Annotated in this window: 52 protein-coding genes (1 of these 52 only partly in view); 14 read left to right on the top strand and 38 right to left on the bottom strand. The window is 67.6% G+C overall.

Going from position 1 to position 57,243, the window contains the following annotated elements:
* The 3 genes from CVA01_RS04055 to CVA01_RS04065 all read left to right on the top strand — a co-directional run.
* A protein-coding gene (locus tag CVA01_RS04055) for an MFS transporter (protein ID WP_141328817.1) crosses the window boundary here: on the top strand, positions 1-337 show its 3' portion. 860 nt of this gene lie to the left of the window's left edge; only the last 337 of its 1,197 coding nucleotides appear in the window; its start codon lies off the left edge, out of view; the stop codon is at positions 335-337.
* Positions 338-468: 131 nt separating this feature from the next.
* Positions 469-1,038 (top strand): DUF6230 family protein, encoded by a 570-nt coding sequence (locus CVA01_RS04060; RefSeq protein WP_141328819.1) that lies wholly within the window; start codon positions 469-471, stop codon positions 1,036-1,038.
* The gene (locus CVA01_RS04065) at positions 1,038-2,450 is read left to right on the top strand and encodes a DUF6114 domain-containing protein (protein WP_141328821.1); all 1,413 of its coding nucleotides are present in this window, start codon (positions 1,038-1,040) and stop codon (positions 2,448-2,450) included. The genes CVA01_RS04060 and CVA01_RS04065 overlap by 1 nt, the downstream gene beginning before the upstream one ends.
* 167 nt (positions 2,451-2,617) lie before the next feature.
* On the opposite strand, the gene CVA01_RS15435 is transcribed toward CVA01_RS04065, so the two are convergent.
* The 19 genes from CVA01_RS15435 to CVA01_RS04155 form a co-directional block, all read right to left on the bottom strand.
* The gene (locus CVA01_RS15435; protein WP_141328823.1) at positions 2,618-3,094 is read right to left on the bottom strand and encodes a hypothetical protein; all 477 of its coding nucleotides are present in this window, start codon (positions 3,092-3,094) and stop codon (positions 2,618-2,620) included.
* A gap of 240 nt (positions 3,095-3,334) precedes the next feature.
* Complete coding sequence (locus tag CVA01_RS04075; protein WP_141328913.1) at positions 3,335-4,942, bottom strand: acyl-CoA carboxylase subunit beta; 1,608 nt, start codon at positions 4,940-4,942, stop codon at positions 3,335-3,337.
* A gap of 17 nt (positions 4,943-4,959) precedes the next feature.
* The gene (pks13, locus tag CVA01_RS04080) at positions 4,960-9,888 is read right to left on the bottom strand and encodes a polyketide synthase Pks13 (protein ID WP_141328825.1); all 4,929 of its coding nucleotides are present in this window, start codon (positions 9,886-9,888) and stop codon (positions 4,960-4,962) included.
* A gap of 175 nt (positions 9,889-10,063) precedes the next feature.
* Entirely contained in the window at positions 10,064-11,941 is a 1,878-nt protein-coding gene (locus CVA01_RS04085) for a FadD32-like long-chain-fatty-acid--AMP ligase (protein WP_073884226.1), read from the bottom strand.
* Positions 11,942-12,046: 105 nt separating this feature from the next.
* Positions 12,047-12,997, bottom strand: a complete 951-nt coding sequence (locus CVA01_RS04090) for a cutinase family protein (protein WP_141328827.1) — start codon at positions 12,995-12,997, stop codon at positions 12,047-12,049.
* A 376-nt stretch (positions 12,998-13,373) separates the two neighbouring features.
* A complete protein-coding gene (locus CVA01_RS04095; RefSeq protein WP_244938136.1) occupies positions 13,374-15,443 on the bottom strand; it encodes an alpha/beta hydrolase-fold protein in 2,070 nt (689 codons plus the stop codon).
* A 256-nt stretch (positions 15,444-15,699) separates the two neighbouring features.
* Positions 15,700-16,737 carry an alpha/beta hydrolase gene (locus CVA01_RS04100; protein ID WP_244938137.1) on the bottom strand — a complete coding sequence of 346 codons (1,038 nt, stop codon included), beginning with the start codon at positions 16,735-16,737 and terminating at the stop codon, positions 15,700-15,702.
* Positions 16,734-16,892: a hypothetical protein gene (locus CVA01_RS14865; protein WP_170209688.1), complete on the bottom strand. Its 159-nt coding sequence runs from the start codon at positions 16,890-16,892 to the stop codon at positions 16,734-16,736. Before CVA01_RS14865 ends, CVA01_RS04100 begins: the two co-directional genes overlap by 4 nt.
* 84 nt (positions 16,893-16,976) lie before the next feature.
* Entirely contained in the window at positions 16,977-17,537 is a 561-nt protein-coding gene (locus CVA01_RS04105) for a DUF732 domain-containing protein (RefSeq protein ID WP_141328831.1), read from the bottom strand.
* A gap of 5 nt (positions 17,538-17,542) precedes the next feature.
* Entirely contained in the window at positions 17,543-19,522 is a 1,980-nt protein-coding gene (locus CVA01_RS04110; protein WP_174775599.1) for an alpha/beta hydrolase-fold protein, read from the bottom strand.
* A 265-nt stretch (positions 19,523-19,787) separates the two neighbouring features.
* Positions 19,788-20,501 (bottom strand): PAQR family membrane homeostasis protein TrhA, encoded by a 714-nt coding sequence (gene trhA, locus CVA01_RS04115; RefSeq protein ID WP_174775600.1) that lies wholly within the window; start codon positions 20,499-20,501, stop codon positions 19,788-19,790.
* An 82-nt stretch (positions 20,502-20,583) separates the two neighbouring features.
* The gene (locus CVA01_RS04120; RefSeq protein ID WP_141328833.1) at positions 20,584-21,678 is read right to left on the bottom strand and encodes an alpha/beta hydrolase; all 1,095 of its coding nucleotides are present in this window, start codon (positions 21,676-21,678) and stop codon (positions 20,584-20,586) included.
* Positions 21,679-21,824: 146 nt separating this feature from the next.
* Positions 21,825-22,874, bottom strand: a complete 1,050-nt coding sequence (locus CVA01_RS04125) for a decaprenyl-phosphate phosphoribosyltransferase (protein WP_141328835.1) — start codon at positions 22,872-22,874, stop codon at positions 21,825-21,827.
* Entirely contained in the window at positions 22,871-23,434 is a 564-nt protein-coding gene (locus CVA01_RS04130) for a phosphatase PAP2 family protein (protein ID WP_141328837.1), read from the bottom strand. Before CVA01_RS04130 ends, CVA01_RS04125 begins: the two co-directional genes overlap by 4 nt.
* Positions 23,427-25,478 carry a glycosyltransferase gene (locus CVA01_RS04135; RefSeq protein ID WP_141328839.1) on the bottom strand — a complete coding sequence of 684 codons (2,052 nt, stop codon included), beginning with the start codon at positions 25,476-25,478 and terminating at the stop codon, positions 23,427-23,429. Before CVA01_RS04135 ends, CVA01_RS04130 begins: the two co-directional genes overlap by 8 nt.
* Before the next feature lie 343 nt (positions 25,479-25,821).
* Complete coding sequence (locus CVA01_RS04140; RefSeq protein WP_141328841.1) at positions 25,822-26,439, bottom strand: hypothetical protein; 618 nt, start codon at positions 26,437-26,439, stop codon at positions 25,822-25,824.
* A gap of 67 nt (positions 26,440-26,506) precedes the next feature.
* Positions 26,507-26,887: an ATP-binding cassette domain-containing protein gene (locus tag CVA01_RS04145; RefSeq protein WP_170209689.1), complete on the bottom strand. Its 381-nt coding sequence runs from the start codon at positions 26,885-26,887 to the stop codon at positions 26,507-26,509.
* Between the two features lie 194 nt (positions 26,888-27,081).
* Positions 27,082-27,876, bottom strand: coding sequence for an ABC transporter substrate-binding protein (locus tag CVA01_RS04150; protein WP_244938138.1), 795 nt, complete (start codon positions 27,874-27,876; stop codon positions 27,082-27,084).
* Between the two features lie 153 nt (positions 27,877-28,029).
* Positions 28,030-29,814, bottom strand: coding sequence for a long-chain-fatty-acid--CoA ligase (locus CVA01_RS04155; protein WP_141328843.1), 1,785 nt, complete (start codon positions 29,812-29,814; stop codon positions 28,030-28,032).
* Between the two features lie 60 nt (positions 29,815-29,874).
* Here CVA01_RS04155 and CVA01_RS04160 point away from each other — a divergent pair, with 60 nt between their 5' ends.
* Positions 29,875-30,306: a VOC family protein gene (locus CVA01_RS04160; RefSeq protein WP_141328846.1), complete on the top strand. Its 432-nt coding sequence runs from the start codon at positions 29,875-29,877 to the stop codon at positions 30,304-30,306.
* Here the strand turns inward: CVA01_RS04160 and glf are convergent.
* Positions 30,303-31,463, bottom strand: a complete 1,161-nt coding sequence (gene glf / locus CVA01_RS04165) for a UDP-galactopyranose mutase (protein ID WP_141328848.1) — start codon at positions 31,461-31,463, stop codon at positions 30,303-30,305. The genes CVA01_RS04160 and glf overlap by 4 nt on opposite strands.
* 36 nt (positions 31,464-31,499) lie before the next feature.
* On the opposite strand from glf, the gene CVA01_RS04170 reads away from it, so the two are divergent.
* Positions 31,500-32,615 (top strand): zinc-binding alcohol dehydrogenase family protein, encoded by a 1,116-nt coding sequence (locus tag CVA01_RS04170; RefSeq protein ID WP_170209690.1) that lies wholly within the window; start codon positions 31,500-31,502, stop codon positions 32,613-32,615.
* A gap of 23 nt (positions 32,616-32,638) precedes the next feature.
* Here CVA01_RS04170 and CVA01_RS04175 read toward each other — a convergent pair whose 3' ends face one another.
* The 4 genes from CVA01_RS04175 to serS all read right to left on the bottom strand — a co-directional run bounded on the left by CVA01_RS04175 (position 32,639) and on the right by serS (position 36,475).
* On the bottom strand, positions 32,639-33,130 hold the full coding sequence (locus CVA01_RS04175; RefSeq protein ID WP_141328850.1) for a type III secretion system chaperone family protein: 492 nt from the start codon (positions 33,128-33,130) through the stop codon (positions 32,639-32,641).
* A gap of 236 nt (positions 33,131-33,366) precedes the next feature.
* Complete coding sequence (locus CVA01_RS04180; RefSeq protein ID WP_244938139.1) at positions 33,367-34,266, bottom strand: Cof-type HAD-IIB family hydrolase; 900 nt, start codon at positions 34,264-34,266, stop codon at positions 33,367-33,369.
* Positions 34,242-35,168 (bottom strand): lysophospholipid acyltransferase family protein, encoded by a 927-nt coding sequence (locus CVA01_RS04185; RefSeq protein ID WP_141328852.1) that lies wholly within the window; start codon positions 35,166-35,168, stop codon positions 34,242-34,244. The genes CVA01_RS04180 and CVA01_RS04185 overlap by 25 nt, the downstream gene beginning before the upstream one ends.
* A gap of 32 nt (positions 35,169-35,200) precedes the next feature.
* Positions 35,201-36,475, bottom strand: coding sequence for a serine--tRNA ligase (serS, locus tag CVA01_RS04190; RefSeq protein ID WP_141328854.1), 1,275 nt, complete (start codon positions 36,473-36,475; stop codon positions 35,201-35,203).
* 116 nt (positions 36,476-36,591) lie between these two features.
* Between serS and CVA01_RS04195 the strand changes: the two genes are divergently transcribed.
* Positions 36,592-37,587, top strand: coding sequence for a septum formation family protein (locus CVA01_RS04195; RefSeq protein ID WP_141328925.1), 996 nt, complete (start codon positions 36,592-36,594; stop codon positions 37,585-37,587).
* A 2-nt stretch (positions 37,588-37,589) separates the two neighbouring features.
* On the opposite strand, the gene CVA01_RS04200 is transcribed toward CVA01_RS04195, so the two are convergent.
* The 4 genes from CVA01_RS04200 to CVA01_RS04215 form a co-directional block, all read right to left on the bottom strand.
* Positions 37,590-38,588 (bottom strand): hypothetical protein, encoded by a 999-nt coding sequence (locus CVA01_RS04200; RefSeq protein WP_141328856.1) that lies wholly within the window; start codon positions 38,586-38,588, stop codon positions 37,590-37,592.
* Between the two features lie 342 nt (positions 38,589-38,930).
* Positions 38,931-39,110, bottom strand: a complete 180-nt coding sequence (locus CVA01_RS04205) for a hypothetical protein (RefSeq protein ID WP_170209691.1) — start codon at positions 39,108-39,110, stop codon at positions 38,931-38,933.
* Between the two features lie 21 nt (positions 39,111-39,131).
* Positions 39,132-39,395 carry a hypothetical protein gene (locus tag CVA01_RS04210; protein WP_141328860.1) on the bottom strand — a complete coding sequence of 88 codons (264 nt, stop codon included), beginning with the start codon at positions 39,393-39,395 and terminating at the stop codon, positions 39,132-39,134.
* The gene (locus CVA01_RS04215; RefSeq protein ID WP_141328862.1) at positions 39,395-39,727 is read right to left on the bottom strand and encodes a hypothetical protein; all 333 of its coding nucleotides are present in this window, start codon (positions 39,725-39,727) and stop codon (positions 39,395-39,397) included. The genes CVA01_RS04210 and CVA01_RS04215 overlap by 1 nt, the downstream gene beginning before the upstream one ends.
* Before the next feature lie 242 nt (positions 39,728-39,969).
* On the opposite strand from CVA01_RS04215, the gene CVA01_RS04220 reads away from it, so the two are divergent.
* Positions 39,970-40,317, top strand: coding sequence for a metallopeptidase family protein (locus CVA01_RS04220; RefSeq protein WP_014008750.1), 348 nt, complete (start codon positions 39,970-39,972; stop codon positions 40,315-40,317).
* A gap of 214 nt (positions 40,318-40,531) precedes the next feature.
* On the opposite strand, the gene CVA01_RS04225 is transcribed toward CVA01_RS04220, so the two are convergent.
* From CVA01_RS04225 to pheA, 3 genes are all read right to left on the bottom strand, one after another.
* The gene (locus CVA01_RS04225) at positions 40,532-42,058 is read right to left on the bottom strand and encodes an MFS transporter (RefSeq protein WP_141328864.1); all 1,527 of its coding nucleotides are present in this window, start codon (positions 42,056-42,058) and stop codon (positions 40,532-40,534) included.
* Between the two features lie 69 nt (positions 42,059-42,127).
* Positions 42,128-42,937 (bottom strand): histidine phosphatase family protein, encoded by an 810-nt coding sequence (locus tag CVA01_RS04230; protein ID WP_141328866.1) that lies wholly within the window; start codon positions 42,935-42,937, stop codon positions 42,128-42,130.
* On the bottom strand, positions 42,934-43,872 hold the full coding sequence (gene pheA / locus CVA01_RS04235; RefSeq protein WP_041630320.1) for a prephenate dehydratase: 939 nt from the start codon (positions 43,870-43,872) through the stop codon (positions 42,934-42,936). The genes CVA01_RS04230 and pheA overlap by 4 nt, the downstream gene beginning before the upstream one ends.
* Before the next feature lie 40 nt (positions 43,873-43,912).
* Between pheA and CVA01_RS04240 the strand changes: the two genes are divergently transcribed.
* Positions 43,913-45,322 carry an amidase family protein gene (locus CVA01_RS04240; RefSeq protein ID WP_170209692.1) on the top strand — a complete coding sequence of 470 codons (1,410 nt, stop codon included), beginning with the start codon at positions 43,913-43,915 and terminating at the stop codon, positions 45,320-45,322.
* Positions 45,312-46,127, top strand: a complete 816-nt coding sequence (locus tag CVA01_RS04245; RefSeq protein WP_244938140.1) for a CPBP family intramembrane glutamic endopeptidase — start codon at positions 45,312-45,314, stop codon at positions 46,125-46,127. Before CVA01_RS04240 ends, CVA01_RS04245 begins: the two co-directional genes overlap by 11 nt.
* A gap of 311 nt (positions 46,128-46,438) precedes the next feature.
* On the opposite strand, the gene CVA01_RS04250 is transcribed toward CVA01_RS04245, so the two are convergent.
* Positions 46,439-46,837: a hypothetical protein gene (locus CVA01_RS04250; protein WP_073884798.1), complete on the bottom strand. Its 399-nt coding sequence runs from the start codon at positions 46,835-46,837 to the stop codon at positions 46,439-46,441.
* Positions 46,838-46,946: 109 nt separating this feature from the next.
* On the opposite strand from CVA01_RS04250, the gene CVA01_RS04255 reads away from it, so the two are divergent.
* Positions 46,947-48,212, top strand: a complete 1,266-nt coding sequence (locus tag CVA01_RS04255) for an LCP family protein (protein ID WP_170209693.1) — start codon at positions 46,947-46,949, stop codon at positions 48,210-48,212.
* A 19-nt stretch (positions 48,213-48,231) separates the two neighbouring features.
* Here the strand turns inward: CVA01_RS04255 and tpx are convergent, their stop codons facing one another.
* The 3 genes from tpx to CVA01_RS04270 are packed head-to-tail and all read right to left on the bottom strand — an operon-like array spanning position 48,232 to position 50,491.
* Complete coding sequence (gene tpx, locus CVA01_RS04260) at positions 48,232-48,726, bottom strand: thiol peroxidase (RefSeq protein WP_141328870.1); 495 nt, start codon at positions 48,724-48,726, stop codon at positions 48,232-48,234.
* A 20-nt stretch (positions 48,727-48,746) separates the two neighbouring features.
* Entirely contained in the window at positions 48,747-49,688 is a 942-nt protein-coding gene (locus CVA01_RS04265) for a DUF5926 family protein (protein WP_141328872.1), read from the bottom strand.
* A gap of 14 nt (positions 49,689-49,702) precedes the next feature.
* Positions 49,703-50,491 carry a glycerophosphodiester phosphodiesterase gene (locus CVA01_RS04270; RefSeq protein WP_141328874.1) on the bottom strand — a complete coding sequence of 263 codons (789 nt, stop codon included), beginning with the start codon at positions 50,489-50,491 and terminating at the stop codon, positions 49,703-49,705.
* Positions 50,492-50,533: 42 nt separating this feature from the next.
* On the opposite strand from CVA01_RS04270, the gene CVA01_RS04275 reads away from it, so the two are divergent.
* A complete protein-coding gene (locus CVA01_RS04275; RefSeq protein ID WP_141328876.1) occupies positions 50,534-51,445 on the top strand; it encodes a patatin-like phospholipase family protein in 912 nt (303 codons plus the stop codon).
* 10 nt (positions 51,446-51,455) lie between these two features.
* Here the strand turns inward: CVA01_RS04275 and CVA01_RS04280 are convergent, their stop codons facing one another.
* Complete coding sequence (locus tag CVA01_RS04280; RefSeq protein WP_141328878.1) at positions 51,456-52,430, bottom strand: L-lactate dehydrogenase; 975 nt, start codon at positions 52,428-52,430, stop codon at positions 51,456-51,458.
* Positions 52,431-52,633: 203 nt separating this feature from the next.
* Between CVA01_RS04280 and CVA01_RS04285 the strand changes: the two genes are divergently transcribed.
* Both CVA01_RS04285 and ybaK read left to right on the top strand, forming a co-directional pair.
* The gene (locus CVA01_RS04285; protein ID WP_141328880.1) at positions 52,634-53,236 is read left to right on the top strand and encodes a superoxide dismutase; all 603 of its coding nucleotides are present in this window, start codon (positions 52,634-52,636) and stop codon (positions 53,234-53,236) included.
* Positions 53,237-53,420: 184 nt separating this feature from the next.
* Positions 53,421-53,948: a Cys-tRNA(Pro) deacylase gene (gene ybaK, locus CVA01_RS04290; RefSeq protein ID WP_141328882.1), complete on the top strand. Its 528-nt coding sequence runs from the start codon at positions 53,421-53,423 to the stop codon at positions 53,946-53,948.
* 13 nt (positions 53,949-53,961) lie between these two features.
* On the opposite strand, the gene msrA is transcribed toward ybaK, so the two are convergent.
* Both msrA and CVA01_RS04300 read right to left on the bottom strand, forming a co-directional pair.
* A complete protein-coding gene (gene msrA / locus CVA01_RS04295) occupies positions 53,962-54,630 on the bottom strand; it encodes a peptide-methionine (S)-S-oxide reductase MsrA (RefSeq protein ID WP_141328931.1) in 669 nt (222 codons plus the stop codon).
* Positions 54,631-54,674: 44 nt separating this feature from the next.
* Positions 54,675-56,423, bottom strand: a complete 1,749-nt coding sequence (locus CVA01_RS04300) for a ribonuclease H-like domain-containing protein (RefSeq protein WP_244938141.1) — start codon at positions 56,421-56,423, stop codon at positions 54,675-54,677.
* Positions 56,424-56,524: 101 nt separating this feature from the next.
* Here CVA01_RS04300 and CVA01_RS04305 point away from each other — a divergent pair, with 101 nt between their 5' ends.
* Complete coding sequence (locus tag CVA01_RS04305) at positions 56,525-57,130, top strand: DUF6474 family protein (protein ID WP_014011299.1); 606 nt, start codon at positions 56,525-56,527, stop codon at positions 57,128-57,130.
* Positions 57,131-57,243 lie beyond the last annotated feature (113 nt).

Here is a 57,243-nt window from a genome sequence, read left to right on the forward strand (position 1 = left end):
GCTCACCGGGGCGTCCTTCCTCTCCGTGGTCGGACTGCTCATCGCCCTGGTCCCGGACCTCTGGGTCACCGTGGCGGGCGTCCTGATCTTCACCGCGAGCTTCTTCGCCGCGCACTCCACGGCGTCCTCGCTGGTCGGGGCGCGGGCCGAGGGTGACCGGGCGGAGGCGTCCTCCACCTACGTGATGAGCTACTACCTGGGGTCGTCGATCCTGGGCTGGAGCCTCGGCCACGTCTTCGATACGGGATGGATTCCCCTGGTGCTGGTGTTGACAGGGGTACAGGCTCTGGCACTGACTCTCACGATATGGGCAGGTCAGCGCGCCGCGCGACGATAGGTACGGACAAAATATCCACATTGCGCAAGAAAACCGTTGTCGAGCGATAGGATAACCCGGACAGGACGAGGCGGACCGACCGCCGACACCATATTGACGGACGCCTCCGCGGCGTCGACGGAGGAAACACAATGGGACACATCAAGGGCAAGCGCTTCGCCGGCATTCTCGCCGTCGGACTCCTGGCCACCGGCGGCATGGGCGTCGCCGTCGCACAGGGCGGCATCTCCGCCAACCTGGCACTGTCCAACACCATCTTCTCCCAGACCGTCTCCGGCCTGGACGGAGAAGGTGTCGCCATCTTCGTCGGTAACGACAAGCTCGAGGGCGGCGACGTCGCCGTCGCGAAGCTGAAGTTCAACAAGGCCAAGGTCACCGACCTGTGCATGGCCGCCCCGATCAAGCTCCCGGGCCTGGGTGAGAAGAAGTTCCAGATGAAGGTCCCGGGCCAGAACTTCAGCGCCGATAACCTCGTCATCGGCGCCCCCGGCCTCAACGGTGGCATGACCCTGACCAACCCGCAGATCGGTGTGGACGCCTCCCAGCTCGACGACAGCGCGTCCGCCGGCCAGTGGGGCATCGCCGCCGACACGATCCACGCCTTCGACCAGAAGATCAAGGCCACCTCGATCGCCGCCGACAAGCTCACCGCCGCCGGTTCCCAGGTGTCCGTCGTCGACGCGGACAAGGCCGACTGCTGATGTCAGACGCCTCCACCCCCGACACCCCGACGGACGCCACGGCGCCCGTGACCGGTGCTGAGGACACGGCGAAGGGCTCCAACGACGAGTCCCGGTCAGAGAAGCTCGAGAAGGGGAACCGCCGGTTCACCCGTTGGCGTAAGCAGCGTGCGTTCGCCGCCGGTCTCCTCATGATCATCTCCGGTGCGTGGATCCTCACCCCGGCGTACCTCGCCCTCAGCGTCTCGAACATCCAGATCCAGGTCTCCACCATCGGTGGCGTCTCGACGCTGGTCATCGGCATCCTGCTCATCGTCTGCGGACTGATGACCTGGTTCCGTGGCGAAGGACGCATCCTCACCGGCGTGGCCGCGATGGTCCTCGGTATCGTCGCTCTGCCGCAGTCAAACCTCGGCGGCTTCTTCATCGGTACCCTCCTCGCCGTGATCGGTGGCGCCCTCGCCCTGGCGTGGGTCCCCCAGTCCAAAGAGGACGCCAAGGCCGAGAAGCAGTCGAAGAGGGACAGGAAGAAGGCGAAGAAGCAGGCCAAGGCCGCCGGTAGTGCCGGAGCCGCCGTCGCTGCCGTCGTCACGGCCCTGACCGTCGGTATGGGTTCCAGCACCCCCGATGCGAACGCCCAGCTGCCGGCCCTGCCGGATCTCCAGCTGCCGACCATCCCGGGCCTGCCCGGTGGTGACACCGGCGACACCGGCGACAACGGCACCGGTGAGGGCGGTGAGGGCGGTGAGGGCGATGGCCAGAACAACAACATTCCCCGTCTGCCGTCGCTGCCGGACATCCCGAGCCCGAAGCTCCCGTCACTCGACGGCAACGACCTGCAGAACCAGATCGACGGTGGCCTCGATGCCCTCGGCGTCGAGATCCCCGGTCTGAACGTCGCTCCCCCGGAGCCTGTCCCCGGGATGGGGACTCCGACCGGTACCCCCTTCGTCATTCAGTCGGACGTCACCGCGATGACCCCGAACATGAAGATGTCCTTCGTGACCATCGACACCCTGCAGGGGCCGAAGCAGGCCCTGCGGATCGACTCGGACGAGACCCTCCTGGACAACCTGAAGGTGCAGTTCCCGAGCGGTCCGGTGGGTGCCGACCTGATGCAGGACACCAACGGCGGCAGGACCACCCTGACCGGTAACTTCCACATCTTCGTCAAGAAGGTGACGATGACCATGGAGCTGATGGGTCTGAACACCCGGATCCCGATCACCATTGACGCGGACTGGGCCCCGGAGCAGATCATGGCCGAGCTCTCGAAGATCGGCCTGGGCCTTCCGGACATGCTGTCCAAGGAGACCCGCATCCTCGACGGCCGCATGGACACCTACCTGGTCATGGCCGACAAGCTCGAAGCCCCGACCACAACCATCCAGGAGTGGAGCGACTCCGGTCCCTACCACGCGATCCGGGACTGATACTTCCGTTCCCCGGTTCCGACAGCCCGGCGTCCTCGGCCACGAGGATGCCGGGCTTCTCCGTGTGCGGGGCCCGTGAGTCCGGCCGTGAACGCAGCGAAGCCCGGCACCCCCTCCCAGTGAGAGGTGCCGGGCTTCGTCCGCGGAGAAGGCCGTTGGAGCCGTTCCTACTCGGCGGGTGCCGCCGGGGTCTCCGGAGTCTCGGGGGCGTCGGTACCGTCGCCCTCGTCGGAGCTGCCGGCTGCGGCGTCGGAGACGGAGCCGATGACATCATCGAGCTCGATGCCCGAGTCGGCGGAGAGCTGCGCGGCGTCCGCCAGGGTGGAGCTGGAGACGGTGCCGCTGGAGAAGGCGGCGAGGACCTTGAAGAGGGTCACCCAGTCGGTCTTGGCGAGCGAGCTGATGACGCCGGCGGCGTCGGAGCCGTCAGCCTCGGGGGTCTCCGGGGTCCCGGGGGTTTCCGGGGAATCGGCGTCGTCGCCCGGGGTCTCCTCGGAGGAGCCGGAGGACAGGTCGGCAGAGCCGGAGGCATCCGCCTCATCAGCGGTGGCGGCCGGGGCGGCGAGTGCGGCAACGGTGGCCACAGACAACGCGGCGACACCGGCACGACGGGCGAAACGGGTGGAAAGGGTGGAACGAGACATGTGGTGAACCGTCCTTTTGAGGTAGGGGGTGAAACTGAGGTGTACGGATCGTGAGGGGTGTCCACGACGGATAGCTATATCCGCCGCTCACAGTAACCGTCGCCCCGTATCCCGCGCTCCCCTCTGTTCCCACCGAGTGGAACGCTGCACAGCCACCAGCGCAAAGAGCCACCTGGCGACCCCTGAACAGGACCGGGTGGCCACCCCCGGAGCGACAGGTGACCCACAATGCTGCAGCAACTACAGCGGCATGATGGTGTGCTTCTTCGGCACCTCGGGAACCTGCTTGTTCGCCAGCATCCGCAGCGACTGGCGGATCTTGAGCCGGGTCTCGGCAGGATCGATGATGGCGTCCACGTAGCCGCGCTCCGCAGCCACGTAGGGGCTGGTCATGTTGGCGTTGTAGAAGTCCATGAACATCTTCTTCGCCGCCGGACGCTGCTCCTCCGGCAGCGCGGCGAGCTGGCGTCCCTGGATCATCACCGCGGCACCCTCGGCACCCATCACGGCGATCTGCGCGGTCGGCCAGGCGAAGTTCATGTCGGCACCGAGGTTCTTCGACCCCATCACCGCGTACCCGCCACCGAAGGCCTTGCGGATCACCACGGTCACCTTCGGCACGGTCGACTCCACCATCGCGAAGCCGAGCTTGGCCCCACGGTGGATCAGGCCGACCTTCTCCTGCTCCAGACCCGGCAGGTAACCGGGCGTGTCCACGACGAACACCAGAGGCACGTTGTAGGCGTCGCAGATGCGGATGAAACGGGCGGCCTTGTCCGCGGCGTCCGCGTCGAGACAACCCGCCAGCTGCATCGGCTGGTTGGCAACCACGCCGACGGACCGGCCGTCCACGCGGGCGAAGCCGGTGATGATGTTCGGACCGAAGTCCGGCAGCACCTCGAGGAAGTGCTCGTCATCGAAGATGCGGGTGAGCACGTCGGTCATGTCGTAACCGGCGTTCGGGTCGTCGGGGACGACATTGAGCAGCTCGGCGTCGGTCTCGTTCGGCTCATCGCCGACCGCCCAGAACTTCGGCGTCGACTCGAAGGCCGACGACGGCAGGTGGTCGAGCAGGTCACGGACGTAGGCGAAGGCGTCCGCCTCGTCGGGGGCGACGTAGCTGAGGTTGCCGCGCTCGGCCTGCACCCGGGCACCGCCGAGGTCCTGCATGTTGATCTTCTCGCCGGTGACGGACTCGATGATCGCGGGACCGGTGACGAACATGGTGGTCTGTTCCTCGACGCCGACGAGGAAGTCGGTCGTCGCCGGGGCGTACACCGCGCCGCCGGCACAGTTGCCCAGCAGGATGGAGATCTGCGGCGACTGGCCGGACAACGGCAGCTGACGCCGCGAGATCTCGGAGTACATCGCCAGACTCATCACGGCGTCCTGGATACGGGCTCCGCCGGAGTCGTTGATGCCGACGACCGGGCAGCCGATACGGGTCGCGAAGTCCATGATCTCGCAGACCTTGTTGCCGAAGGTCTCGCCCACCGAGCCGCCGAAAACGGTCTTGTCGTGGGAGTAGACCGCCACGGGACGCCCGTTGACCCGGCCGTAGCCGGTGACGACGCCGTCGCCGTAGGGCGCCTCGTCATCGCCGGGGGTCCGGGCCAGGGCACCGATCTCGGTGAAGGAACCGGGATCCAGCAGCTCGTCGATACGCTGACGCGGGGTGGTGTGACCTGCGGCGTCGCGCTTGGCCCGGGCGCGTTCACTGCCCGGGTCGAGGGACTCCTCGGTGCGGCGCCGCAGGTCCGCCAGCTTCTCCGCGGTGGAGCGTCCGGATCCGGGCGCGTAGCGGTCGGCCGGCGCACCTGCCGTGTTGTCTGCCGGGTTCTCAGTCATACTCATCGTCTCCCACGCTAGCCCAGTGCGGCGGTGATCTCGTCGAGGTGCTCGATGATACGGGCACCGACGATGCCGATCGACGGCTCATCGGGGACGCTGAGGTGGTCGCCGGCGAGCTGGATGATCTCAAGGTCGTCGACGATGCCACCCCAGCCGCCGTCGGGTGCGATCTCGGCGAAGCTGGGCTCCAGCTCGATCGCGCCCTCGTGCATGCCCTCGGACTTGTAGAGCGTCACCGGGGCGGTGACATCCGCCCACCGGTGGAAGTCGAGGGTGTTGAGGATGCGGGTGTCCACGAAGCTGGCGCGCTGGTGTTCCAGCACGCCGGCGGCCAGGCCGTGCTCGGAGGCGTCCGTGTTCGACAGGAACATGGTCATCATCCCGATGAGTGCCTCCTCACCCTGGGATTCGAGCAGGTCGTGCGGGACAGGCAGCTCGATGCCGTAGGTCTTGGCGGCGAAGGCCGAGTAGCGGTCCCAGCGGGCGTGCATCTCCTCCGTCGTGTCCGGGGCGGGGTGCAGCGGCTGGACCAGGTCGAGCAGCTCCAGGTGGCCGACGGTGACGTCTGTCTTCTCCAGCCGGTGAGCGACCTCGTAGGCCAGGGCACCGCCGAAGCTCCAGCCACCGAGGACGACGGGCAGGCTGTCGGCCAGCCGGGTGATGTCGGCGACGTAGGCCTCGGCCCGCTCGTCAAGGGTGCCTTCGATACGTTCGACACCGTAGACCGGCACGTCGGCGGGCAGGCGACGGGCCAGCGGCTCGTAGACCACCGAGGAACCGCCGGCCGGGTGGAACATGAACACGGCGGGGCGTCGGGAGCCTTCGGGACGCTCACGCAGGACGCGGATATTGCCCTCGACCTCAGTCTCCAGGGACTCGCGGGCGATGTCGGACAGCGGTTCGATGGAACCGGCCTCCAGCACCTGCGCAGCGGTGATCTCCGAGCCGGAGCGCTCGTTGATCCGGTCGGCGACCTTCTGCGCGGTCGCCTCGTCGATACTGTTCAGCGGGCTGGTGACGCCGGCCGGTGCGACACCGGTCAGCGAGGCCCAGGTTCCGAAGACCATGCGCTCGGCGGCGTCACGCGGGGCGACGCCGACACCGTGGGGCCCGGCATCCTTCTTCTCCGGGGACGCCTCGGCCGGCGCGTCGGCGATCCCGGTCTCCGGCACCGCAGCCTCCGCGCTCTCGCCGGTGGCCTTCGCAGCGACCTGCGCCTCGACCATGGCGATGACGGAGTCCACGGACCCGTCGCGCAGCTCCTGGACGTTCAGCGGCGGCAGGTCGAAGTCGTACTCGACCCGGTTCTTGATGCGCATACCCATCAGCGAGTCAAGACCCAGGTCGATGAGCGGCAGCTCACCGGGCAGATCGTCGACGTCGTAACCCATGGACTCGGAGACGATCTCCTTGAGGCGGTCGGCGACCGTCTGGCCGGACGTCGGATCCCAGCGCACGGCGTCCGTGTCGACGGTCGGCAGGGCGTGGGCGGCGGCACCGGAGTTCGCGGGTCGGGCTGCGACGGCGGACGGGGCGGTGGTTTCGACCGGGGACGCGGCGGGCGTCGCAGCAGCGCCGGCGGTCGGGGCGAAGGCCTCACCGACGAGGGTGGACGCCCCGCCCGCAGCGTCGCTGGCGACCGCGTACATCTGGACGTTCAGTCCGCCGAGGGTGCGCTGGATGATCGTGGTGATCTCGTCACCGGCACCGCCGGTGAGTGCACCGTAGGTCTCGGTGGCGCTGACTTGCGCTCCGGCGACCACGGCGGACACCGCGGCCTCGGCCAGTGCGGCGACCGAGGTGACTTCGGAGACCGGTACGGAGAAGGCGGTCCGGCCGTCCGGCAGGGAGACCTTCGCACCGGGCATGCCGCGGACCGCGCCTCCGCCGGGGCGGGCCTCGGTCCAGTGGTGGTGCAGGTTCCAGTGCACACCCGGTACCTCGGCGTAGCGCGTCGATCCGGAGACTCCCGACACGTCGGACAGCTCGGCGAAGTTGATCTCCGTACCACGGACGTAGAGCTCGGAGACGGTGGCCAGCAGGGTGTCGGCGCTGGGCTCCTTGCGCTTGAGCAGGAACATCAGGGAGGACTCACCGGCGTCGTTCGCGAAGGCCGTGTTCATCATCGGCATCAGGGCGACCGGGTTCGGGGAGAACTCCACGAAGGTGCGGAAACCGGCCTGGAACTGGGCGGCGGTGGCGGCCTCGAACCACACCGGCTGACGGGTGCAGCGCACGAAGTAGTCTGCGTCGTGCGGGGCGTCCCCGGGGTGGTAGACGACGCCCTTGTCGACGGTGGAGTACAGCGGGGTGTGGATCGGGTGGGGTTCGACGGTGCAGATCTCGGCATGCAGTTCGCCGAGGATCGGGTCGAGCATGCTGGTGTGTCCGGCACCCTTGACCTGCATCTTGCGGGCGAAGCGTCCCTGCTCCTCGAAGTGGGCGACCAGGGCGTCGACCTGGGAGGCGGGGCCACCGACGGTGGTCATGCCCGGCGCGGCGTAGACCGCCGGCTCCACATCGGAGAACTCCGGGTGGTCGGCTTCGAACTGCGTGAGCTCCTCGACACCGAGGTCGATGACGGCCATCGCACCGAGCTTGTCCTCGGGTAGCAGCCGCTCACCCTCGCCCATGAGGCGGGCGCGGTGGCAGGCGATGCGCACGGCGTCTTCCATGGACAGGCCGCCGACGGCGTAGGCGGCGGCGATCTCGCCCATGGACTGGCCGACGACGGCCGCGGGCTTCGCACCCAGCGACATCATGAGGTCGGTGAGGGCGATCTGGATGGCGGTGATGCCGACCTGGGCGGACTCGAGGTCGAAGTTCTGTGCGTCTTCGTCGATGAGCGTCAGGAGGTCCCAACCGGACTCGGCGCGGATGACCTCGGCGATCTCGGCGATGCGGGCGGCGAAGCGCGGCGAGAGGGCGCAGAGTTCCTTGCCCATCTTGCGGTGCTGGGAGCCGTAGCCGGAGTAGACCCACACCGTGCCCTCCCGGTCGGGGCTGTCGGCCACGCAGATGCCTGCGCCCTTCTTCCCGTTGGCGAGACGTTCGAGACCTGCGGCGGCGGTCTCGGTGTCATGGGCGAGGACGATGCCGCGGGACCGGCCGTGGTTGCGGCGGCCCAGGGTGCGGGCGGTGGCGGCCAGGTCGGCCTTCGCGCCCTTGTCGGTCAGCCAGGCGGCGATGTCACCGGCGGCGGTGCGACGACGCGAGGGCAGCAGACCGGAGACCGGCAGCAGCTGCGGGATACCCTCGGCACTGCTGTCGAACAGCGGGAGGGAGGCGGCGCCCTTCTCCGCAACAGCCGCTGCGTCCTCCCCCGGTGCGGCGGCGCCGGAGGGGTCGACGACCACGACGTGGGCGTTGGTCCCACCGAAGCCGAAGCCGGAGACACCGGCGACCGGGTGGCCGGAGTACCCGGGCCATTCGCGCGGGTCCTCGACGACCTCCAGGTGGTCACGGTCGAAGTCGATGTAAGGGTTCGGTCCGGTGAAGTTCAGCGACTGCGGCAGCATGCCGTGGCGCATGGACTCGACGACCTTGATGATGCCGGCGACACCGGCGGCGGCCTCGGTGTGACCGAAGTTCGTCTTCGCCGAGCCGAGCAGCAGCGGGTCGGCGTTGTCGCGCCCGGCGCCGAGGACGCGGCCCAGGGCGCCGGCCTCGATCGGGTCACCGAGGATCGTGCCGGTGCCGTGGGCCTCGACGTAGTCGACGGTGGCCGGATCGATGCGGGCGTCCGTGTAGGCCTGACGCAGCACCTCGACCTGCGCCTCCGGGTTCGGGGCGGTCAGTCCGTTGGAGCGTCCGTCCTGGTTCACGGCGGAGCCGGCGATGACGCCGAGGATGTCGTCGCCGTCGCGGCGGGCGTCCGACAGACGCTTGAGGATGAGGACGCCGGCCCCGTCGGAGCGGACGATGCCGTCGGCGTCCTCGGAGAAGGCGCGGATACCGCCGGTCGGGCTGAGCACGCCCAGCTCGGAGAAGGCGACGGTGCCGAAGGGGTTGGCGAGGATGTTCACGCCACCGGCGACAGCGACGGACGCCTCCCCGGTGCGCAGCGCGGCGACGGCGTCGTGCACGGCGACGAGGGAGGAGGAGCAGGCCGTGTCGAGGGCGACCGAGGGGCCGCGGAAGTCGAAGGCGTAGGAGATGCGGTTGGCGATGACGGCGGTGGAGTTGCCGGTCAGGGCGTAGGGGTGGGCCGCGGTCGGGTCGGCGGCGATGAGCATCCCGTAGTCGTTGTTCGTCGTTCCCATGAACACGCCGGTACGGGTGCCGCGCAGGGTGTTCGCCGGGATGTGCGCGTCCTCGAGCGCCTCCCAGGTCAGCTGCAGCAGGATGCGCTGCTGGGGGTCCATGTTCGCGGCCTCGACCGGGGAGAGCCCGAAGAACTCGTTGTCGAAGGAGGCGATGTCCGGCAGGTAACCACCGGTGAGCTGGGCCTCGTTCATGCGGCGGACCATCTCCGGGTCGCCGTCGAACTCGCTCCACCGGCCTTCGGGCAGTTCGCCGACCCCGCTGCGTCCCTGCTCGAACAGCGTCCACATGTCGCGCACGGACTCCGCGCCCGGGTACCGGGCGGCCATGCCGACCACGGCGACCTGGCGGTCCTCCGGGTCCAGTGCCCCTGCCCCCGCCGCCACGGTCAACTGCCGGGCGCCGGTGGTTGCGGCACCTGCCTGGTTGATGACATAGGACGCCAGGGCGGCGATCGTGTTGTGCTCGTAGGCGACGGTGGCGTCGAGGCTGATGCCGGTGAGCCGTTCGAGGTCACCGGACAGTACGACGACGTCGCGGCTGGAGAGGCCGAACTCCTCCATGAGGCGGTCGTCGGTGATCTCCGCGGCATCCAGACCGGTGGTCGTGGCAACCCAGTCGTGCAACCAGGCACGCATCTCCGGGACGGTGGTGGGGGCACTTGCAGGCGTGGTCGACATAGAGCTGGAGCGTCGCCTTTCTTGGCGGGGTACGAGCGGTTCGGACAGGGGCGGTAGGGGGTTCGCGACGATCGGAAGCGGCCACCGTCGAGGTTATATCGACGGTGACCGCTGGATCGCTACATTCAGCCGGATATACAGCATACCGGTCAGAAACCGCGGCGTGCGGTGAACGTCAGGCGAACGCGCCGTCGGTCCAGAGCTTGGAAGCGACGCGACGGGCGATCTTGTTGGCCGAGGAGCGCGGGATGCTGCCCTGGTCCACGATGCGCACCTCGGTCGGCTGGACACCGTGGACCGAGGTGACGGCGGAGCGCACCGCGGCGACGGCGTCGGCGTCCCCGGCGGGGTCGGCCTCCGGGTCCCGCTCGGCGATGATGATGAGCTCCTCGACGTCCGAGCCGGTGTCGACGGCGAAGGCGGCGATGACGTCCCGGAGGATCTGGTCGGTGGCCTCCTGGGCGGTGGCCTCGATGTCCTGCGGGTAGTGGTTGCGGCCGGCGATGACGACGAGGTCCTTGATGCGACCGGTGACGTAGATCTCGCCGTCGATGATGACGGCGAGATCACCGGTGCGCAGCCAGTTGTCCTCCGGGACGCCGGCGGCGGCGCTGTCATCGAGGCGGCTGGCCTCCGGCAGCTCATTGCGGAAGGTCTCGACGGTCTCCTCGTCGCGGTCGAGGTAGCCGGCGGCGACGTTGTTGCCGTGGATCCACAGCTCGCCGACGGAGCCCAGCGGTAGTTCCTTACCGGTCTCCGGGTCGACGACCACGACGGCCTCGTTCGGGCCGGGGGCGCCGACGGAGACGATGGCCATGGCCTTGTCGGAGTCGCTCTCGGACTCCGGCAGCTCGACGATGCGTCCGGCGGAGAGCTCCTCGCGGTCGAAGACGCGCAGCAGGGGGCGGTTCTCGGTCTGCGGGGTGGAGACGAACACGGTCGCCTCGGCCAGGCCGTAGGAGGGACGCATGGCGGAGCGGACGAAACCGTAGGGGCCGAAGACATCCTGGAAGCGGTCGATGGACTGGAGGCTGACGGCCTCGGCACCGTTGATGACGCCCTCGACGTGGCTGAGGTCGACATCGGCGAGGTCCTCGCGCTCGGCCGGGTTGGCGTAACGGGCGGCAAGCTCCAGGGCGAAGTTCGGCACGGCGGCGTAGACGTTGACGGCGTCCTCGCCGACAGTGCCCTTCTCGGAGAGCTGGCGGATCCAGCGGCCCGGGTCCTGGATGAAGTCGCGGGGGCTCATGATGTCCTGCGGGATGCCGAGGATCAGGCAGAAGGACGCCAGGATGATGCCCATGTCGTGGTGCAGCGGCAGCCAGTTCACCAGGCGCATCGGCATCTGGAGCTGACCGGCCTGGAAGACCTGGAGCACATTGGTGACGATGTTGCGGTGGGTGAGGACCACGCCGGCGGGGGCGCGGGTGGAGCCGGAGGTGTACTGCAGGAAGGCGGGGTCGCCGGCCTTCGGGGCGAGCTCCGGGTGCTCGGCGAAGAGCGTCATCGGGTTCTCCCAGTCCTCGGCGAGCGAGTCCGGGAGTGCGTCGACGGTGAGGATCCGGGGACGCTCACCGGCGGGCAGGTCGGAGAAGTGCTTGCGCACGTCCGCCGCGGAGTTCTTGTTCGTCAGCACCACGGTCGGGGTGGAGGACGCGAGGACGGCGGTGAGGTGGGCGCCGTGGCCCGGCTCGGTGGGGTCGTACAGCGGCACGGGGACGGTGCCGGCGTAGAGGGCGCCGACGAAGCCGATGAGGTACTCGGGGCTGTTGTTGGCCAGGATGGCGACCCGGTCACCGGGGGTGGTGACCTGACGCAGCCGGACGCTGACGGCCTTGATCCTCGTGTTGACCTGGGCGCGGGTCCATTCGATGACCTCCCCCTCACGGGAGGAGGAGAAGTCGTGGTAGCGGAAGAGCACGTCATCGGCGGTGCCCTGCATGCCGGCCAGTGCGAAGAGCATCTCGTTCATGCCCGAGAGGGTCAGCTGGTCGGGGATGCTGATGTTTCCCTTGTCGTCGTAGAACTGCTGCATCGCTGCGCTGACGTCCATGTGGTCTCCTGTTGTGTCGTGTCGGGGCGGGGAGTGATCGAGTTTCTCCTAGAAACCCTAACGGTTCGCGGCGCTGAATTGTTATGGACACCGCTACAAACCGACCTAATTGTTGATGATGTCCTTCGCCCAGTTCACGATCCACTGCGGCACGGTGGCATCCGGGACGACGTTGCCGTTGGTCGAGTACTGGGCGTGGACGCCGTTGGCCGCAATGAGGTCGTTGGCGCGGGCGACGGCGTTGCCGATGTCGCGCGGGGCGCTGCAGACAAGGTCGGCCGGGTCACAGAACTGGTTGACGCGGTCCTGCAGTTCACCGAAGTCCGTCGGGCGGGGGCCGCGCATGGACGCACCGGGGACGATCGGCTGGACCAGGAGGTTCACCGAGCTCAGCGCGATCTCCGCGCCGATCCCCTTGACGTCCGGGCTGCCGACGAGAGTGCCCTTGCCGTCCTCACGGCGTCCGTCAGCGATGAGGGCGACGCCGGCGACGTTCGCGGCAGGGACCGGACCGTTGCCGTTGCCGATCTCGGTCGCGAGGTCGCCGGTGAGCACCGCCCCCTGGCTGAAGCCGGTGAGGATGAACTGCGTGCCGGGGCACCCGGCGTAGGTGGCGGACATCTCCTCGACGACGCGGTCGTAGCCCTGGTTACGGGAATCGTCGTAACTCATCTCGCCGAGGGCGTTGATGTTGCGGAACTGGGCCGCGTACGGAAGGGTCCAGACCTTCACTCCCCCGTTCGCACCGTCAGCGGTGGCGTCTCCGCCGTAGGCCTCCTGCAGCGGGTTCGTCACGCCGAGGAGCAGCGAGTTCGGGTTTGCCGTGGGATGGACCGGATCGTCGTCGGCCTTGGACTCCCAGGTACCGGGCGCGGATATGACCTCGTAGGCCGGGCAGCTGTCCGGCTGGTCGACATCGGTGCCGGGCGTGGGTGACGCGCCGGTGGTGGTCGGACCGGGCTTGTCCTCGTCGTTGCGGGTCATCCACTGACCGACGCCGACGATGAGGATCACGACCAGAATGATGACACCGAGGACGGTGAGAGTCTTCTTCATTGACACGACGCTACCCGGTAGGGCTGGCAGGTCGCTGGCAGACACCCGTGATCGGGGTGGTAGCCGTGGGGCCGGTGTGGCGGGTGAGTTTTCAGGATGACGCCAGGCCGCACCCCCACTCCGACCTTTCCCCCCATCCCTCCCCTGCCTTCACCGCCCCATGACGGCATCTTGTCCACGTCTTGGGACCGCAGGACGGTTTCCGGCCGATTTTCCGTCCTGCCGTCCCAAGATGCCGACACCCCTCCGAGGCGAGTTTGCGCCGACATATCGGTAATGCTGTGGCAGCAGAACGTCGAAACGTCGGCGCAAACCCCCATCGTCAACGAGCACAGGCCCCACAACTGAAAGCTGTGGGGCCTGTCGGTGTGATCAGTTACCGCGCAGGAGCGGGAACCGGCTCTTCGCTGACGGGAGCTGCCGGATCCTCGGGGTCTTGTTCCCCATCGACATCCGCACCCGGGTCAGTGTCAGCGTCCTCCGTCCGGGTGACCGTCACCTCGCCGTCCTTGTCCACGGTGACGGTGCCGCGCTCAAATTTCGCGACACCTGATCCGTCATCGTTGACGACTTGATCAGCGGTCGGGAACCCGAGACCCTCCGGGTGCTCGTAGCCCTCCTTCTTCCAGGCGTCGGCCACCGGACCGTTCAGGAAGTAGTAGGCAGGCCCACCGTCCTTCGAGTACATGTAGCCGTTGTCCGTCCGGATCCACGTGTCATCGGGACCGGTACCGAGATCCGTAACGTTCCTGACCGGGAAACCGAGAAGACCGGCCGGGCCGCCCAGCTCCTTGTAGCGTTCCCAGATGGGACCGTTCACGGCGTAGACCTTGTTGTCCTTGCCCTTGCGGTAGACCGTACCGGCCTCGAACTCCTGCTTCGTGCCGGCCACGTCGGTGAGGCTCTCTTCATCACTTAGCGGGAAGCCCATTCCCCGTTCGTAGTCTCGCTTTGCCCAGGCACTGAGGACATCAGATTTGACGGCCACGGCCCCGTACTCAGGGATGTAGTGAATGCGGCCTCCCTCATAACGGGCGTAATCCCCCTTCGACAGCTTTTTCTCTTCATACGTGGGGTAACCGAGCCAGGAGCTTGGACCGCCCATCTCCTTGTACTTCTTACCGGTCGCACCCCACTGGGCGTACGCGACCTGGGTCTTGGGATTGAGGTAGACCGTGGCACCCCCGAACTCCTGGACCTTATTACCGTGTTCGACCTCGTAGGCGTTCGAGATGCACTCACCGATTTCCCGGGCATCCTCGCTGTCCTGTCTCGTCTTGAAGGCGCCTTCGACGGTACAGTTCACCGAGAGGTCGCCCTCGTCCAATCCCCACTTTTCAGCAATCATCGGCCACATGTTCTTCACTTCCGGCTCCCAGTACGCCCAGGTGTGGGTGCCGTTGGGACGGAAGACGTCGGTAACCTCCACTCCGGCGAGTTTGGCGGCGTTGACGAAGCTCTGGGTAGTGACCCGGGATCCGAACTCGCGGGGATTGTTGAGGAAACCTGGTTTGTCATTGGGCTTGTCGTGGTTCCCCGCCGTTCCGTTACCTGAGGAGACGTAAACGAGCTTGCCCTTGAGATTTCGAACAAGCAGTTTCGGGTCGTGCTCGCGCCAATTACGGGAGTAGAACGGCCCCCACATCTTCGTGGCGTCGAAACCGGTGGACTGCAGGTTCGAATCGAACATGTACGGTAAGCCGGGCGAGGTGGTGTCCAGGTAACCGGAGAAGGAGCCGACGGCGTCGAACATCTCCGGGTTGCGCGCAGCCAGGTTGACCGCACTGGTCCCGCCCATCGAGACACCCATGACAGCGCGGTGCTCGTCCTGGATCCGGTAGTGAGACAGAACGGATGGGAGTTCCTCGGTCAGGAACGTCTCCCACTTGTAGTTCTGACCGTTGTCCGGCTGCTCCCAGTCCGAGTAGAAGGACCCGGACCCACCGACAGGCAGGACCAGAGTGACGTTCTTGTCTCCGAAATAGCTGACGATATCGGTCCGGTAGGACCAGCTGTTCTCCGTCTCACTGCCCCAGAGTCCACCCAGCATCAGGATGGACGGGAACGTCTTCTCCTTATCAGTGTGCCAGTCCCGGGCCAGGTGCAGCTGCACCTTCTGCACCTCGCCACCCATGGCTGGCGAGGTGACGGACACATTAACCCAGCGGTCCCCCTTCCACTCCTCCTTCTTGACCTCGACACCGTCAGGAAGCCCAGGGACATCAGGGTCCAGGGTCTGAGCGATCGTCGCCCGGTCCGGCGCGGGCCCGGGATCATCCGCCGCGAACGGGGACGCGGCAGGCGGAGCGATGTTCCCGGTCTCCGCACGCGGCGTCCCGTCATCCGCCGGGACTTCCGTGGGATCTTCCTGAGTGGCGACGACGGGAGCATCAGCGACGCCGCCGTCTGTCGGCGCCTCTTGCGCGACAGCGGCAGGAGCTGCCAACGAGACTGCTGTAGCAAGGGCGATGGGGAGTGCAAGAACCGCTCGCATGGAGCGGCGCCTGCCCGAGTGCGGGGTGGGACGCATGGGAAACTCTTCCTGAAACGACAACAGTCACGGCACTCAGGCCGACACTGTGACAGATGTGACGGAAGTAAAGGTAGCACGGTCCCAGGACCACAGTCATCTGCCAACTGTGCTGCACAGACGCTACATCGCTGCCGTTCCCACTCCGGAAGAAATAACTTGCACTCCCCCGCTATTCAACCTCCAACACCTCCGCGATCAGGGGCCAGGCGTCCTTCATGACGGGAACCCAGGCGTTCCAGTTGTGCGCTCCCGTGGGCTGCATGTCCGCGTGGACCGATACCCCGGCGTCCTCGGCATAGGAGAGGAAGCGCTCCGTACTCATCCGCGACAGCGCCTCGCCACTTTGGTCCGTCGTCGCCGTGATCGGGTCATTCGTCGGCTCGCCCGGAGTCAGCCGTCCGGATCCGGAGTAGACGAAGACGGTGGTGTCCCGGAGATTGTCGAGCAGCAGCTTCGGGTCATGGTCGGCCCAGCCCTGTGAACCGAGCGGACCCCACATGTTCGCCGCCGTGCTGCGACCCCAGACCTTCAGCATCGCGTCCACCGCCTGCGGCATGCCCGGCGAGGACATGTCGAGGTAGCCGGAGAACGAGCCCGCGAACCGGAAGGCATCCGGGTGCCGCCCGGCAAGCGTGACCGACGCGGTCGCCCCCATGGACACGCCCATGATCGCCCGACGGTCATCCGAACGGAAGTCCTTGGCCAGGACCGCCGGAAGCTCCTCGGTGAGGAAGGTCTCCCAGTTGATCGTCTCGCCGTTGTCCTGGTTCACCCAGTCGGTGTAGAACGTCGCACCACCGCCCACCGGCATGATGAGATTCACGTTCTTGTCGGCGTACCACTCGGCGGCATCGGCCTGGGTCAGCCAGCTGTTGGACTCGTCGGAGCCGTAGATCCCGCCGAGCGTCCACACCGAGGCGAAGGTCTGCTCCGGACGGGTGTACCAGTCCCGGGCCAGCTGCATCTCCACCTTCAGCGGCTCGCCGGGCATGGCGGCCGAGTTCACGTACAGGTCGACGCGGCGTCCCTGCTCGTCCTCTCCCCCGTCCAGCCACTCCACGTGGTCGATGCTGACGCCGGCGGGGAGGTCGGCGGTGGCGGCACCCGACGCAGCCGCCCCCGACGGCACGGTGGTCGACGCGCCCGCCACCGGAACCGGGACGGTCAGGGCCAGGGCAAGAAGAGCGCCACCGACGGCTCGCCTCATGCCTCGGCCCCGAGCGCGTCCTCGGCGGAACCGGCCGAACCGGCGGCAGGGGTGCCCGGGGCCGCGACGGCCGTGGCGCACAGCGAGAGGGAGCACAGAACGGAGACCGCGGCGGCAGCGCCGCGGCGTCGGAGGTTAAGGGATGTCAGGTTCACCCGGTGATCGTACCGTGACCGCGGGCACAGCTCGGGGGCGCCGAGGTTCACGCCCGGCGTCCCACCTGTCTGAACATCATCCGATCATCCGCAGTAGTTGGCCTCCGCGGCGGCCTTGATCGCCTCTGCGATGACCTCGGGATCCTCGTCGGATTCGCCGAGTGCCTGCAGCTGGCCGGCGATGGCGGGGACGGCGAAGCTGTCGCGTCCCTCCTCATTCGCCAGGCACTGCTCGTGGGCGGCGGCGATCATCTGGTCCTGCAGAACCTGGTCATCGACCTCGATATTCTTGCCCTTGAGCTCGTCGAGGAAGGCATTGTCCTCCTCGCCACGCACGGCGGACGCCTCGGGCAGCTCGGTGATCTCCGAGATGCCGCCGTCCTGGGCGTCGCCCGAGCCGGAGTCCCCGCCGCCCGAGTGCGGGTTCGGGGTGGTGGTCACGACCGCACCCGAGGTGGTCGGGTTCGCCGGCACGACCTGCGACGGTCCGGAGGACGCCGAGGTGTCGCTCTCCGCGGTGGAGGAATCGTCACCGCAGGCTGCGAGGGCCCCGGCGGTGGCCAGCGCGAGGACGCCGGCGCCCAGTGCACGGGTGGTACGGGTTGCGCGGGTGGTACGGGTTGCGCGGGTGGAACGGAAACGCATGAGCATCAGCCCTTGTAGTCTTTCTCGATGTTGCCGTTGACCATGCGGATCTCACCGTGCTGGAAGGTGACCTTCCGCACGCCGTTCTCCTCGGTCTCGTCGGAGGTCGGGAACCCGAACCTGCCCTGCTCGTAGCCCTCCTCGCCCCAGGCCTTGAAGATCTCGCTGCGGGAGATGCTGTGCGCACCCGTCGCGGCGGACCAGTAGATGTTGCCGTCGTCGAAGGTGCTGAACGCACCGCCGCGGATACCGATCTCGTCGGAGGTCGGGAAGCCCAGACCGGACTTCGACGGGCCGCCGGCCTCGATGTACTTGTTCGCGATGACGCCCTGGACGTACTGGACCTTGCCGTCCTTGTTGCGGACGATGACGCCGTTCTCGAACTTCTGCCACTGACCACCGTCGATGTCGACGGCCGCCTCGGTCGGGAAGCCCAGCGGGCCGGTCTCCCACTTGGTCCTGCCCCAGGCGTCGATGATGTCCTTCTTCACGGGGACAGCGCCGGTCTCCGGGGTCCAGTAGATCGCGCCGTTCTCGAAGTTCACGAAACGGCCGCGGCCGTTGGCGATGGTGATCTCCTCGGAGGTCGGGTAACCGAGCCAGGAGTCCGCGCCACCCATCTCGGAGTAGCGGGCGCTGATCCTGCCCCAGGTGGCATGCGCACCGGTGGAGGGCTTCCACCAGACACGGCCGTTACGGAAGTCCTGGACCTTGCCGCCGTCCTTGGCGTCGTACTCGTTGGTGATGCAGGTACCGAGCTGGGTGCGGTACTTGTCCGCGGTCTTGGCGATGTCGCCGACCGGGGCACAGGTGGCGCCGGTGTCCTCCTCGGACAGACCGAAGGTCTTGGCCATGTACGGCCAGGCCTGCGTCATCTCGTACTGCCAGTAAGGCCAGTCGTGGGTGCCGGACGGACGGAACTTCTCGATGACCTCGACGCCGGACTTCTTCGCCGCGGAGACGAAGTTCCGGGAGGTCAGGTTCGCCAACGCCTCGAGACCCCAGGCGGCCGGGTTCGCCGGGAAGCCCGGGATCTGGCCCTGCACGTCGTAGGCGCCGGCGTTGCCGTTACCGGAGGAGACGTAGACGGTGGAGTCCTTGAGCTTGTCGACCTGCTGCTTCGGGTCGTTCTCGTTCCAGCGCTGGGAACCGTAGGGGCCCCACATGTTGGTGGCGGAGAGTCCGCTCGTGTCGTTGATGGCGTAGTCGATGGCCATCGGCATACCGAAGGAGGTGGTGTCCAGGTAGCCGGAGAACGAGCCGACGAACTGGAACATGCCCGGGTTGTGGGCGGCGAGGTTCACCGCGGCGGTACCGGACATGGACAGGCCGGTGATGGCGCGCTGCTCGTTGGTCCGCCAGCCCTCGCGGAGCACCGCGGGGAGCTCGTTGATCAGGAAGGACTCCCACTTGTAGTTGACGCCGTTCTGCTCCTTGTCCCAGTCGGTGTAGAAGGAACCGGCACCGCCGACAGGCATGACGACGTTGACGTTCTTGTCGGCGTAGTACTGCGCGATATTGGTGGACAGGGTCCAGCCGGACTCGTCGTTGCGGGCGCGCATGCCGTCGAGGGCCCATACGGACGGGAAGGTCTTGTCGGGCTGGTTGTACCAGTCGCGGGCCAGCAGGATCTGGACCTTCACCGGCTCGCCGGGCATGGCTGCGGAGTTGATGTACACATTCGCCCAGCGGTCGGTGAGCCACTCGACCTTCTCCACGGAGACGCCGTCAGGCAGACCCGGAAGGTCCTGGTCCTCGACGGACTGCGGGATGCGCTCCGGGACTGAGTCGGGATCGACAATGCCGCCGAAGATCGACGGGTTGGGCTGCGGGGCGTTCTCCTGGGCTGCGGCCGGGGAGACCAGCGGCAGGGCGACAGCCACGGACAGCGGCAGGGCGAGCACGGCAGTGGTCACCCGTCGCGCGCCACGGATACCACGGGTATCACGGGCCCAGGGGGACTTCTTCGCGGCGAATGGCTTCATGTTCCGTTCTTTCCTCTTCGGGTCTCGTACATCAGGGGCCGGCGGACCACCAGCCGTGTCCCCTCCGAGCGGGTTCCCCTCCCACTCGGAGTGTTCACGGCACGGGCCCGAACTCACCGGCGGATGCCGGAGTGAACCGGGGGTGTGACAGGAGCCATTATGGACGCCTGCCCCGGCGTCTCTGTGCTGACACGCCAGAAGTCTAAAGTTTTAGTTGAAGGTTAGGGTCCACAGTAACAGACCCGGTACTGCGCACCCCCATATTTCAGTCGAGGATCAGCAGCCAGATCGCCACATGGTGCAGCGCCGCCGCGACAATTGTCGCCGCGTGGAAGACCTCGTGGAAGCCGAACCACCGGTCCGAGGGGTTCGGACTCTTCCGCCCGTAGACCACCGCGCCTGCCGTGTACACCAGGCCACCGATCAGGATGAGGATTCCGGCGACCGCCGGAAAAACGTCCACGAAACCGGGGAGCCGCAGTAGCGCGACCCAGCCGAGTACCAGGTAGACCACCACATCCACCCACCGGGGATGGCCGATCCAGAAGACGTTCAGGGCCACCGCGGCGATGGCTGCCACCCAGCACACCGGCAGCACCCACAGGCCGTCCGACCAGGACCCGAAACTGTAGACCACCACGGGTCCGTACGTGCCGGCGATGAACACGGCGATCATCGAGTGGTCGGCACGCCGCCACGCCTGCACCGTGGCCTCACTGCGCCACGGGGCGCGGTGGTACAGCGCCGAGACGGTGAACAGACCCACCAGGCAGGCGACGTAGAGCAGCGTCACCCAGGCAAGGGTTCCTGCCCCGTGGAGGCTGAAGGCGGTGACGACCAGTGCGGTCCCGGTGCCGGCGAAGTACCAGGCCGAGTTCTCGTGGAGCCGGCCGCGCAGCAGCGGACGCAGGCCACGGTCGACCGGGGGACGCCGGGACCGACGTGGTGGTCGGGCATCCGGAACTCGAGGTGGGGTCATGCTGTCATCATAACGGGAACACCCCGGGGCAGTTTCCGTGGCGGGAAACTGACCCGGGGTGTGGGGCTCAGGGGGCTACCGGTCAGAACGGCAGCTGGAGCGAGCCGAGCGCGGAACCACCGGACTGCGGCAGCGGCGACTGGATGTTGCGCAGCGAGTTCAGGATGGCGGGGCGGGCCTTGACCAGCTCCGGCTTCCACAGCGTCCAGTTGTGGACACCGATCAGCGGGTAGCTGGCGGTGACGTTCGCACCGGCGAGACGGGCGGCGGCCTCGTAGCGGACGGTCTGGCTGGCGGCCATCTGCTCGAGCACGATGCCGGCGACGCCACCGACCGGATCGTTGAAGAAGTTCTCCGTGTCCCTGCCACCGTTGGGGATACCGGCCGCGGAGGCCAGGTAGACCGGCATACCGCGCAGGTTCATGACGTTGAGCAGCGGGTCATTCTGGAAGCGGACCGGGTCAATCGGGCTGCCCCACATGTCCCAGATGTTCGCGCCCTGGGATCCCTCGTTCATCGCGTACTGCAGGGCCAGGTACATGCCCGGCCAGGTGGTGTTGAGGTAACCGGACAGCGAGGTGACCTGCTTGAACTGGTCACGGTGACGACCGGCGAGGTTCAGGGCGGCGGTGCCACCCATCGACAGGCCGACGATCGCGTTGTTGGTCGGCGAGATACCGAAGCCGCTCTGCAGCTGAGCCGGAAGCTCCTTGGTGAGGAAGGTCTCCCACTTCGGGTTCTTCGGGGTGGTGTTGCCGCGGAAGGGGCCGACCCAGTCAGCGTAGAACTGTGAGGCGCCACCGACGGGCATGACCACGTTGATGTCGTCATTGACGAAGACGTCGCCGATCTTGCCCAGCTTGGTCCAGGCGTTCCAGTCGTCGCGGGCGCGCAGGCCGTCGAGCATGTAGACCGCGGCGTCACTGTTGGAGCGCTTGATCTGGACCTGGATGTCCTGGCCCATGGCAGCTGACGTAAACCAGCAGTTCTGGATGAAGTAGTTGTCGTTGCTCCAGGAGCAGCGCGGCCCCAGATTCGCACGATCATCCGCGGAGGCCGTAGGGCTGGCGACTGCGGCGATACCCAGTGCGGTGGCCACGGCGGTGATCAGGGCGGCAACCTTGCGCCCCATCGTGCCGGTCGCAGACCTGTGCTTACCGGTGCTGGTCGTCATCATTCTCTCTTCCTGGTGTCGGCCCCGTGCCGACGCGCGTCACTCCACGCGTCAACGGAACTCTCGTCTGTCACGGAGCCTATCGCGTCATCGGCCAGGAATGTTACCAAACAGTGACAAACTCAGCCAAAAGTTTCCCCGGGGCAGGATCAGCTGATCTCGGGGATCACGTACACCGCCACAGCGATGACGACGACCCAGATCAGGGCCAGCGCCTGAAGCGTCCGGTCCTTCAGGGCGATCTCGTCGGGGGCACCGCCCTCACCACGGTCGACATCCGCGGCGTACCGCAGGATCGCGACGGTGAACGGCACCATCGAGACCTGGTACCAGACTGACGCGTGACCCGGGTGCTGCTGGCTCATGTCGAAGCCCCACAGCGCGTAGAACACGACCACGGCCGTGGCCGCCATCGTCCACACGAACCGCAGGTAGGTCGGGGTGTAACTCTCCAGCGACTTGCGGATCTTCGCGCCGGACCGCATCGCCAGCTTCAGCTCGGCGTAGCGCTTGCCGGCCGCCATGAACAGCGAACCGAAGGCCGCGATGAGCAGGAACCACTGGGACAGCTCGATGTCCGCGGCGACCCCACCGGCCATCGTGCGCAGCATGAATCCGGAGGAGACCAGGGCGATGTCGATCACCGGCTGGTGCTTCCAGCCGAAGCAGTAGCCGAGCTGCAGCGCGATGTAGATCGCGATGACGATCGCCAGCTGCGGGCCGTTGGACGCCAGGAAGCTCAGACCGATCGCCGCGATGATGAGCACCACGGCCATGACATAGGCCAGGCCCACCGGCAGCACGCCGGCGGCGATCGGGCGGAACCGCTTCGTCGGGTGCGCCCGGTCAGCGTCCACGTCACGGGCGTCATTGATGAGGTAGATCGAGGACGCACCGAGGCAGAACACCACGAAGGCGATGACGATGTCGAGGATGACGTCGCCGTGGAAGAGCATGTCCCCACCGGCGGCGGCGGGTGCCGCGACCACGAGGACGTTCTTCACCCACTGCTTGGGACGCAGCGCCTTGATCATGCCGTCGATCAGGTTCTTCGGCGGTTTCGGGGTCTTGCCCTCAACGTCCTGGGACGTTTCGGTGTGACCCTCGGTCCACACGGCCGTCGACTCGTCATCGAGACCCGCGGTGTGCGGTTCGGAACCAATGATCCCGCCGTCGGGGTTCTGGTCGTTCTGGCTCATCGGCCGTTCTCCTTACTGGTGCCGCCGACGGTAGGTCGGACGGCGAACCGGTGGACAGTCTGCTCGGTGGCGACGCCCAGCGCCACCCCCGCGCACACATCGGTCGGGTAGTGGACGCCGAGCACCAGGCGGGACGCCATCATCACCGGGATCCCGGCCAGCGGCGCCTTCGACCCGGAGATCCGGGACAGGGCGACAAGGGCCGCCGCGGTCGAGGTGGCGTGGGAGGACGGGAAGCTCAGCGAGCTCGGCGTCCCCACTCCCACGACAATCCGCGGATCGTGGGGACGCTGACGGCGCACGATACGCTTGATCACCACGGACGCCGCATGTGCGGTGAACGCGGCCACGCCCATGGCGAGCCAGGCGTCCCGGCCCTTGCGGATGTCGGTATCACCGCGGTGGGCGACGGCTCCGGCGGCGGCGATCGCCAACCAGCCCAGGGAGTGCTCGCCGAAGTGACTGAGCCCCCGGGCGGCGGCCTGGACGGTGTGGCCGGACGGGTTCTTCACCACCGCGTCCTGCAGCGCGACCAGCAGGTCCGCTTCCCGGTTACTCAACGACCGACTCCGGCTCGAAGATACGGCCCCAGGCCTCGGCGCTGGTCAGCTCGGCGTGGGCGACACGGTAACGCTGCCGCATCTCGTCGAAGCGGGCTGCGACCTCCTTCTGCAGGCGGGCGGATTCCTTCGCCAGCTCCACGGCCTTGTCCCGGTCGCGCTTGCGGTAGACCACACCACGGCCGTCGGCGGTGGTGACGGTCGCGCCGTCGATGCGGCCGAGCGAGAACCAGCGGGCCTCGATCGGAGGCAGGTTCACCTGGGGCACCTCGTGGTGGTGCGGATCGGCGGGACGCAGGTTGTTGCGGACCACCTTGGCCAGCGTGGTGATCTTCTTCAGCGGGCTCAGCGGGATTTCGGTGAGACCGGCGGGGCCGCCGTCCGCCTTCGGCAGGGCCTGGGCGGAGGGGACGACCACGGCGTCCGGGTAGTTCTTCCGCAGCGCGTTGATGCGCGGCAGCGCAGACTCCAGGATCTCGAAGAGCTGGTCCGGGCCGGCGAGGAAGTCCTTCATCGCCTCGTTCTGGATTGCCACGGTGGAGTACTCCAGGCACATGAGGTGCTTGGCGGTCGCCTTGGCCATCGAGGCGACGATACCCTTCGGGCTGCCCTCGTGCTGCAGGGCGGCGACGATGAGGCGGTTGCGCAGGTGGAAGTAGGCCTGCCAGTCGATGGCGTCGTCCTTGTCGGACCAGGCCATGTGCCAGATGGCGATGCCCGGCCAGGAGGCGGTCGGGAAGCCGTGGTCACGGGCGCGGAGACCGTACTCGCCGTCGTCCCACTTGATGAACAGCGGCAGCGGCTGGCCGATGGTGTCGGCGACGACGCGCGGGATCATGCACATCCACCAGCCGTTGTAGTCGGCGTCGATGCGGCGGTGCAGGTCCTTGGAGTCGATCTGCTCGCCGGAGGCGTTCGTGCCGTACTCGCCGCGGTCACGCAGCGGGTGGTTGTAGAAGTCGTGGTCGTAGTGGGTGTGCGGGGCGGCGGTCCACATGAAGCTGCCACGGTCGATGATCTCGCCCATGGTGTGCAGGTGGGAACGCTCCTGGAGGTTCAGCATCTGACCACCGACGAGCATCGGGTTGGCCGCGTAGCGGGCGGCGGCCAGGGAGCGCAGGACACTGTCCGGCTCGATGGCGATGTCATCGTCCATGTAGAGGATGAAGGGGCTGTCGGTGCCGCGCTCGGGGTGGCGGGCCTCGTACATGATGCGGGAGTAGCCGCCGGAGCCGCCGAGGTTGCCCTGGACCGGCATGCGCAGCCGGTCGCCGTAGAAGGCCTCGACCTCGGCGAAGCCCTCCTCATCCTTCGGGTGCTTCGTGCCCTGGTCGGGCATGATGAGCGCATCCACGACGGAGTCGACGACCGGGTCGGAGGACAGGGCCTGCAGGGCGGCGACGGCGTCCGTCGGGCGGTTGAAGGTCGGGATGCCGATGGTGACGCGCGGCTCCGGGGCGGGGATCGTGTCCCCGGCGTGGCGGGTGACCTTCTCGCCGGTGGCGGGGTCGGTGACGACGCTGTCTGCGACGAGTGTCTGCTCCGCGGCGTCCTTTGTGGCGTACCAGCCGGCCGCGTGGACGGTGGTCTCGGACTCACAGGTGAGGTCGAACCAGATCCAGCCGCCATCCTCGAAGGGGGCGAGAGAGACGGTGAACTCGGCGACACCGTGGCCGTTGTCGTCGGTCTCGACGACACCGCCGGTCACCGCGATGCGGGAACCGTCGATCTTGGAGCGGTAGATGTCGATGCGGGCGTCGCCGGTGATCTCGACGCGCAGCTGGACCTCGTCGAGCTGGCTCCAGCGACGCCAGTAGGACGCCGGGAACCCGTTGAAGTAGGACTCGAAGCTGACCTCGGTACCTGCCGGGATGCTGGCGGAGGTACGCGACAGGGCCGTCACGCGGCCGGGGGCGGCCTCGTTCTCCACGATGTAGAGGGAACGGACGTCCCGCGGCTCACCACGCTTCGGCAGGATCACCCGGGCGAGACGCCGCGGGTCGAAGGTGTCGTTCGTGATGCTGTTGTCGCTGGTTGCGCTCATGTAAGTACTACGCCGGCTTCCGATAGACAGTTGTTCGCCGACGATTATCCCCTATAGGGACGCCGTCGCGTAGTCAGGCGCGCAGAACCGTGCTGTGAATCACCTGTCAGAGGGGGTTCAACCTTTTCCGTCGGCTCGTCACCACTCAATTCTCCTACGAGGAAAGTGTTACCAGGCGTCGGCACCATAATCCGACATCTCCCCAGGTCGCGAAGAGTGTTACCCGTCAGAAGTGGTAACACTTCTCCCGAGCCGGAGCAGCCCGAGCCCGAGACCGGTCCGGAGCTGGTGGCGGACACCGCTGCAACAGGCGCGAACGGGACGACCGGAGAACAGGGCAGGGTCAGCCGAGAGTCAGGCCCAGGCCCTCGAAGTCGCTGCCGCCGCAGGTGCCGAGCGTGTTGACGCAGTACCCCGCGAGGGTGTCGGAGTCCAGGGGCAGGTACTGGTCGGCGAAGACGTCGTCCTCAGCACCTTCTGCGCTTTCAGCACCTTCAGCGTCCGGGGCAGTCGGGGCGTCCCCGCCGACCTCACCCGTGAGCGTCTCGCGGGCCAGGCGGGCAGCCTCCGCACCGTCGGCGACGTCCGCCCGGTCGAAGATGGCGAACACCGCCTTCGTCAGCACGTCCTGCGCACCCGGGTTGCAGGTCGCGCCCGGTTTCCCAGTGTAGGGGTCGGCGCCGGGGATGCACTCCCAGCCCGCGGCGGTGGCGGTGGCGATGAAGGTGTCCACGTTCCCGGAGACGGCCGCCTCACCCGGCGCGTCCTGCGCTGCCGAGGCATCAGGCGCGAAAGGCGCCTCGGGCACCGAGGACAGGTCGGCGGACGGAGCCCCGTTGCCGCCGTCTCCACTGTTGTCGTCGCTGTCATCGTCGGATGTGCAGGCGCCCAGGGCGAGCGTGGCCACGGCGGTGACGGCGAGGAGGGAACGGGTGATGCGCTGGGTTTTCACGGTGTCCATTCGACCACACGCGACCCGTGATGTCAGTACCCGGACCGGAGTCAGGTTCAGAGCAGGGGGTGGAACCTCAGAGCTCGTCGACGGCCGGCGTCACCGGGGCCAGAGCACCCTCGGCCGAGCGCGGGTCCAGCGGCACGATGCTGGGCGTCCCCGTCACCGGATCCGGCCCCACCATCGCCGTCAGGCCGAAGACCTCCTCCACCAGCTCGCGCGTCATGACGTCCGCCGGCGCACCGGTGGTCACGATCTGCCCGCCGCGCATGACGATGAGGTGCCTGGCGTACCGACACGCCTGGTTCAGGAGGACGGCGATGACCAGGGCGGCGGCGAGGCCGATGAGCCCGACGGTGCGGCGGGCGTAGAGGGAGGTCTGCTTCGGCCCGGTTTCGGTGCCCGGTGGTGCGCCGTCGGGGGCTTCACCGGGGGCATTGGTCATCTGCTGCGTCATCTGGGCCTGTTCACTTCACTGACTGCGTTCACTGTGCCGGGGTGGGTCCGGAGTCCAGGCGGGTCCGGTGGTCGCGACGGTCTGCCGCGACGGTCGTAGGGGAAACTTACCCGCCACGACATGCGTAGCGTAGCCTGCCCTCCCTACGCGTAGTTGTCCAGAAGTGACAGGTCGTTGACAGGCCCCGGCGCCCGTCACTTCTGCAGCGGCTTGAGGATCTTCTCCTCGATCGTGTCGAGGTAGGCGGTGGCGGACTCGTAGTCCGTGACGCCACTGAAGACCGGGAAGACATGGTCATCCTTCGTCGCCTTCAGGTTCTTGAACAGTGTGTTGTCGAGAACAGACTGCATGACCGGGTCAACCGTCCCGTCCGGCTTCGCGGTGACAGTGATGGCGTCGGCGTCGCCGAGCGGTTCACCGATCTTCTCGGTCGAGTACTGTTCCCAGCCCTTGGGGAATTCCCCGGTCGGCAGGGATGCGGCAGGCTTCATACCGACCTCTTCATAGATCGCGCCGACAATGCTGGACGGGTAGGCGATGTAGAAGTTCGCGGCGTCATCCATCGGCCCGACATCGGCGAAGGTGTTGTCGGCGAGAACGTCCTTGTAGTCCTCCTGCAGCGTAGCGAGGCAGTCCTCGTAGGCGACCTTCGATTCCTCGAGCTTGTCTTCCGCACCGACCGCGTCCGCCAGCATTCCGACGATCGGCTTCCAGTCACCACGGGTCTCACCCTCGGCGATGACGGTCGAGGCGACCTCGGAGAGCTTGTCGAAGGTCTCCTGGTCGATCTCCAGGACGTCACCGACGATGACATCCGGCTCCGCCTTCGCCGCGGCCTCGATGTCCGGTTCAAAGAACTCCCCGACACTGTCGACCGGCTCCAGGAACTCCCTCTGCTCCTCGGAGATGCCGTCGGAGTAGTCCTGCGCGCCGACCGATGCATCGCCGAGCACCTCCGGCAACTCACGGTCGGGTGCGCCCCCACCCACGCGACACCGCCGTGGCAGGTGCAGTCACGATGCCCCCATGTCCGCATCACGCAGGCTGAGGTTGCTGGCGAGGGTGCCGCAACGACCTCAGCCTGCGCGATGCCGACGTCCGCCGGGGCAGTCGACCCGGAGCAGCCGATCGAGCCGCCCCCCCTACTCCCCCAGCATCTGCTCGCGGACCTCGACACGGCGCACCTTGCCCAGCTGGTCCGCCGGCAGCTCGGTGAAGACCTTGAACACGCGCGGGACCTTGTAACGGGCCAGGCCCTCACGGCAGTGGTCCTTGAGGACCTCCTCGTCCAACCGCGCCCCCTTCGCCAGCACCACACCGGCGGCGACGGTCTCGGAACCGTCCGAGCGCGGCAGGCCGACCACACTGGCGGCCTCGATCGACGGGTGCTCGCACAGTACCTCCTCGACCTCCTGCGGGTAGACGTTGAATCCGCCGGTGACGATCATCTCCTTGATACGCGAGACGATCTTCACGAAGCCGTCGGCCTCCATCACGGCCATGTCCCCGGTCCGGAACCAGTCGCCCAGACCGTCCTCCCCGGTCACGAAGGACTTCGCGTTGGCGTCCTCCCGGTTGAGGTATCCGCTGAAGACCTGCGGGCCGCGGACGACCAGCTCTCCGGCCTCGCCGTCGGGCAGCACCACGGTCGGGTCGTCCTGCGAGACGACACGCACCTGCGTGTCCTGGAAGGGGACACCGACATAGCCGGGACGACGGGCGTCGCTCATCGGGTTGCCGATGACGATCGGGGAGGTCTCGGTGAGACCGTAGCCCTCGACGAGGCGTCCTCCTGTGAGGTTCTCCCAGCGCTTCACGACCTCCACGGGCAGGCCCGACGCACCCGAGAAGGACGCCTTCACGCCCGAGATGTCGATGCCGTCCTTCTCCGCCAGGTTCATGATCGTCTGGTACAGCGCCGGGACGCCGGGGATCCAGGTCGGCTTCTGCTTCTTCATGGCGGACGCCAGCAGTTGCGGCTTCGGTGCAGGAAGCAGCAGCACGGTGCCACCGATGAGCGGGCCGAGGGTGATGTTCATGGTCAGGCCGTAAGCGTGGAAGATCGGCAGGGCGGCGAGCATCCGCTCCGGCTCCTCGTCCTGGCCGAGGCCGGGCACCCAGTTGCGGCCCTGGATGATGTTGGCGCAGAGGTTCGCGTGGGACAGCCCCGCGCCCTTGGGGGAACCGGTGGTACCGGAGGTGTACAGCACCAGGGCGATGTCCTCCGGTGTCACCACCGCGGTCTCGATCAGCGCGCGCCCCTCAGACGCCGAGGCGTCCTTCACCAGGTCAGACCACTCGGTGAATCCCTCGGTGGAGCCGGCGAGCTCACCGCGCAGCGCCTTGAGCGGCCTGACCGGGATCTTCAGTGCGGTCTGGAGGTACCAGGGCATCGCGCGGGTGATGGTCACCGGGATGATCTGCTCCAGCGGTGAGACCGTGCGCAGCTCACGGGCGACGTCGACGGCCTTGTCCCAGAACACGCCGACCTTCGCGCCGTGGTCCTTGAAGGCGACGGTGAGCTCGCGGGCGGTGTACAGCGGGTTGTGCAGCGTGGCGGTCGCGCCGAGGGAGAGCACGGCGTAGAAGGTGATGAGCGCCTGCGGACAGTTCGGCAGGGCGATGGCGACCCGGTCACCCTTGCGCACACCCCGGTTGTGCAGCATCGCGGCGGTCTTGTCGACCTGGCGTCCGTACTCCTTGTAGGAGACGGTGGTGCCGAAGAACGTCATCGCGGGACGCCTCGGCCAGGTCTTCACCGCATGGTCGAAGATCTCGGCGAGGGTGCGCTCGTGCCCGGCGTGATAGTCGAGCTCGGGGTTGACCCACTCCGGGTAGGCGTCCCACCAGGGGTGGTCCTTCCAGGTGGTGGACGGGTTCTTCGGGGCTTCCTGGTCGTCCGGGGTGGACGCACTGTTCTCGCTCATGCTGTGTCAGGGTACGCCGGGGGTGGTGTGCAGGGTGAGTCCCGGCGGTAACGTCGAAGCATGAGCACCTGGCTGAATCCCTATCTCAAGTTCCGCGACACCGCTGCCGAGGCCCTGGCGTTCTACCAGGAGGTCTTCGGCGGTGAACTGCAGACGCTCACCTTCGGCGCCGCCGGTGCGACCGATGACCCGGCGCGGGCGGACCTGATCATGCACGGCCACCTGGAGACCGCCGACGGCTGGACCTTCATGGCCTGCGATACCGCGGAGAACGATCCCCGTGATTTCGCCGCTCCCCCGGTTGACCTGTGCATCGGCGGGGCTCCGGAGGAGTACGACAAGATCGCCGGCTGGTTCGTGAAACTGGCCGAGGGCGGGAATGTCTTCCTGCCGCTGGAGAAGCAGATGTGGGGCGACTGGTTCGGGCAGCTCCGCGACCGCTTCGGCGTGAGCTGGATGGTGAACATCTCCGCCGGGGCTGACGGCTCCTAACCGAGCAGCGGAGCGATCTTGTTGTCGTAGGTCGACAGCGCCGCACCGATGGCCATGTGCATATCGAGGTACTGGTAGGTGCCGAGACGCCCACCGAAGAAGACCTTGTTGTCGGCGGTCTCGGCGTCCGCCAGCTCGCGGTAGCGCAGCAGCTTCTCGCGGTCCTCGGGGGTGTTGATCGGGTAGTACGGCTCGTCCTCGCCCTCGGCGAAGCGGCTGAACTCCTTCATGATGACGGTCTTGTCGTCCGGGTAGTTCTTGCGCTCCGGGTGGAAGTGGCGGAACTCGTGGATGCGGGTGTAGGGGACGTCCGCGTCGTTGTAGTTCATCACCGGGGTGCCCTGGAAGTCGCCGGTCTCCAGCACCTCGGTCTCGAAGTCGAGGGTGCGCCAGCCCAGGTGGCCCTCGGAGTAGTCGAAGTAGAGGTCGAGCGGGCCGGTGTAGACGACCGGGGCGTCCGGGTTCTGCTCCCGCAGCTCCTCGCGGACGTCGAACCAGTCGGTGTCCAGGCGGACCTCGATGAGATCGCTCTTCGCCATGTTCTCCAGCCACGCGGTGTAGCCCTCGACGGGCAGGCCCTCGTAGGTGTCGTTGAAGTAGCGGTTGTTGAAGGTGTAGCGGACGGGCAGGCGGGAGATGTTCGCCGCCGGCAGCTCCTTCGGGTCGGTCTGCCACTGCTTGGCCGTGTAGTCGCGTACGAAGGCCTCGTACAGCGGGCGGCCGATCAGGGAGATACCCTTCTCCTCGAGGTTGGCGGCGTCCTCCGGATTGAGCCCGTCGGTCTGCTCCTTGATCAGTGCCTTGGCCTCGTCCGGGGTGTAGTACCTGCCGAAGAACTGGTTGATCAGGCCGAGGCCCATGGGGAACTGGTAGGCGGTGCCGTCATGCATCGCGAAGACGCGGTGCTGGTAGTCCGTGAAGTCGGTGAACTGGTTGACGTAGTCCCAGACCTTCTTGTTGGAGGTGTGGAAGAGGTGCGCGCCGTACTTGTGGATCTCGATGCCGGTGGTGGGCTCGGCCTCGGAGTAGGCGTTGCCGCCGATGTGGCTGCGGCGCTCGACGACGAGCACCTTCTTGTTCAGCTGGCTGGCCGCACGCTCGGCGACAGTCAGTCCGTAGAATCCGCTGCCGACGACAATCAGGTCATAATCGCTCATGGCCGTCCACGTTACAGGTCGCCTACCCTGGAAGGTATGAGCGACCTGCCAGCCCAGTCAGCACTGCCAGCCATGATGCCCGCCGTCGCCGTGACGGAGGCGTTCCCCGTCACCGACCCGCGATGCCTCACCGATGTCGTCACCGATGTCCCGACACCCGGCCCCCGCGATCTGCTCGTCGAGGTGGCGGCGGTGTCCGTCAACCCGATCGACACGAAGATGCGGCGCCGTGCCGCAGCGGCCGTCGCCGCCGGTGAGCAGCCGGTTCTCGGGTATGACGCCGCGGGGACCGTCGTCGCCGTCGGTTCCGGGGTCGTCGGCTTCGCCGTGGGAGACACCGTGTTCTACGCCGGATCGCAGCTGCGTCCGGGCACGAACTCACGGTTCCATGCCGTCGATGAACGCATCGTCGGCCGCGCCCCGTCCTCGATTCCCGTGGTGGACGCCGCCTCGCTCCCTCTCACCGCACTCACCGCCTGGGAGGCCCTGTTCGAGCGCCTCGGCATCGGGTTGGACTCCGGCGTCGCCTCAGGTGCACAGAACCCGGCCTCCCTGCTGGTCGTGGGTGGTGCCGGTGGCGTGCCGAGCATCATGATCCAGCTGGCGCGCGCACTGACCGGACTGACGGTCATCGCGACCGCCGGTCGTGAGGAGTCGCGGGAGTGGGTGACGCGGATGGGGGCCCACCATGTGCTGGACCACAAGAAGGAGCTCGCCGGTCAGGTCGCGGCGCTGCAGAAGCCGGTCGCCGACGGTGGTACAGGGGTGCCGCCGGTGCGCTACGTATTCACCTCACAGTCGGGCGGGCGCTCCGGTGACCTCGCCGCGCTGATGGCGCCGGCGTCCCACCTGTGTCTCACCGACGATCCGGAGTCCTTCGAGTTGGGCGCGTTCAAGCGTAAGTCCATCTCGGTGCATTGGGAGTCGATGTTCACGAAGGTGATCTTCGGGGACGGGGACGCCGGTGACGCCACAGTGGACCCGGCGTCCCAGGGGCGGATCCTGGACCGTATCGCCGATCTGGTGGACGCCGGACGCATCGTCCCGACCACCGGGGAGACCCTGGTCGGCATGAACGCCGAGGCGATCGCGGACGCCCACCGTGACCTCGAGAACGGGCACGTCACCGGCAAGATCGTGGTGCGGGTGTAGCCGGGGAACCACCCAGCCCCGGCTCAGTCCGGGACGCCCTCCGGGTACTGCTCGGTGAGATCGCCGAACAGGCACCGCATCACCGCGGCGGCGGAGTCGATGTGCTGGTACAGCTGCTCGTCGGTGACCCCGAAGGTGCAGTCCACCGCGTGGTGGCCGACCACGTGGAGGTCCCCGTCATCATCGGTGCTGACGTAGGCGTGCGGGTACAGCATCCTCTCGTTCCAGTCGTTGCAGGTCTCGAGGAGTTCCCTCCGGCGGTCCTCCGGCAGCCAGCCCTTCCAGTACCCGGTGACTGACAGAACAGCATTGTCCTTCCCCGCACGGTCGAACCAGATGCGACCGTTCTCCCACCGACCACTGACCTCCCGGTCGACGTCGACGGTGTAGGCGATGCCCGCACGTTCCAGCGCATCCATCACACGGTGGCGGGTCACTGGCCGCAGGACGATGTCCGGCACACACCCGGTGAGGTCGTCGGTGCGGAAGTCGCTGTTGGTGTCGGTGTCGCTCATGGTGGGGTCCCCTTCATGTCGGTGCGTGGTGGCGGAACGCCTCCTGTTCTACCCACCACACCGGACGCCGCTCCCCCACCGTCGAACACGGCGTTCGAGGACGCCATTCACGTCCGTTTCCCCGTTCACCTCGGATACATCACAGCCCATGCCGGATTCAGACCCGAAAAGTGGCACAGCGTGTGATGTATCTGAGGTGAACGCGGGACTGGGGAAGTGAACGCGAAGGTGCCGCCTCAGAACCAGCGCTCGAGGACCCGCGCCACGCCGTCCTCGTCATTGGACGCGGTCCGGTGGTCGGTGGCTGCGGCCACCTCGTCCACCGCGTTCCCCATCGCGAACCCGTGCCCGGCCCAGCGCAGCATCGCCAGGTCATTGGGCATGTCGCCGAAGGCAACGACGGTCGCCGGGTCGATGTCCGGCACGGCGTCCGCGCCGACGTCCGAGCCCGAGGCGTCCCCCAGGGCATGGGCCAGCCCTGACAGCTTCGTCACCCCGGGGACGTTGACCTCCAGCAGTCCACCGTGGAAGGACCAGGTGACATGGGCGTCCGCCGGGTCGACGACGGGGTTGACCAGCTCGAACATGTCGGCCGAGAGCATGTTCTCGTGGCGGACCAGCAGCTTCACCGCGGGCTTCGACAGCAGCACATCACGGGTCTCCACGGCGTGTTCGTCGGTGTCCCAGGCGTGCGGGTAGGCGGGTTCGACCGCGAAAAGTTCCGACGCCCGGTCAAAGGCACTGGTCCCGGTCCGCTCCACGGCGAAGCTCACCGGCCCCAGGCCCATCCGGGCCAACGGGGCGGCGGTGGCCTCGAGGATCGCGCGGGTCACCCGGCGCAGGACCGCCGGTGCCAGTTCGGCGGCGTAGGTGATGCGGTCGGTGGCCGCGTCATAGACGACGGCCCCGTTGGCGCAGACGCACACCGGGGTGATGCTGAGCTGTTCGACGACCGGCAGCATCCACCGCGCCGGTCGGCCGGAGGCGGGGATGAACCGCGCACCGGCGGCGACGGCCCGCCCGATGACCTCGCGGGTCCGGGATGAGACCCGGTCCGCGGAGGTCAGCAGGGTGCCGTCGAGGTCACTGATGATCAGTGACGGCGCTGCGGTCAACGCTTCAGCAGTTTCTTCCACAGCGGCTTCTTCTCAGGCCGGGGATTCGCCGCCTTCTCCGCCTCACGGGCGGCGCGCTCCTCGCGACGCTTCTGCGCGTCCTCCCGGTCCTTGACCGTGGCGTCCTCCAGCGACGGGGCGGACCCGCCGAGCGAGACCGGCATCCAGTTCTCCCCCTCGGGGAAGGGGCCGTAGAGCTCGTCGTAGTGGGCGCGCACCTCATCGAGGCCGGCGGCCATCGCGTCGTGCAGGCGCTGCGCGGAAGCCTTCGCGTCCTCGGTGACCTCGACGGGTTCCCGGACGGAGACGATGAGGTCGGCGCTCTTCAGCCGCCAGATCGGCTTGCGTCCCTTCGTCCAGATCCGCTGCGAACCCCAGATCACCACAGGGATCAGCGGGACGCCGGCCTCGTGCGCGATGCGCGCGGCACCGTCCTTGACCTCCTTGATCTCGAAGGATCGGGAGATCGTGGCCTCCGGGAAGATGCCGATGAGCTCACCGTCGGCGGCCCGACGGGTCGCTTCCTTGACGGACGCCGCGCCGTCGGCACGGTCCACGGGGATGTGCTTACAGCCGCTCATCGCAGGGCCGGCGACGGGGTTGTCCCAGATCTCCTTCTTCGCCATGAAGCGGACGAGGCGTCCGCCCTGGTAGGCGGCGGGGATGCCGCCGAAGACGAAGTCCCAGTAGCCGGTGTGGTTGACCGCCAGGACCGCGCCGCCGGTGGCGGGGATGCGCTCCGGGTGCTGGATCTCCACGTTGAGGTGCTGCATCCGGCGCATCCACAGCTTCGCGAAGGGGATGATGATCCGGCCGTAGAAGGGTTCCCGCGACTCCGGGTGGGGCGGGGTGTCCGGCAGGGCCGGGGTGACCGTGAACCCCTTGGGGAGCCAGAAGTGGTCGCGGGGCAGCTTGAATGCCATGGAGTGTCTCTACCTCTTCTACGTCTTCAGTTCTACTTGCTCTTGGGTGTCAGGACGTCCTTGCCGATGAACGGGCGCAGTGCCTCGGGGACGACGACGGAGCCGTCGGCCTGCTGGTTGTTCTCCAGGATGGCGACGAGCCACCGGGTGGTGGCCAGGGTGCCGTTGAGCGTGGCGGCGGTCTGCGCCTTGCCGTTCTCGTCACGGTAGCGGGTCTTGAGACGCCGCGCCTGGAAAGTGGTGCAGTTCGAGGTGGAGGTCAGCTCGCGGTAGGTGTTCTGGGTCGGGACCCAGGCCTCGGTGTCGAACTTGCGGGACGCGGAGGAGCCCAGGTCCCCGCCGGCGACGTCGATGACGCGGTAGGGCACCTCGACGGCGGCGAGCATGTCCTTCTCCATGGCCAGCAGCTGCTGGTGGATCTCCTCGGCGTCCTCCGGCTTGGCGTAGACGAACATCTCGACCTTGTCGAACTGGTGGACGCGGAGGATGCCGCGGGTGTCCTTGCCGTAGGAACCGGCCTCACGACGGAAGCAGGAGGACCAGCCGGCGTACTTCACGGGTCCCTCGGAGAGGTCGATGATCTCGTCGGAGTGGTAGCCGGCCAGGGCGACCTCGGAGGTGCCGACGAGGAAGAGGTCGTCCTCGTCGAGGTGGTAGATCTCGTCGGCGTGGGCGCCGAGGAAGCCGGTACCGGCCATGATCTCGGGGCGCACGAGCACCGGCGGGATCATGAGCTGGAAGCCGTGCTCGACGGCCTTGCGGGCGGCGAGCTGCAGCATGGCGAGCTGGAGCAGGGCGCCGTCGCCGGTGAGGAAGTAGAAGCGGGCGCCGGAGACCTTCGCGCCGCGCTCCATGTCGATCAGGCCGAGGGACTCGCCGAGCTCCAGGTGGTCCTTGGGCTCGAAGTCGAACTCGCGCGGGGTGCCGATGTGCTCGAGGACGACGAAATCGTCCTCGCCGCCGGCCGGGGCACCGGTGACGATGTTGGAGATCCTGAACTGGAGGTCGTGGACGTCCTGCTCGGCGTCCTTCTCGTCGGCCTCGATCTTCTTGACGGCCTCGGCGAGCTCCTTGCCCCTGGCCTTGAGCTGCTCACGCTCCTCGGAGGTGGCATCCTTCATCTGCTTGCCCATGGACCTGGAGTAGGCCTTGGCCTCGCCGCGGGCGGTGTCTGCGGCGGCGATGAGGTCGCGTCGGCGCTGATCGGCTTCCAGGAGCTGGTCGACCAGCGACGGGTCCTCGCCACGGGTGCGCTGTGAATCTCGGACGACGTCGGGGTTCTCCCGGAGGAACTTCAGATCAATCATGACGACCAGCTTAGCGGCACCGGCATGACACAATGGTCAGCATGTCCTCTGAAACGCCCTCGCCGTCCCCTGAGCGTCCTGAGCAGACTGAGCACACTGAGCACGCTGAGCCGGTTGTGCAGACTGAGTCCGCTGAGCGTCCGCTGCACCCGCGCCGTCGCCGCGTCCTGAAGACCGTGCTCGTCGCCGCACTGTGCGGTGGCGTGGCTGCGGCGATGTACGCGGTCGTCAGTCCGGACGGGTCCAGCCCGGTCGTCCCTGAGAAAGAGGACGTGGCATCTGAGCCGGCGTCCTTCACTGACGCGGACGAGGGCAGTTGCCTGAACTGGACGCAGGACGGGGAGGTGACGCGCGACATCGTCACGGTGGACTGCGCGCAGCCGCACCGTTTCGAGGTCGCGACCAGGGAGGACCTGTCGCAGTACCCGTCCAGTGAGTTCGGGGAGGACGCCCCGCAGCCGAACCTGGAGCGCCAGTCGCAGCTGACTGCAGAGCTGTGCACCGGCCCGGTGACGGAGTACATGGGCGGCAAGCTGGACCCGAATGGCCGGTACACGATCTCGCCGATCCTGCCGCCCGCTGAGGGCTGGGCCGAGGGCGACCGAACCCTGCTGTGCGGTGTGATGGAGACGGATGTCGACGGCACCGCCGAGGAGGTCACCGGCGTGGCCGCCGGAGCGGACCAGTCGCGCTTCTCGGAGGTGGACGCCTGCGTCCGCGCCGACGGGAACACGGCGTCTGAGGTGCCGTGTGAGCAGCCGCATTCGTGGCAGGTGACAAAGGTCGTGAACCTGGGCGACAACTTCGACGGCGCATGGCCGACGGTGGACGACCAGAACAAGTGGCTGGCCGGAGTGTGCCAGGCGGCGGCGGTCGACTACCTGGGCGGTGGGGACGCCGGGGACGGGGCGCTCTACCAGTCGACACTGGCCCCGTTCTGGACCTCCATCGCAGAGGATTCCTGGAATGCCGGGTCGCGGACGGTGAACTGTGCGCTGACGAAGGGACGTGAGGACGGCAGCTTCGCCGACCTGGCCGGGGATGTGCGCAACGGGTTCACCATCGACGGCAACCCGCCGGAGCCGCAGCCGGCGCGGAACCCGAAGAAGTAGGGTTACCGTGCCGCGGTGGACCGATCAATGAGCAGCGCCGCCAGTTCCTTCATGTGATCGCCGTGAAGGAACGGCGCGGGGAGCGTCAGCGTTCTGATGTCGAAGTCAGATCCGAGAACGTGCAGATGAATATCCCCGTCCGAGCGGACGCGCACCCGGTGCCACAGGACGGTATCCACTTCCGCGGTGGTGATATCCGCGAGCGCGACCCTTGCCCGGACCAGGCGTCCGAGACGGATGCGCAACACATCCTCGTCGTCGACACGGAGCACGGACGCACCGACTGCCTGGTAGCCCCACACCGTCAACGGGGCCGCAGCGCCTGCGATGAAGAGCAGCCACCCCAGGGAATCGTTCGGGGTGGCGCCGAGCAGCCCCTTAATTCCGACGACGGCGCCGAGGACCAGCACGCCCATCAGAGGGGCAAGAACGGGCCACGGGTAGCCGCACCGAATTCTCCAGGGTCCCGACCAACCCCGCGGGCCGCCACTGAGTTCGGGACGCAGGATGCTCGCACGGGGTTGGATGCCGGTCACAGGGAGAAAGAGGACAACGGCGACGAGTGCCGCCAGCACGGGATCGCAGCCGGTACACGTCACTGTGGCAACGGCGAGAAGCGCGAGCACCACCACTGTGGTTGCCGCGGCCGCAAGACGGAACTCCGGCAGAACCTCGTAGTCCTTCTTCGGTGGGACCTCTCCGCCTTCCGCCCCGCGCGCATTGACAAGACCTCTCAGCGCATACATGTCCAGATCCGGGAAGGCAGTCCCCGGAACAACGAGAACCCTTCGTTGCTTGCGGACCCCGAACACGCGGGATTCCACCGACGGATAGACCGCCAGCCTGAGTTGATCAGGAGTGCTGAAGCCCCGGTACCGGGTGGCCAGAACGGTGGCGAGGGAGTGACGGTTCAACTGAGCCGTGAAAGAGCTCTGCCTACCGACACTGAGCCGGAGAGCGCTTCCGGTGAGCTGCAGGCTGGTCGGACCGAGTTCCGACATCAAGAAGAAGATTCCGGACCACAGCACCAGGCAGTGTCACTCGTCCCACCAGTTCTTCGGAAGAGGCCCGCCGCCAGCGGAATCCACCGGCGCGGACTGCGACCCGAATCCCGGGAGAACCTGCTGGGACTGTCCAGCCTCCTCGGCACGTTCCTCGTCCGCGAACGGGGTTCCCTCCTTGTCGAAGTTCCACCCGCGGGCCGGAACCTCGATCCGCCACGGAGTCCAGACCTGACGACCGTAGTGATCTGTCGACAGGGTCTCTGCCGTGACGCACCATCCCGACAGCGTCCGCAGGCTGCTGGCATGCAGCGACTCCGGAGTGAAGCGGAAATGACGACGCTACGCGCGCATCCGGCAGTACCGGCCGTCGAACTCGAGTCGCCGGTTCCTGAACAGTTCGACGAGCACGAACACCAGGCCGACGACCGCTATGACCACCATTCCCGTTGCCCGCCGCTCCTGACTGGCGGACTGATCCTGGCCGGATGCCCATATACCGAACCCGAACGTCGCGAGCATGAGGATCACCACCGGGGCGAGCTACATCAGCTTGCCGCCCAGCGACAGGGTCCACACAGTTCCAGGAGCGGTCGGGATCCGGCTGTCGGCGTCCTCCGGACGAGCACGGGTCGCGACGTCCTGGACCAGCAGCAGAAGGGGAAGCGCTGCTGCTGCGAGCGGAGCGGCGTACTCCCCCGCCCAGTCACTCCCGACGGACAGGACGCCGAGACCGACGACTCCTCCGACGCTGAATACCCAGAGAAAACCGGCCGTCAACCGACCCCGGTAATCGGCAGGCCCCATCACCAGACCTTGTCGACCCAGGCGGAGTAGTTGATGCCGCCGGGCAGGATGACCTGGCCGAGGGAGATGATGTTCCTGCCACCATTGGTACTCCAGAGCTCCTGACCCGGGTAGACACGGCAGTCACCCTGGGTCCGACCGCCGTGCACGGGACCGACACGCACATCATTCTGCCAACTGCACATTGTCGCCTTGTTCGAGCCTGCCGCCGGGGCAGCCGACGCGGCCGGCGCCATCGCTCCGGCGATAGCGCCGAGACCGGCGACGGCGACAGCACCGCGGGTGGCCCAGCGCCGCAGCCCCGAGGGTCGTGAAGAGTTCAGGTCAGTCATGGTTCCTCCAGATACAGGTACGTCAACAGGACCACTCTGTAACGTCCGCTACAGATAGTCATCTCGGGAAACCTATCAGCAGCACACTGAGTCGCGCAGAGGAAACCTCATAACTGACATAGATTGTGCTTCGATCCATGTCAGGGTATTGCTGCGTCCTCGCTCCTCCTCGCTGTGCCCACCACAACTACACTCGATCCCAGTAACCACACCACCTGACATGAACAATCCGGAGGCTCCCCATGGTCGAGGTCACCGACGAAGAGTTCGAGGAACTCGTCGACCGGGGACTCGACATGATCCCCCGGAAACTCCTCAACAGCCTGAACAACGTCGCCATCGTCGTCGAGGACCGCAATGAGGAGGACCCCACCCTCCTCGGCCTCTACCACGGAGTCGCACTCACCGAGCGCTCCGTCGAATGGCCGACGTACCTGCCGGACAAGATCAGCATCTACCGGGGCGCCCTGTGCGACTGGTGCCGCTCCCACGATGAGCTGGTGGAACAGGTCGCCATCACCGTCGTCCACGAGATCGGGCATCACTTCGGCATCGACGATGCCCGGCTCCACGAGCTCGGCTGGGGTTGAGCCCGGGACTCCGGGTGCGCTGCAGGTGCGCGTCGACCGGTTGGTCCGGGCAGAAGATTCCACCCCGTCGACGCACACCTGCACGGGGTAGCGGTGATCATGCTGGCCCGGACCATGATGCGTCCGCCGTTGTCGGCAGTACGCAGCGTCAGGCTGTTTTCGTCACCCTGCCAACAGCCTCAGACTGCGCGATGCCGCCGTCCCAGCCCGCAGGTTAGACCCGGGCGCCCACAGACTCAGCACCCTCGATCGGCATGGTGTCGAGGTCGTACTTCTCATTGGTCTCGAGCCCCTCGAGAACCTCGGCGACCTCATGCTCCTCGTCGACGACCGGCATGGAGCCGAGCAGGTTGCGTCCCGCAGACTCCCGCATGAAGTACACACCCATGCCGCCGACGATGCAGGCGAACATGATGTAGTACGCACCGGCATAGTCGGAACCGATGATGTTCTGCAGCGCGGTGATGACGAACCCGGTGGTACCACCGAACAGGGCGACCGCGACATTGAACATCAGGCCCATCGCCGTGTACCGGCTGGCCGTCGGGAACAGGGACGGCAGGGCCGAGGCCTGGATCGAAACCTGGAACATCATGATCACACCGATGATCATCAGGCCCGCCAGCGTGGACCACACGTGGTCCAGCATCATCAGCGCGAAGGCAGGGATCGCGAAGACCACACCGACCACACAGCCGGCGATCATCACCGGGCGGCGACCGATCCGGTCGGACAGGGACCCGAACAGCGGCAGTCCGACAGAGACGATGATCAGCACCGGCACCAGCAGGGCATTGCCGTGGACGGTGTCGTAACCGAGCGTGTCGGTGAGGTAGGTCGGCATGAACGTCGTCAGCGCGTAACCGACGACCTGGGCACACATGACCAGCGCGGAACCCATGAGGATCTCCGCCCCGAAGTTGCGGAACAGGTAGCTGACCTGCCCCATCAGGCTCGTGGTATTACCGCCGGACGCCGCGGTGGCGGCGTCCTCGCCCTCCTGGGAGGACACGTCGACAGTGTCACCGACGCGCTCCTCACGGCTCTCCTGCACAGCCTCGAAGGCCTGTGACTCCTCGATACTGGAGCGCATGTACAGGCCGACCAGGCCCAGCGGCAGTGCAACCCAGAAAGCGACACGCCAGCCCCAGGACTCCATCTGGGCGTCCGTCGTCACCACCTCCAGAATCGAGACCAGGGCGGCCGCGGCAGCGAAGCCCAGGTAGGAGCCGAGGTCCAGGAAGGACCCCCAGAAGCCGCGCTTCTTGTCCGAGGCGTACTCGGCGATGAACGTCGCCGCGCCGGCGTACTCGCCGCCGGTCGAGAAGCCCTGGATGAACTTCAGCAGGATCAGCAGGACCGGGGCGACGATGCCGATCTGCTGGTAGGTCGGCAGGCAGCCGATGAGGAACGTGCCTGCGGACATCATGATGATCGTGAACGCGAGGATCGCCTTGCGTCCCACCCGGTCCCCGATGGGGCCGAGGATCAGTCCGCCGAGCGGGCGGACGAGGAATGTCACCGCGAGGGTGGCGAAGCTCGCCAGCCCGTCCCACGGTGAGGGCAGCGGGAAGAAGTGGAGGGTGATGTAGGTCATGACATAGGAGAAGACTCCGATGTCGTACCACTCCATGAAGTTCCCGAGCAGTGTGGCGCGCAGCGCCTTCTTCATCTTTGACTGGTCCACGACGTGAATGTCGCTCGCCTGGATCGGCGCCGGGGTGTGGGCATTGTTAGCCACAACGGTTCCTTCCTATAGTCGAACCCGATCGACCGTAGCGGAAACCAGGGGAAGATATAACTAAGTGACCTATGTTAACCGGGGAGGTTCTCCGTGCCCACCCCACTCAGTAACCTTCCAACCAGCGGAAATGACGTCGGTCAGTGTTTCTCCGACAAATCTCGATGCCACGTCCTTCTCCGGCACCCACGCCGCCGTGTGGAGCATCGGGGCGTCCGTCGTGGGAAGCGTCGGCAGGACGGTTGACGGCAACGAAGCCCCCGGTCCCAGTTCCGGCACCTCCAGCTCCACCCGGGAGGAGTTCGGCAGCAGCGAGCGCACCGCCCACTCCGGCTCGACCCTGCCGAGGAACCCGGCCACCAGACGGATCACCGCTCCGTGACTCACCACCGCCAGATCAGAGCCCGTCGACTGCGCCGTGACCAGCTGCGGCAGCAGTGTGTCGAGGTAGCGGCTGACCACCTCACGTCCGGTCAGCGCCCCGGGCATCGCCAGATCCAGCGACCCACCCAGCCACTCGCCGAAGAACCGGTGGTAGTTGTACTGGGCCTCGGGATCACTGCGCATCTCGTAGTCACCGGCCGGGATCTCAGAGATCCCCGGCCACGCGTCCGGCGTCGGCAGCACCAGCCCGGCCCCGGCGGCACCCTCGACGATCCCCTTCGCGGTCTGCTGCGCCCGCAACGCCTGGGAGGACGCCAGGGTCAGACCGACCCCTGAAGCGTCCTGCGCTCCGTACTCCCCCGCGATGAGTTCACCGGCAGCGTAGGCCTGTGACCTGCCCAGTTCTGTCAATGCGGCACCGGGCAGATTCGTGTCCAGCGAGTGGGAGACATTCGACGTCGTCTGTCCGTGACGGATCAGCAGCAGCCGGGTCATGCGTACGGCTCCCCCTTCGTCCGCGCCTCGATCCACGCCCTCGACTCCGTGTAGTCCGGCGGCATCGACCCGGACGGCCCGTTCACCCCGCCGACCCAGCCCTCCTGCGGCCAGGACCCCAGGTACCGGAACCGCTCGGCGTAGCGGTACAGCCCGGCAAGTGCCTCAGCCACGGCCGGATCATCGATGTGCCCGGCGACCTCGACATGGAAGTTGTACGTGCCGGCCTTCTCCCGGGTGGGCCGCGACTCGATCCGAGACATGTCCACCCGGCGCGTCGCCAGCTCCATCAGTGCCATCACCAGCGACGCCGGCTCATTCGGTACCCGCAGCACGATCGCGGTGCGGTCGTTGCCGGTCCGGGCCGGCGGGGTCTGCGGCCTGGTGAGCAGCACGAACCTGGTACGGGCATCCGGCAGGTCGTTGATGCCGTCGGCGAGGGTCTCCAACCCGTTGAGCTCCCCGGCGCGGGCGGGCGCGAGGGCGGCGTCCACCTCCCCGGCGGCGACGGCGGTGGCCCCGGCACCATTGGAGGACGCTGCGACGAAGGTGACGTCCGGCAATGTGACCCCACGCCAGTTCGCCGTCTGGTTGTACGCCACCGGATGGCAGGTCAGCGTCCTCACGTCGGCCAGCGTCGTACCCGGGCGGACGAGCAACTGGAAGGCGACGGGCACATCATGTTCCCGCACGATCTGCAGTTCGGAACCGACGGTGAAGGCGTCGAAGGTCTGGGTCACCGGGCCGTCGACACTGGATTCCAGGGCGACGCAGGCGACGTCCGCCTCCCCGGAACGCACCATGTCCAGGGCGATCGCCGGAGAGGTGACGGTGACGTGGTCGGCGTCCGCCGGCAGATGCCCGGCGGTCGTGAAGTCGAGGACAGCCTGTTCGGTGAAGGTGCCCCTGGGCCCGAGGAAAGCGACGGTGGTCATGCCCATCAACCTACCTGGGCGAGCGCTACGCTGGGTCACCATGGGAACGCCCGGAACACCGACCACCACCGCCGCACGCCTGGCCGCGGCCACCGCGTCGACCGGGCTCAGTGCCGCCGAGCTGGGGGTCGCCCGGATGTACGACATCCCGCACACCAGCGGCTGCGCGGAGACCACCGGCACGCTGCGTGAGGTCGAGGTGCTGGTCAAGGATCTGCAGCGGGTCGCCGGGGAGACCACCGGGTTCGGCAGTCCCGCCCATGAGGAGGTCGCCGACGAGCACGACTCAACGGTCCGCAGCCTGCTCGCCACCGGCGCATCGCTGGTCGGCGCCTCGGTCACCGCAGAGTACGGGGCGACGGTCTACACCGAGCCTGACCTGGTCGGAGGCGGTCCGGGCCCGGTGAACCCGGTCGACCCGCGGATGACGACCGGCGGGTCCTCCTCCGGGGCGGCGGTGGCGGTGGCCCGCGGGATCGTCGACATCGCCCACGCCAACGACGGTGGCGGGTCGATCCGGGTGCCGGCGGCGGCGGTCGGCCTGCCCGGGTTGAAGCCGGCACACCGGGTCTTCGGGTCCGGTGCCGCATCCCGGGCACTGCCGAATCCGGCGGCGCAGGGCTTCATCGCCCGCGACCTGACGCTCACGGCGCGGGCCTATGATCTGGCCTCCACCACCCCGGTGCGCCCGGGCCTGCGCCTGGGCATGTCCACGGTGCCCTTCCACGGGGATCCGGGGCAGGCCGGGCCGACGGCGGTGGACCCGCGGATCGCCACGGCCACCACCGCGTCCGCCGCGTTGCTGGTGACCCACCCGCAGGTCAGTGGTGTTGTCCCGGTCGATGCCCCATACCCCGTGGAGCGGTTCGCGGTCTTCTCCCGCATCATGGCCGCCCGGTGCGCGGGCCTGCCCGACCCGCTGGGCCCGATGCCCGGCTGGCTCAAGGAGCAGGGGCGGGCGCTGGCGGCGTCCGATATCGAGGACGCCGCGGCGTCCCTGCGCGTCCTGCCCGGCGACATCGAACGTGCCTGGCCGGAGGTCGATGTGGTCGTGACCCCCACCCTGGCCTGCGCACCGCCACCGGTCGGCGCCTTCTCGTCGCTGGCGCTGGCCGGATCGCACCGTCTCGACTTCCTCGCGCAGACCGCGTGGACGCCGTGGGCCACCCTGTGGAACCTCACCGGTTGGGCAGCCCTGTCGGTGCCGCTCGTCGCCGCTGCCCCCGGGCAGTGGCCGGTCTCGGTGCACCTGGGTGCCGTCGGCGACCGGGTGGACGCCGCGACGCTGCTCGCACTCGGTGCCCATCTGCAGGACGCCGTGGCGCGGATGATCGGTTCCGGCGATGCGGACGCGTCCTGGTTCACGGTGGCAGAGCCCGGAAACATCGAGTCGCTTCGGTACCGGCCCGTCGTGGCCGGGCACACCCACGGACACTCGCATGACCACTGACCAGGGCCGCGTCCGCCGGTGGTTGGCCGCCCCCTCCCCGGTGCAGCCGGAGGCGGTGACCGCGGACGCCGACCGCCGTGCTCTGCGCTGGGAGATCGTGCTGGTCCTCGCCGTCACCTTCGGCACTTCGGGTGTGCGGGCGGCGCTGCGACTGCTCGAGTCCGCGACGACGCCGACGAAGCTCAACAAGCAGACCACCACCCTCAACGCAGAGAAGTCCTCACTGGCCTGGCTCGACCCGCTGTTCCAGCTCATCAGTTCCGGGGTGCTGCTCGCCTGGGGTGGGCTGGCGGTGTTCCTGCTGCTCAGGCATGTCCCGGTGTGGTTGGCCGGGATCTCGCCGCTGCGTCCTTCCCGGCGCGATGTGTTGCCGGGAGCCGGACTGGCTGCGCTGATCGGGCTGCCGGGTCTGGTGTTCTACGTGGTGGCGGTCCAGCTGAACCTGTCGAAGCAGGTCATGGCCTCGGGGTTAGACTCCTCGGTCGGCGATGTGCTGCTGCTGGTCATCAACGCCTGGGCGAACGGCTTCGCCGAGGAGATCATCGTGGTGGCATGGCTGGTGTCGCGGCTGCGGCAGTTGCAGGTGCCGTGGGTGTGGGTGTTCGTGGCCTCGTCGGCACTGCGCGGCAGTTACCACCTCTACCAGGGCTATTCCGCCGGACTGGGAAACATCGTCATGGGGCTGGTGTTCGTGTTCTTCTTCTGGCGGACCGGGAAGGTGTGGCCGCTGGTCATAGCGCACGGGCTCATCGACACGGTCGCCTTCGTCGGTTACCAGGTGCTCGGCGGAGTACCGGGGTTGTAGGGGCGGGCACTCGCACCCCTGCCAGCCGGTGTCCACCGGACTGACAGCGAATCATCCGCGAACACGGACGTCGGTGTCATGGCCGCACAAGTACCAGGTTCTACAGTGCTTCATATGGACGTCAGCCACTGAGAGGGGGCGGCGTCCTGAGAGGGCCCCGACACCCCGGCCGACCTGCGTGATCCGGTCCGGCCGCGGCGCCGGTGCCACCGTAGCGAGGACGGTGGCACCGGTGGTGTCGGGAAAGACGGAGCCGCAGGCGCCCGGTACCGAGAGGTCCGGCACCTGCGGCTCCGCTGCGTGCGGGGTGCCTACCGCTTCCGCTTCTTCTTCCCGCGCGAACCCTTCTTCGCCGCCTCGACGGCCGCCGCGTTCGCCGCCCTGACCATCGGCACGAAACCACCGACCACCACGACGTAGGGCACCAGGCCCAGGTAGCCGGCCCAGTCCGCCTGCACGATCAGGCCGATGACCAGGGCGACCAGCCACACACCCGCGGTCACGGCGATGGTCTTCTTCGCGACCGGCAGCGCAGCCTCGTGACCTGCGGACCAGGTTGCGTCAGTCTTCTTCACGGTCGGGGTGACCAGGCCGAAGCCACTGTCCCGTGACAGCTGCCCCTTCGCCACCGCCCGGACCATCGCGAAGACGATCCATGCCGCGACTACCGCCAGTACACCGGCCAGCAGGCCCAGGGTCTCATCACTCATGGATACAAGAGTATCGACGTTCACCCCGGGGACCGAACCGGCCGCTACCGACCTCATCTCATCCCCGAGGATGATCAGCTCCCCCGCGCCCTTCGTTATGCTGTCCTCCATGACCCAACCTCCCCGACCGGACGACGGAAGCGACAATTACGCCCGGGACCACCTCGGGCGCGTCCTGCGTGACCGGTTCGGCAACCCGGTGCCGCGTCGACCCGAGGCGCGACCCGAGGACAACAGCACCCGGATGTACGGGGACGCCCCCTCCCCGCAGGGCCCGGGCGACCAGCCCGCTCCCCCGCAGTACCGGCGCGACGGGAACCAGCAGCAGGGCCGGCAGCCCTACCGCGACCAGTACCCGCCGCGCGATCCCGGCCAGCAGCCGATGCCGCCGATGCAGCGCCCGGAGCCGCAGAACCAGCCACCCCGCCAGGCCCCGCCCCGGGCACCGCGCCAGAAGAGGCGGCGCCGTCGCCCGCGCATCGGACGCATCCTCGGCGTCCTCCTGCTGGTGATTGTCGTGATCGTCGGCGGTACGGCGTGGTGGGTCGATTCCAGCCTCAACCGGATCGACGCGCTCACCGACTCCGCCACCGGGAACACGAAGGGCACGAACTGGCTGCTCGTCGGCTCGGATTCCCGCGAGGGACTGTCCGACGAGGACGGCGAACGCTACGCCGCCGGCGACCTCTCCGAGGGCGGGCAGCGCACGGACACCATCATCGTCGTCCACGTCCCGTCGGTCGGCGGCAAGCCGACGATGGTCTCCATCCCGCGCGACTCCTACGTGGAGGTCCCCGGCTACGGCATGGACAAGATCAACTCCGCCTTCTCCTACGGCGGTCCACAGCTGCTGCAGCAGACCGTCGAGCAGAACACCGGCATGCGCATCGACCACTACATGGAGCTCGGGTTCGCCGGCTTCGCCGGGATCGTGGACGCCGTCGGTGGCGTCACCCTGTGCCCCAAGGAACCCATCGACGACCCGATGGCGGGCCTGAATGTCGAGGCCGGCTGCCAGAAGATGGACGGCCCGACTGCGCTGGGTTACGTGCGTACCCGCTACACCTCGGCCAACGGTGACCTCGACCGCGTCGAGCGGCAGCGCGAGTTCCTCACCGCGGTGATCAAGAAGGTGGGGTCCCTCTCGACGATGATCAACCCGTTCCGGGCCTTCCCCCTGATCAGCAACCTGACGGACGCCGTCACCGTGGACAACGGGGACCACGTCTGGCACCTGGCGTCCCTGGGTCTGGGCCTGGTCCGCGGTTCCGAGCAGCAGACCGTCCCGGTCGGCGGTTTCGCCGACACAGACGCCGGCAGCGTCGTCCTGTGGGACGACGCTGCCGCGGAAGAACTGTTCTCGACTATGCGCTGAGGGCGCTGACTAGCGCTGACTAGAGCGCCGCGAGGGCGGCGTCGTAGTCGGGCTCGGTGGTGATCTCGGGGACGAGCTCGGTGTGGAGCACGGTGCCGTCGGTGTCGATGACGACGACCGCGCGGGCCAGCACACCGGCCAGCGGGGAATCGAGGAGACGCACACCGTAGTCCTCGCTGAAGGAAGAGCGGAACGACGAGGTCGCGGTGACGTTCTCGATGCCCTCGGCGGCGCAGAAGCGGCCCAGGGCGAAGGGGAGGTCCTTGGAGACCGAGACGACGACCGTGTTGTCCAGGCCGGTGGCGCGCTTGTTGAACTCACGCTCGGAGTTCGCGCACACGCCGGTGTCGACCGACGGGAAGATGTTGAGGATCACGCGCTTGCCGGCGAAGTCGCTCAGCGAGACATCCTGCAGGTCGGCGTTGACGGTGGTGAAAGCGGGCGCCGCAGCACCGACGGCGGGAAGATCGCCGACGGTGTGGGCGGGGGTTCCGGAGAATGCGGTATCAGCCATGCCACCGTTTCTACACGGTTCTAGCGGATCGTGACCTCACGGGCGATGATCGTCTGCTTCGACTTCTGCTCCTCGGCGGTGAGCTGGGCGGCGTCCCCGGAACCGGCGAGCTCGTCGAGGGCGGCGGCGAGCCGGGCGTCCAGCTTCTCCAGCGGGGCGGCGAACTCCGGCGCGGTGACCGTGTTGTCCAGGTCGAAGACCGGGACGAGCAGGCCGTGGGTGCGGAAGACACCGGCGAAGCGGGTGTCTTCGCCGAGGTTCAGCTCACCGGCGGCGTGCACGCGGGCCAGGGCCGGCAGCAGCACGTTCTCGGTCTCCGGGCGGATCCACCGGATGTGGGCCTTCTCGCCCGGGTCGATCCACCAGGCGGCACCGGTGACGGGGGCGTCGATGCGCTCGGACGGCAGGACCGAGTCATTGGCCTGCTGCAGGGTCTGCTGCACGGTCGGGTTGGACTGCTGGTCCTCGGTGAGCCACCAGTTGAAGTCCTCGGCGACCTCGATGAGCGGGGTCTGGTCCTTGGCGAGCAGGGTGTCCAGCGCCGGCTCGGAGCCGTCGGCGACACCGGTCTCCAGGGAGGCACCCGGCGCGGCGTCCTTCGCCCAGTTCAGTGCGAAGGCGAGGTCGCGGTTCGGGTTGTTGCCGCGCTGGGCGGTCTGCAGGGCGACGAGTGCCTCGCCACCCTCCTCCTCCGGGCGGACCAGGGCGGCGACCGCACCCGGCAGCACGGTGACGATGCGCACCGGGCGGGGGAACGCGGCGTCCGCCACCGTCTCGGCGAGGAAGTGCGCCGAGGGGACGAACTCCTGCATCGCGACGAGGTCGGCCTCGGCCGCGAAGCCGTCGTAGGGGCGGGGGTCGCGCTCAAAGGCGGCGCGCTCGGCGGCGCGGCGGGCGAGCTTCGCCTGGCGGCGGCTCATGCCCTCGGGCAGGACTTCTTCGTTCTTCTTCTTCTTGGCCACCCGGCCAGTGTATGTCAGCGGCTCAGGCTGAAGGAACGGGTCGCCCCCTCGCACCACCCGCGGGCCCGGTCCGGGTAGTCCGTGGCGATCCACCCGATACCGTGACGCTGCGCCCACCGGACGTTCCCCGCGCTGTTCAGTGTGTACAGGTAGGTGTTCGACGGTGCGTCCCCCAGGCTCTGTGGTGCGGTCCGTGCACGGCTCACGGCGAAGCCCGGGGACTGGGCGACGCAGGCCGGCTCCAGCCGACGGACGATCTTCCAGCCGGTGTACTTCTTGCGCAGGTAGACGCGGTGGATGCCGGGGTTGATCCTGCGGAACCGGGCGAGAGAGCCGGGGTCGAAGGAGATGAGGTGGACAGGCCCCGCAGCAGGGTCCGCACCGGGCCCGTCAGCCAGCCCCGCCGCCACGAGGTCACGCTGCAGGGCCTGTTCCAGCTGGCCGCGGCGCTCGGCGACAGTGTCGAGCCGCTTGGTCTCCACGAAGATCTCCGGGCGGTAGTCGGGACGCTGCGCGTCCTTCACCAGCTCCAGCAGCTCGGCGAGGGTGAGGATCCGCTGCGGACGCTCTGCGGTGCCGAAGTTCAGTTCCCGCAGTTCGGCGAGGTTCTTCGAGTTCACCGCGCCGGTGCCGTCGGAGGTGCGGTCGACCGTCGGGTCGTGGAGGCAGACCGCCACGCCGTCGGCGGTAAGCTGGATATCGCACTCCACACCGTCGGCTCCCAGGGCGAACGCCGTCTCGTAGGCGTCCTGCGTCATTTCCGGGTGATAGCCGCTGGCGCCGCGGTGCGCGATGATCTTCACGTCTCACACGGTAGTCACCGCGGTCACGGTAGGCTGACTCCCGTGGCAGAAAACCCGGCAGTCGGTACCCCTCTCCCGTCCGTCAGCGACACGGCGCTGGTGTTCGAGGGGGGCGCGATGCGGTCCGCCTTCTCCTCGGCGATGGTGCAGGCGCTGGACGAGGAAGGGATCTCCTTCGACTGGACCTACGGGAACTCCGGCTCCGCGGTGCACGTGGCGACCTACCTCTCCCACGAACCCGAACTCGCCCGCGAGTACTACACGGTCTTCCCCGGAGATCCGCTGTTCGGTGGCATCCGTCCCTTCCTCCGCGGCGACGGCTTCTTCAACACGAAGTACCTCTTCAGCGGCACGGCCCGTGTCGAGGACCGGCGCATGGCCCCCGACTGGGCCGCCATGAAGGCCAACCCCGGCGACTTCCGCATCTCCGGGTTCAACGGACGCACCGGCGAGACCGTCCACTGGAGCAAGGCCGACATGACCGGCCTCGACGATTTCCTGCTCCACGCCCGCGCCTCGGCGTCCCTCCCGGTCCTCATGCCGCCGACGCGCATCGGCGGGGAGATCTACTTCGACGGCGCTTTCGGGCCGACCGGTGGCATCCCCATCGACTCCGCCCGCGAGATAGAGGGCTTCGACCGCTTCCTGGTCATCATGACGAGGACGCGCTCCTACCGGAAGAAGGCGACCAAGTTCACCTGGGCGGTGAAGCGGTGGTTCCCGCAGTACCCCGCGCTGGCGACGTCCATGCATGACCGGCACATGCGCTACAACCGGACCCGCGACTGGATCTTCGAGCAGGAGCGGCTGGGGCGGGCGTACATCTTCGCCCCGCACCGGATGCCGATCGGCAACGGCACCCGCAAGCTCAACGAACTCGCGGAGACCTACGAGGCGGGCCTGGCGCAGGCCCGCGAGGAGATACCGCTGATCAAGCGGTTCCTCGGACTCTAGCGACGTCGCTCTAGAGATCGAAGACGCCGGCATCCTCCATGACCTGCTCGAGAGTGTCGGCGGAGTGCGCGAACTGTCCGCGCTCCGTGGCGTCCAACGGCAGTTCGACCGCTTCGCGGACGCCGTCGCGCGCGATGACGGCGGGGGTCCCGATGTAGAGGGGGCGGCGTCCTTCCCGGCCGTAGATCCCGTCGACCAGCGTGGACACCGGCAGTGCGACATCCTCGTTACCGAGGACGGCCGCGGTGATCCGGGCGAGGCCCTGACCGATGCCGAAACTGGTCGACCCCTTGGCCTTGATGATCTCGTAGGCGGCGTCCCTGGTCTGCGCGAAGATCCGGTCGGCGGTCTCGGTGCCGCCGGTGGCGGCCAGACGGGTCGACAGCGGGACGCCGGCGACCGAACCCGCCGACCAGACGGGCAGTTCGGTGTCCCCGTGCTCGCCGATGACGTAGGCGTGGACCGAGGTCGGGGCGATGTCGAAGTGGTTGCCGAGGGCCCAGCGCAGCCGGGCGGTGTCCAGCACCGTGCCGGAGCCGATGACGCGGTGGGAAGGGAGCCCGGACACCTTCCAGGTGACGTAGCTGAGGATGTCCACCGGATTGGACGCGACCAGGTAGATGCCGTCGAATCCGGAATCGCGGACGGAACCGACGATGCCGCGGAAGATCCCGACGTTCTTTTCGACGAGATCCAGTCGGGTTTCGCCGGGCTTCTGGGCGGCGCCGGCGCAGATGCAGACGATGTCGGCGTCCGCGCAGTCGGGGTAGTCACCCTGGGTGATGACGGTGCGGTGGTTGGACCAGGGGACGGCGTGGTTGAGGTCCTGGACCTGACCCCAGGTCTTCTTCTCGTCGAGGTCGATGAGGACGAAGCGGTCGCAGAGTCCCTGGTTGATCAGGGCGAAGGCGTAGGCGACGCCGACATCGCCGGCACCGATGAGGACGATCTTCGTGGCAGTGGTGGTGGCGCCTGTGGTGGTCATGGCGCGGTCCTTCCGTCGTTGTGGTGGATACATGCTCAAGAGTAGCCGCGGAATGCCCGGGCGAACGGGGTGGAGAATGTCGCATTACCCAGCGAGTTCATTAGTCTGAACTTTCTTTTTCGAATTGCTGACCATTGCACGGTCAGGAATTTCGGGCCACACTGGAAGCCGTAACAGACGTTATGACGAAAGGACCACGAAACATGGCCGTGTACGAACTTCCCGAGCTCCCCTACGCCTACGATGCGCTGGAGCCGCACATCTCCGCCGAGATCATGACCCTCCACCACGACAAGCACCACGCGACCTACGTCGCCGGCGCCAACGCCGCGCTGGAGGCCCTCGAGAAGGCCCGCGAGGAGGGCGGCAACCCGGACACCATCCGTGCGCTGTCCAAGAACCTGGCCTTCAACCTCGGTGGCCACACCAACCACTCCATCTTCTGGAAGAACCTCTCCCCGAACGGTGGCGGCGAGCCCACCGGCGAGCTGGCTGAGGCCATCAACCGCGACTTCGGTTCCTTCGAGAAGTTCCAGGCGAACTTCAACGGTGCCGCCCTGGGCCTGCAGGGCTCCGGCTGGGCCGTCCTGGGTTACGACCACATCGCCGGCCGCCTCATCGTCGAGCAGCTGACCGACCAGCAGGGCAACACCTCAGTGAACTTCACCCCGCTGCTCATGCTGGACATGTGGGAGCACGCCTTCTACCTCCAGTACAAGAACGTCAAGGCCGACTACGTCAAGGCCGTCTGGAACGTCTTCAACTGGGACGACGTCGCCGAGCGCTTCGCCGCCGCCAAGGCCTAGGAGCTCCAGCAGTTCTGTAGCGCCGGACCGCTCCAGGCGGTTGTACGGAAAGTCTTCACCGACTCCCCTGTGAGGTCCTGACACGGGCGTCTCAGGGTGGTTTCCATCCCCGGAACCACCGTGAGGCGCCCGTGTCGCATGTGTCGGTGGGAGCGCTAGGCTGGCGAGCGCTAGGCTGGCGAAGGTGAGCAAGAAAGACAGGAAGAAGCAGCACGGGGCCACGCCCGCCGTGCTCGCACTCGAGAAGGCCGGTGTCGACTTCACCGTCCGCACCTTCGAGCATGATCCCGAGGTCGAGGACTACGGGGACGAGGCGGCGGCCGCGCTCGACATGCCGGCCCGGCAGATCTGCAAGACCCTCCTCGTCGACCTCGACGGCGGCCCGCATGACGGGCGCATGGGAGTCACGGTCGTCCCGGTGACGATGATGCTCGACCTCAAGGCCGCCGCCTCGGCGTTCGGGGCGAAGAAGGCGACGATGGCGGACCCGAAGGCCGCCGAGCGTTCCACCGGCTACATCGTCGGCGGCATCAGCCCGCTCGGCCAGAAGAAGCGACTGGCCACGGTGCTGGACGCGGAGGCCGCGTCCGAGGAGACCATCCTCGTCTCAGGAGGACGCCGCGGCTTCGACGTCCAGCTGACCCCGGCAGACCTGGTGGCCGTCCTGGACGCCACCGTCGCCCCCATCGGCCGGACAGACCTGCACCACTGACAACCCGGGACCCCTACCCGCAGGTCACACCGGTGGCATGGACCGGGCAGTAGCCGTCCGGGTTCTTGTCCAGATACTGCTGGTGCTCGTCCTCGGCCAGGTAGTACTCCCCCGCCGGAGTCTCGGCCAGCGGCACGATCTCGGTGGTGATGTCGCCGTAGCCGGCGTCCCTCAGCCGCTCCCCGTAGGACGCGACCACCGAACGGGCGATCCCGATCTGCGAGGCGACCTCCTCCGGCGTGCCGACCGGGAAGATCACCGAACGGTACTGCGAGCCGACGTCATTGCCCTGCCGGTCGCCCTGGGTCGGATCATGGTTCTCGAGTGCGACCTTGAGGATCGACTCGAGCGAGACCACCGACGGATCCCAGACCACGTCGACGACCTCGGAGTGCCCGGTCCGCCCGGTGCACACCTCACGGTAGGTCGGGTTGGGCGTGTAGCCGCCGGCGTACCCCACCGAGGTGGCCTCCACCCCGTCGATCTGCCACAGCAGCTTCTCTGCGCCCCAGAAGCAGCCCAGTCCCAGCACGATGTGCTGCTGACCGTCCTTCCACGGCCCGGTGACCGGCGTCCCCAGGACGGTGTGGGGCTTCGGATCGGTCAGCACGGGGTGGCGTCCGCCCTTGAGCGCTGTCTCAGCGTCCGGCCGTTCCGCGTGGAACGGACCGGACGAGTTCATGGCCATCAGTCGTTGCAGGAAATCCACGGTTGTCCCGTCCCTTCTCAGTACTCCAGCGGCGGGACACCCGGTGCCCCGAGCCGCAGCCAACGACGCACCGCGGCAGGTGCGTAGCAGTCGTCGGCGTTGTAACGCTCCAGGGTACGCCGGGCCCGGGAGGACGCCTCGGCACGCGCACCGTCGTCGGAGTCCGCATCCCCGTCGACGTCCCCGACCGCGATCTCGAAGAGGTCGACCGCAGCCCGGCCGTCGACGTCCTCCTGGCTGAAGGTGAAACCTGCCAGCCTCGCCACGGATTTCAGTCCCAGTGACCCGTTCGCCGCCAGGGCGGTCTTCACCAGGGCGAAGACGTCGACCCATTCGGGCGAGTTGAGGAAGGCGTTGACCTCGGAGAGGGTCGGCATGATGATGCCCGGCGCGTACTCGCGTCCGCCGAAGCGGGTCGCGTAACTGCGCATCCAGTGGTTCTCCCCCTGCTGGGAGTAGCAGTAGGTGCGGAAGACGCGGTAGGAGTCATGCGCGGCACGGCGACGGGCCATGAGCCAGGTCCAGTACCGGGCGACATGCTCCCCCTCATCCCCGTCGCGGCTGAAGTCGGTGAAGGGACGGTACTCGGAGCCGTCGAAGGTGCCCCAGAGGAAGGTGCCGCGCGAGGGGTGGGCCTCCATGTCGACGTCGATCTCCACGGCGTCCCCGATCTCCCCGGCCATCGGCAGTTCGCCGTCGCCGAGGTGTCCGGGCATGCGGAAGGCGTGACCGCACCACAGGTCGGGTCCGGTGATCCACCGGCGCAGCGGTCGCCGCAGGAACTCCACCCCGGCCATCCACGCGGCCGCCAGGGCCGGGTCCTCCCGGTTGACTCCGGGAAAAGTCGTCAGCTCCGCGGGCCGGTCGGCGAGCGCCGCGAGATCCGGCAGGGTGTGGACGCCGAGCTCGCGCCACTGCCGCCCCCGGTCCCCGGGAAGCATGAGGCTGAGGTCGCCGCTGTCGACCAGTTCGCAACGGCAGTGGTTGTGGAACTCGCAGTCGGCACATTCCCGGACCCGGACGGGGTGGGCCGGGACGGGAGCCTCGAGGGCACGCTCCAGGCCGTCGAGGACACGGTCGGCGGTGATGACGACGCACCGGGCGTAACCGCCGACCCCGGTGGTCCCTCCGGCACCGCCGCCGATGAATCCGACGTCCCCGGACGCCAGCCCGAGCCGGTCGAGCAGGACATGGGCGACGGCGACCTTCTGGGAGTCGACGGCGTTGCTGCGGTGCTTCAGTGGGGCGACGACCGGCGTGGACAGGCCGAGCGCGGCGACGTCCACCACCCGGACACTGTTCTTCTCCGCGACGGGCCCCTTCGTCCGACGCGCGGTGGTGTGCGCTGTGACGGTCACCGGCATGTATGCGGTGGACGCACTGATCCCCGCACCGTCGTCGAGCCGGACCAGCAGGTCGATGTCGCAGGCCAGGGCGTCGTCTGCGAGACGGGCCCCGGTGATGACGCGGACCCCGGCGGCCAGGGCCTCCAGGGTCTGCTCCTCGGCGGTGCCGTCGTCGACGATGTCGGTACGGCTGAACGTCACCCGGTCACCACGACGGGCGGTGGTGGGAAGTGCGGAGGTCACGGCAGTACGGCGCAGGGCGGCGCGCTGCCGGTGGGCCTGACGGTCGGCCCTGGCGGCCAGGGAGAGTTCCGGGGTGACGCGTCCTGCGGTCGCGGCGCGCAGCAGGATACTGCGTCGGCGGCAACCGGTGAGGTCTGCGGGAGTCACCGGTGTGACCGGCAGAAGGTGGTTCGTCACAATAGGTCCCATCCTATTGGCTAGAGTGGTCCACCAGAAACACACGCGGTCACCGGTCGGCACCGCAGTACGTTCCACAGCAGGTACAGGAGACCTTTCACATGGGAGTTGTCAGTTCTATCCGCCGTAGGCGCCACGAGAAGAAGGCGGCGTACAAGGCGGCGAAGGTCCACGCGAAAGAGACGGCGAAGGCCACCGCGAAATCGGACAAGGCACGGGACAGGTACCTGCAGAAGACCGCCGGGAAGATCCGCGCCATCGACGACAAGGCCGCGAAGCGGCAGGACAAGAAGGATCTCGAGTCCGCGAAGGCCCTGGTCGCGCAGGCGAAGTCCAAGCGCGTCACCGCAGGAAAGGTGCTCGGCTGGGTCGGCACGGCCCGCGCGGTGATCCCGGTCGCCGCACCGCTGGTCTACCGTGCCGTGGCGAAGCTGGGTTCCACCCCGTCCGGTCAGGGCCTCTCGTCGCTGCTCGGCGGATTCGGTGCCGGTGGTACCGCCCCGGGGCATGATGCGGTCCAGCGTGCACGTATCGCGGATCTCCGTAACCGTGCCGGCGCCTCCACTGTCCCGGATTCCGTGGAGAAGGAGATCATCACGAAGCTCGGAACACTGGAGACGACGCTGAAATCCGCATCCTCCGATGCCGAGCTCGCCGCCGTGTCCACGGAACTCGATCTTCTGGACGCCAGGCTCGACGCCGCCTAATTCACGGCCACTGTGCCGACGTTTGTTTTCCCGCGTCGACATTCAGTGAATTGCCAGGACAGATATTCGCATAGTCCGTTCTATATGGGTTAGACTCGCTCACCAGAAGCATC

The organism is Corynebacterium variabile, from assembly GCF_006539825.1.
GTDB classification, from domain to species: Bacteria; Actinomycetota; Actinomycetes; order Mycobacteriales; family Mycobacteriaceae; genus Corynebacterium; species Corynebacterium variabile.

Coding starts and splice junctions, on each gene's coding strand:
- CVA01_RS04280 (WP_141328878.1), bottom strand. CDS start 52,430: ATGACCACCACAGGCGCCACCACCACTGCCACGAAGATCGTCCTCATC.
- CVA01_RS04125 (WP_141328835.1), bottom strand. CDS start 22,874: ATGAGCCAGAACGACCAGAACCCCGACGGCGGGATCATTGGTTCCGAA.
- msrA (WP_141328931.1), bottom strand. CDS start 54,630: ATGAACTCGTCCGGTCCGTTCCACGCGGAACGGCCGGACGCTGAGACA.
- CVA01_RS04245 (WP_244938140.1), top strand. CDS start 45,312: ATGACCACTGACCAGGGCCGCGTCCGCCGGTGGTTGGCCGCCCCCTCC.
- trhA (WP_174775600.1), bottom strand. CDS start 20,501: ATGACCCCACCTCGAGTTCCGGATGCCCGACCACCACGTCGGTCCCGG.
- CVA01_RS04100 (WP_244938137.1), bottom strand. CDS start 16,737: ATGAGGCGAGCCGTCGGTGGCGCTCTTCTTGCCCTGGCCCTGACCGTC.
- CVA01_RS04090 (WP_141328827.1), bottom strand. CDS start 12,997: ATGAAGAAGACTCTCACCGTCCTCGGTGTCATCATTCTGGTCGTGATC.
- CVA01_RS04215 (WP_141328862.1), bottom strand. CDS start 39,727: ATGACTGACCTGAACTCTTCACGACCCTCGGGGCTGCGGCGCTGGGCC.
- serS (WP_141328854.1), bottom strand. CDS start 36,475: ATGATTGATCTGAAGTTCCTCCGGGAGAACCCCGACGTCGTCCGAGAT.
- CVA01_RS04255 (WP_170209693.1), top strand. CDS start 46,947: ATGACCCAACCTCCCCGACCGGACGACGGAAGCGACAATTACGCCCGG.
- CVA01_RS04155 (WP_141328843.1), bottom strand. CDS start 29,814: ATGAGCGAGAACAGTGCGTCCACCCCGGACGACCAGGAAGCCCCGAAG.
- CVA01_RS04285 (WP_141328880.1), top strand. CDS start 52,634: ATGGCCGTGTACGAACTTCCCGAGCTCCCCTACGCCTACGATGCGCTG.
- CVA01_RS04065 (WP_141328821.1), top strand. CDS start 1,038: ATGTCAGACGCCTCCACCCCCGACACCCCGACGGACGCCACGGCGCCC.
- CVA01_RS04110 (WP_174775599.1), bottom strand. CDS start 19,522: ATGAAGCCATTCGCCGCGAAGAAGTCCCCCTGGGCCCGTGATACCCGT.
- CVA01_RS04250 (WP_073884798.1), bottom strand. CDS start 46,837: ATGAGTGATGAGACCCTGGGCCTGCTGGCCGGTGTACTGGCGGTAGTC.
- CVA01_RS04305 (WP_014011299.1), top strand. CDS start 56,525: ATGGGAGTTGTCAGTTCTATCCGCCGTAGGCGCCACGAGAAGAAGGCG.
- pheA (WP_041630320.1), bottom strand. CDS start 43,872: ATGACCACCGTCGCTTTCCTCGGGCCCAGGGGCACCTTCACCGAACAG.
- CVA01_RS04120 (WP_141328833.1), bottom strand. CDS start 21,678: ATGATGACGACCAGCACCGGTAAGCACAGGTCTGCGACCGGCACGATG.
- CVA01_RS04205 (WP_170209691.1), bottom strand. CDS start 39,110: ATGCTCGCGACGTTCGGGTTCGGTATATGGGCATCCGGCCAGGATCAG.
- CVA01_RS04105 (WP_141328831.1), bottom strand. CDS start 17,537: ATGCGTTTCCGTTCCACCCGCGCAACCCGTACCACCCGCGCAACCCGT.
- CVA01_RS04075 (WP_141328913.1), bottom strand. CDS start 4,942: ATGACTGAGAACCCGGCAGACAACACGGCAGGTGCGCCGGCCGACCGC.
- tpx (WP_141328870.1), bottom strand. CDS start 48,726: ATGGCTGATACCGCATTCTCCGGAACCCCCGCCCACACCGTCGGCGAT.
- CVA01_RS04220 (WP_014008750.1), top strand. CDS start 39,970: ATGGTCGAGGTCACCGACGAAGAGTTCGAGGAACTCGTCGACCGGGGA.
- glf (WP_141328848.1), bottom strand. CDS start 31,463: ATGAGCGATTATGACCTGATTGTCGTCGGCAGCGGATTCTACGGACTG.
- CVA01_RS04140 (WP_141328841.1), bottom strand. CDS start 26,439: ATGGACACCGTGAAAACCCAGCGCATCACCCGTTCCCTCCTCGCCGTC.
- CVA01_RS04210 (WP_141328860.1), bottom strand. CDS start 39,395: ATGGGGCCTGCCGATTACCGGGGTCGGTTGACGGCCGGTTTTCTCTGG.
- CVA01_RS04160 (WP_141328846.1), top strand. CDS start 29,875: ATGAGCACCTGGCTGAATCCCTATCTCAAGTTCCGCGACACCGCTGCC.
- pks13 (WP_141328825.1), bottom strand. CDS start 9,888: ATGTCGACCACGCCTGCAAGTGCCCCCACCACCGTCCCGGAGATGCGT.
- CVA01_RS04175 (WP_141328850.1), bottom strand. CDS start 33,130: ATGAGCGACACCGACACCAACAGCGACTTCCGCACCGACGACCTCACC.
- CVA01_RS04170 (WP_170209690.1), top strand. CDS start 31,500: ATGAGCGACCTGCCAGCCCAGTCAGCACTGCCAGCCATGATGCCCGCC.
- CVA01_RS04230 (WP_141328866.1), bottom strand. CDS start 42,937: ATGACCCGGCTGCTGCTGATCCGTCACGGACAGACGACGTCGAATGTC.
- CVA01_RS04240 (WP_170209692.1), top strand. CDS start 43,913: ATGGGAACGCCCGGAACACCGACCACCACCGCCGCACGCCTGGCCGCG.
- CVA01_RS04135 (WP_141328839.1), bottom strand. CDS start 25,478: ATGAGCGCAACCAGCGACAACAGCATCACGAACGACACCTTCGACCCG.
- CVA01_RS04200 (WP_141328856.1), bottom strand. CDS start 38,588: ATGTCGGAACTCGGTCCGACCAGCCTGCAGCTCACCGGAAGCGCTCTC.
- CVA01_RS15435 (WP_141328823.1), bottom strand. CDS start 3,094: ATGTCTCGTTCCACCCTTTCCACCCGTTTCGCCCGTCGTGCCGGTGTC.
- CVA01_RS04185 (WP_141328852.1), bottom strand. CDS start 35,168: ATGGCATTCAAGCTGCCCCGCGACCACTTCTGGCTCCCCAAGGGGTTC.
- CVA01_RS04085 (WP_073884226.1), bottom strand. CDS start 11,941: ATGGACGTCAGCGCAGCGATGCAGCAGTTCTACGACGACAAGGGAAAC.
- CVA01_RS04145 (WP_170209689.1), bottom strand. CDS start 26,887: ATGACGCAGCAGATGACCAATGCCCCCGGTGAAGCCCCCGACGGCGCA.
- CVA01_RS04060 (WP_141328819.1), top strand. CDS start 469: ATGGGACACATCAAGGGCAAGCGCTTCGCCGGCATTCTCGCCGTCGGA.